Source organism: Shewanella sp. Koi 1 (genome assembly GCF_052907445.1).
Map to the genome: position 1 here is coordinate 3,224,616 of NZ_JBREJM010000001.1, position 57,671 is coordinate 3,282,286.

A 57,671-nucleotide genomic window follows, 5' to 3' on the forward strand; every position below is an offset into this window, starting at 1 on the left:
CAGAGGATGAAAAGGAAAAAGCTAAGGCCATTGAAAAAAATCAGCAGGCCATAGATAAACTGACCACAGCCTTTGAGGATGGCTATCGCTACTTTTTAAGCCATAAGGCAAAGGATTCGGCCAAGACAACCAATTTACGTTGGCAGGCCATGTTGCCCCTGTACCAAGGTAAGGCCACGCTATTTGCCCATGCGGACAACGTCAGCCAAATTGAGCAAGTCATTGCCCTGACTAAAAAATATCAATTTAAATTGGTGATTGTCGGTGGCTATGATGCATGGCGACTCGCTTCAAGCTTAAGGGAAGTGAACGCCAGTGTGATTTATCCGCACACCCTGAGTCTGCCCAAACGTAAAGATGAACCCGTGGATTTACCCTTTAAAATCCCTTCGTTGCTAGCAAGTGCAGGCATTCCCTATGCCCTTGGATTTTCATCTGATTGGAACAGTCGTAACCTTCCCTATGCCGCGGGCTACAGTGCCGCTTACGGCGTCACGCCCGAGCAAGCATTAAAATCGGTGACCTTAGATGCAGCAAAACTGCTGGGGATCGCCGATTTAGGGGCCATCGCCGTCGGTTATCAGGGCAGTGTTGTGCTGAGTGACGGGGATATCCTCGACCCCATGAGCAACAAAATTGATGCGATCTGGATTGAAGGACGGCAAATAGATCTGAATAATCGCCACCAGCAGCTTTATCAAAAGTATCTTAAGCGCTAGAATTTGCTCAGATAAATCGCTCGATACCGCGCAGTCCGTTGGACTGCGCTTATTTACCCTTAATCTCAGGTCAAACCATGAAAATCATCCTCTCAAGTGCATTAGTGCTACTGCTTAGCGCCTGTGCCAGCGATTACAGTTTTAACAGCAATTTGGACGGCGAGGCGATTAATGACTACTTCAAGGCGGGAGATGTCACGCTGTTTGAGGGCGATAGTTTGCCTAAAGGCCATTACGAATTAAAAGGTTTGGTACAGGGTGAATCTTGCCAAGCCGATGTGAATGCGGTGCCCGCTTCCTTAAGTGAAGCCCGAACCGAAGCCCGCCGCGCAGCGGCCGATAAAGGCGCCAATGGTATCATCATCAAACAATGCGTGATGATGGAAGAAGCGGCCCAAGGCTGCGTCAGCCGTGCCCTCTGCGTTGGCCAAGCCATAAAAATGGCCTCTGCCGACTAGTTCAAAGCGTGTATACTGCACGCCAATATTGATGTACTTAACAACCTAGACCACCTGAGTTTGGGTTGTTGCCCTTCGTTTAGGTATTTTTTGCATGACATTTACCAACCAGATTACCGCTGTCGCCACTTGCCGTACTCCCTATAAACAAAAATTTGGCATTCCAAGGCAGCCCGGTTTGGTGGAGGCGCGCGGTTATGTTGAGCTGGAGCCCCATGTCAATCATCTCGATTCCGTGCGTGGTATCGAGCAATATTCCCACCTTTGGTTATTGTTTTGTTTCCATGAAAATCTCGCCCAAGGGTGGAAAACGACCGTACGCCCGCCCCGTTTGGGCGGCAATGAAAAACTCGGCGTATTCGCGACTCGCTCGACCTTTCGCCCGAATGGCATAGGCCAATCCGTGGTCAAACTCCACGGGGTGGTGCAACGTAAAGGCAAAGTGTGCCTAGAGATTTCGGGCATGGATCTTGTCGATGGCACGCCCATTATCGATATCAAACCCTATATTCCGTTCTCGGATTCGATTGAAGGTGCCGTCGGCGGTATCGCGCAAGAAGCGCCAAAACTTATCAGCGTGGTGTTTTCAGAGCTCGCCGCAACCCAGATTGATGCCTACAGTAAACAGGACGCCTATACCGATTTAGCCGTACTCATTCACGGCGTGCTGGGGCAAGACCCTCGCCCCGCCTATAAAAAAGCCAAAGATGACCCCAAGTTATATCAAGTGGCTTTGTATGATTTAGATATCTTTTGGCGGATGGCTGTCGCTGAGGATGAACGGGAATACATTCAGGTTTTAGAACTCAAACCGGGGAAATGTGGCTAAATGCAGACGCCAATCACAACGGCCTTGCCTGATTATCAAAGCCAACATAAAAAGCGTCTGTCTTGGATGCCCTGGCTGTATTTCTCGCTCAAAGAAAAACACTTAGTCTGGGCCAAACCTTGGCAGGATGAAGTGCAGGCTAACCTTTGCGCCCTCGAAACCGTGACCATTGGCGAAAACTGTTTTATTGCGCCCGAGGCACAATTATTTGCCGAGCCCAATCGCAATATCACAATCGGTAATCGCTGCATGATTGCCGCTGAATGCTTTTTGCACGGCCCTATCACGCTCGGTGATGAAGTTGCCATCAATCACGGCTGCTCCTTCGATGGCGGCCGAGTGGGCATTCAGATTGGCTCCCAAACCCGCATTGCTAACCATGTCACTATTTATGCGTTTAATCATGGCATGGCGCCCGATACGCCCATTTATCAACAAGCCTCAAACTCTAAAGGCATAGTGATAGGTAAAGATGTGTGGATTGGCGCACAGGCAGGGATAGTCGATGGTGTCACCATTGGCGACCATGCCGTGATTGGCATGGGCTGTATTGTCACTAAAGATGTTCCCGCATGGGCCATCGTCGCGGGCAACCCCGCCCGGGTGATTGGCGATAGGCGGGATAAATAATCCACTTAGCTTTATCTGTATGCATCGCCCTCTGTGGCGACGCGGCATACTTTGTAAAATGAAAACGGCCATTTGTCTGCAGCTGATTGAATTTAACTTCAATCCATAGGTGACATCATCGAAGCAGGTGATAAAATGGCGCCCATTCAACTCAAATTTGGACATCGGTAATGCGCGTTAGCAAATACCTACTTTCTACTCAAAAAGAAACACCTGCGAATGCAGAAGTCATCAGCCATCAATTAATGCTACGTGCGGGTATGATCCGCCGTAACGCTTCAGGTCTATACAGCTATCTGCCCACGGGCCTGCGTGTATTGCGTAAAGTCGAAGCCATTGTTCGTGAAGAAATGAACAAAGCGGGCGCGATTGAAATCCTTATGCCTATGGTGCAACCGGCTGATTTATGGGTAGAAACAGGTCGTTGGGACAAATTTGGCCCTGAGCTGCTGCGTTTTAAAGACCGCCATAACCGTGACTTCGTTCTGGGGCCAACCCACGAAGAAGTGATCACCGACTTAATCCGTAAAGAAGTCAGCTCTTACAAGCAATTACCGCTGAATCTTTACCAAATCCAGACCAAATTCCGTGACGAAGTGCGCCCACGCTTTGGCGTAATGCGTTCGCGCGAGTTCCTGATGAAAGATGCGTATTCTTTCCATCTGGACGTGGATACCATGAATGAAACCTATGAGGCCATGTATCAAGCCTATAGCAACATTCTGTCGCGCATGGGCTTGGCCTTCCGCCCAGTTTTAGCGGACACAGGTTCTATCGGTGGCAGCATGTCACACGAGTTCCACGTATTGGCGCAAAGCGGTGAAGACTTAATCGCCTACTCTACTGGCAGCGACTATGCCGCTAACATCGAGAAAGCCGAATCACCAATGCCAACCGAAGCGCGTGGCGCGGCAACTGAAGAACTACGTTTAGTCGATACGCCAAATGCGAAAACTATTGCAGAGTTAGTTGAGCAATTCGGTTTAGATATCACTAAAACAGTGAAAACCTTGATTGTGAAAGGTGCGACGGAAGAAGCCCCACTGGTAGCGCTGATTGTACGCGGCGACCACGAGCTGAACGAAATCAAGGCTGACAAGTTAGATTTAGTGGCATCACCATTAGAATTTGCCCCAGAAGCCCTGATCCGTGACGCCATTGGCGCTGGTCCTGGCTCATTAGGCCCTGTCGGCCTGAACATGCCTATCATCATCGACCACAGTGTTAGCGTGATGAGCGACTTCGCCGCTGGCGCTAACCAAGATGACAAACACTACTTTGGCATCAACTGGGAGCGCGATCTGCCACTGGCACAAGCAGCCGATATCCGTAACGTGGTTGAAGGCGAGCCAACACCCGATGGTTTAGGCACTTACGCGATGGCGCGTGGTATCGAAGTGGGTCATATCTTCCAACTCGGTACTAACTATTCTAAATCGATGAATGCGACTGTTCTCGATGAGAACGGTAAATCACAAGTGCTGCTGATGGGTTGTTACGGTGTGGGCGTGAGCCGTATCGTGGCGGCAGCCATTGAGCAAAACTTCGATGATCGCGGCATTGTATGGCCAGAAGCCATTGCCCCATTCAGTGTAGGCATTCTGCCAATGAATATGCACAAATCACACCGCGTGACCGATATCGCCGAGCAGTTATACAAAGACTTGAATGCTGCGGGTATCGATGTGCTATTGGATGACCGTAAAGAGCGCCCAGGCGTCATGTTCGCGGATATGGAACTGATTGGTATTCCACACACTGTGGTGATCGGCGATCGCAATATCGACGCTGGCGTATTTGAATACAAAAACCGCCGCACCGGTGAAAAGCAAGATGTGCCATTCGACCAAATCGTCGATTTCTTAAAGAATCTGCAAGCTTAAGCGAAGGCTTACTGCGCCGAACTTAGTGCGCCGACACAGTCCGTTTGAGCAGATGCTTAAATAAGATTCTCGCGATATAAATGCAAACGCACTTGAGTCTCCCTCAAGTGCGTTTTTTATTCCCGCCCCAAAACAGATTGTCCCTTCTGCGAGCCCACTCAAGACAAACTAAAGAAATGTCATTGAGATAACTGTTCAGACTTGCTTTTTTAGATAAGGCATTGCTTTAATAAAATCATAATAACAAGTCGTTGAGTCATAAGATTGCCAACATCAACAGCATTAGTTCTCGGTGGCGGTGGCGCTCGGGCCGCCTATCAAGTGGGAGTGTTAAAAGCACTGGTCCAGCTTTATCCGCGCAACCATGGCGTGCCATTCAAAATCATTTGTGGCACCTCTGCGGGCGCAATTAATGGCACCTCCATTGCCACCCACGCCTCCTGCTTTCACTTAGGCGTCAAAAAACTCGAGTGGGTTTGGCGCCATTTTGAAACCAGAAAGGTATATCGCGCCTCCATCCCCGGCGTGTTAAGTCATTTAGCCAAGATGGCACTCAAAGGCCTGCAAGATGATAAGGTGAATACCGACGCTGGCAGCCTGCTCGATAACGAGCCTTTACGGCATTTATTGAATGAGCTTATTGATTTTAAAAGAATCGATCGCAATATCCGCAACGGCGCATTGACAGCGCTCAGTGTCGATACCTCTTGCTATAACAACTCGCGCTCGGTAACGTTTTTTCAAGCTTCGCGGGATATTGAAAACTGGACTCGCGCCAGACGCAGCGGTGAGCGGCGGATGTTAAATACCGAACATCTTTTGGCAAGCTCGGCGATTCCCATGGTGTTTCCGTCAATTAAACTTAATCAAGCTTATTATGGTGACGGCTCAGTCCACCAGCTGGCGCCACTTTCAAGTCCCATTCATTTGGGGGCTAATAAACTATTAGTGATAAACCTAGACAGTCCCCATAAGCATTTTCCGATGGAGCTAGAATATCATCCGAAGACAGCGACCATCGCGGGTCATCTGCTGGATACTATCTTTTCCGATACCTTAAATAGCGATCTTGAGCGCTTGGAGCGGATTAACCATACGCTGTCGCTCATTCCCGAAGAGAGCCGTGCTCAACTGTCATTACATCCCATACAAACTCTAGTGATAAAACCCAGTGAAGACTTAAGTAAAATCGCAGCCCGTTTCTATGATGATATGCCTTGGGCAATTAAGACCTTACTGGGATTTATTGGTATCGACAGACAATCAGACTCGAGTATTGTATCCTATCTTTTGTTTGAGAAATCCTACACTAGTGCATTGATTGAATTGGGCTATAAAGACGGCATGGCTCAAATGGATGAAATAAAAGCGTTTTTTAATTTGGCATAAGGTATGGCTTAGCGCTTGTTATAAACAGCCAAATAAATCGATTTGAAGCACTACCCTCGGCGTGGTATAAAATAGGAGTCGCCTAAGAGTTATCCCGTGAATGTGGCAAACCCATTCTAAATTAAGGATTATTTGAAGGCGACTCGGCAGCAAATCAGTCTAAAGTTTGAATAGTGAAACAGATTTAACATTGATCATTTAAGTTGAATCGCCTATCATGCTGTACTAGATTAGCTAAAAATTAGGTTAATTTTTTCTAAAAGGGAATCACGATGAAAAAAACTTCATTAGCACTTATTGCTGCTATTTCAATGTTAGGTTCAGTTGCTCACGCAGAAGAGACTGGCACAACTTCTGGCGGTAGTACCGCTGGTGCTGCTGGTGGTATCACTGCTGGCGCAATTGGTGCTGGTGCTGTTATCGCAGGTGTAGCTATCGCTTCAAACAGCTCAGACGGTAACCCAATCACCAGCACTGGTACTAACACTACCACAGGTACTGGTAACTAAGCCGTTAATCGGATATTGAAACAACCGCCAAATGGCGGTTGTTTTTTTTCAGGTAATGAACAATTGCCAACTCTTAATGACTTGAAATCACCTCTACATGTCTTTACATTGACAACCAATTATTATTTAAAGTAAGCAATCCGGATGCGTATATACACAAAATTATTTCCGCTATTAGCGCTCTCAGCTTTTCTTATAAGTGTTTCTGGCTGCAGCCAACGAATTAGTGCGCTAAACGATACCATTAAGCTCGCCTTTATCGGTGATGATGATGTCACTCTCAATGCTGAACAAATAAAAGCCAACCCCTATGCTAGTGTCTATGTAAAAATAGAAGATACCCCTCAGGCATTTGTGGTATTAGCCTTTGCAGAACCTAAAACTAGTCTATCTCCTGTAAAAAAAGAACCTGAAGCACTAGAGCTCAAATGGTTATCTGCGGATAAAGGCATGTTAGTCACAGTCAATGGCCGCTTAGTAAAAACTCATAACCTTATTGCTGGTAACTTAGCTGCAGTTGAAAGTCTCGAACCGGATCCTCTGCTATTGGGGTTACATCTTAGTTCGACGCCAAAAACTTGGACTCGAACGATAGACTGGCAACCCGGTTATCATTATGGCTACAAGGTTACATCTGAATTTCATCAGATCGCTGAAGAAAGTATTCTAATCAACGGAACTCCTACTCAAGCTTTACACTTTAATGAAAGAGTATCAGTAGAAGCACTCAATATTGAATATCAAAATGATTTTTGGCTAAATCCTCAAACTGGCAAAGTCATTAAAAGTCATCAGAAAATAGCACCTAATCTGCCATTTATTGATATCACCTTATTGAAGCCTTTCGCAGTATAGTGGAGCCAGCATGAAATCCTATATATCCTCTTTAGCTCTACTGATTAGTGCATTGTCTTTGCCTACAGTCCAAGCCAATACACAACTTTATGTCAGCACATCTGCAACAGATATACCACAGCTACAAATAACCTATCCTGCAGCAATCCGTGTTGGACAAGCTGTTCAAGATGGGTTGACCCAGATCCCCTTGTATAACCAAACTACAAGAAGCGAAGCGATACCGATTTACTGGTTAGGGGCGGCTTTACTCGATATACAAAATACCGCGGCATTAGAAACCACTCGTCAGCAAATATTGCAACAGTTGGCCAATATGGGTCAGCAAGCAGACAATAGTCAGTATATTGCTAAGCTTTCCAAGTTTGCACAGTTTCTGCGTAACATAAAACTTGGACAAAGAATTAATCAGCCATTAGATCTCGATTTAATTCGCATTACCGATGCCTACAACCCCATTATCGACGGTCAATTCTTATTGGTACTCCCCCAACGACCAACAACCATCACTGTGGTTGGCGCCGTGGCACAAACAGGGGAACAACCATGGGTATCTGGTGCAAGCAGTAAAGATTATCTGGAACAAGCAGGTTTATTGGAAAACGCTGAAAATAGCTTTGTATGGATAATTCAACCCGATGGTAACGCTATTCGCCAACCGATTGCCTATTGGAATCATCAAGCTCAGGACATCACTCCTGGTGCAGTACTCTTCGTTGAGTTTTCAGGTCTTTTTGATGACTATTCCACATTAAACAACAACATTATTGAATTACTCAAAAATCGGGCTCTGTAATGAAAAACTCAACTCCCACTTTCCCCTCTTTCGGGCGTTTATCAGCGCTATCTTTAGCACTGCTACCATTATTACACGTTAGCGCCGATGAATTTTCCTATCCCACATTGTTACCATCACAGTCAGATTTTGGTGGTGTTGGGCTAATGCAGATGCCAACAGGACGTATGGCACCTGAAGGTGAATTTAACTTTGCCACTACTTACAACGATGACTATCAACATTTTAGCGCTTCAGTGCAGCTCTTCCCTTGGTTTGAAACCACTATTCGCTACACCTTAGTACAAGACCTACTTTACAGTAGCGATCCTAGCTTTAGTGGTAATACTAAATACACGGATAAAGGGATCGATTTTAAGATTCGTCTACTCGAAGAAAGTAACTGGCTCCCTGAAACGTCAATTGGAGTACGGGACTTTGGTGGTACTGGCTTATTTGATGGTGAGTTTATTGCCGCGACCAAACGCGTCGGTCCACTCGATTTTACCTTAGGCATAGGCTGGGGCTATATAGGTAACAGCGGTAATCTCACTTCCGATAAAAAAGATCTAAATTACAACTGTGATAGAGATACTTCTTATGGGGGTAAAGGTGGCACTGTTGATTATCAGCGTTGGTTTAAAGGCTGCGCGGCACTCTTTGGTGGCGTTGAATACCAAACTCCTTGGGAACCACTTCGCTTAAAAGTCGAATACGATGGCAACGACTATCAATCGGATTTCCCTGTGGTTCGCGGTGGCATAGCCATGCCGCAAGACAGTAGATTTAACTATGGAATGCTCTATCGTTTTGGAGACTGGGGAGATCTGCATTTAAGTTATGAGCGCGGTAATACGTGGACGCTCGGTTTTAGTCTGCAAACCAACTTTAATACTTTGTCACAGATTAAACGTGATCCAGAGGCTGAAAAATATAAGCCGCTTCCTGCCGCGCCATTAACCCTTACGCAAACAGAACCCTCTATAAAGGTAAACACTCCAATAGCCAAACAAGCGACTGTGAGTACAGAAACTTCAACGCATAAATCAGAAGAGCAAAATGCTGAAGTAGCAAATCTAGAGCCAGTCAACGCATCCAGTCAGACTGTTGCGAATCCCCAAGTGGATTGGAATAAAGTCGCTCAGGATTTACAAACTATTGCTGGTTATGCTAATGCCAAAATTTACCTTGATAATGAAAGTATTACCGTTGTAGGTGAACAAAACAAATTCCGCGATAGAAATGAAGCGCATCAAAGAGCTGCAACCATTCTTGCCAATAACACTGACGCAGCCAATATCAAAGAATATCGCCTGATAGAAACCCATTATCAACAACCTATCACGGAAACCCGTATTGATAGCCAAAAATTTGCTCAAGTAGCGAGTTATGCTTATATCAATGCAAAAATGGCCGACACCAGTGAAGTAAGAGTCCCGAGTTCACCACAGGGTGAATTAGTTACCGAAACAGACAAAGATTGGTTAGATAACTTCGGTTTTGATATTTCCCCAACCATGGTGCAATCCTTCGGCGGCTCTGAAGGTTTCTATATGTTCAACATTGGTGTGACGGGCAGTGCGAGTTACCGCTTTAGCGATAATTTCGAATTTTCTAGCTCTATATATCTAAACCTCTACGATAACTACGATAAGTTTTTATACGATGTTCCACCCGATGGAACAGATTTAAAACGTGTGCGCACGCTAATTCGTCAGTATGTCCATGATAATCCTGTAAGGGTGAATAACCTACAATTGACTTGGATGGACAATCTAAGCGACAACATTTCTTATCAAGCCTATGGCGGCTATTTAGAAATGATGTACGGAGGTGTAGGGACTGAAGTTCTCTATCGACCACTAAACAGTCAATGGGCTTTTGGCTTTGATGTAAACTACGTCAAGCAACGCGATCCCGATAGTATGTTTGGCTTCTTTGAAGATGAACATCAATTCGATCCGATAACAAATCGCCCTTATAGAGTACAAACGGGAGTCCTAACAGGACACGCTACAGCCTATTATCAACCTGATTGGTTCCCTAACACCCTATTAAGAGTCAGTGCGGGCCAATATCTCACTGAAGATAAAGGAATAACGGTTGATTTCTCGAAACAATTCGATAGTGGCGTAATCGTAGGAGCCTTTGCAACTAAGACTAACCTTTCATCGGAGGAATACGGCGAGGGAAGCTTTACTAAAGGCTTCTATATTTCAGTTCCATTCGATCTGATGACAATCAAATCAACCCACAGCCGCGCATTCCTCTCTTGGATGCCATTGACTCGTGACGGAGGTCAAATGCTGGGGCGTAAATACAATCTATTCGATGTCACTGATGCACGCGCACCTTGGTACACTCGCCCAAGTATCGAGCATCAAGATAAATAGACCACATGCCGTGAGTGCCTAAACTAGGCACTCACGGCTGCTTTTGCATCCCTATCAGAAAGTATTGGTAGTTCGTTGCGTAACGGCCAGTCAATCGCAAACTCTGCACTATTCCAAGCCAGCACATATTCATCATCTGGCGCATAATAATCAGTGCAGCGATAAATCACATCGGCATATTCACTCAGCACATAAAAACCATGGGCGAAGCCAGGCGGGATCCACATTTGCAAATGGTTATCAGCAGAAAGCACACGCCCTACCCATTTACCATAGGTTCCTGATTGCGGCCTAATATCCACTGCAACATCAAAAATACTGCCTGCACACACCCGGACTAATTTCCCCTGCGGATGCTTGCATTGGTAGTGCAAGCCACGTAATACGTGTTGTTGTGATCGGCTAAAGTTATCTTGGACTAACTCCAGCACCTCTAACCCTCTATTTTTCAAACACTCGGAAAAAAACGATTGTCTAAAAGTTTCCATAAAAAAACCGCGTTCATCACCAAATACTTGCGGTTCAAACAGAAGAATCTCAGCTATCTCTGTTTCAATACATTTCATTAGAAATCTTCTTGTTCAGTAATTTAAATTTCTACCCGTTAAGTTCAATACTACGAAAAGTTAAACAGCTATTAACAGGTAAGGTGTCAACTATTCTCACAAACAAAGATTGATATATCAGCAGGTGATTCCCTCCAAGTAGAAGAACCATAATACCCGCCAACAAATGCCTTTTCTCATTGATATATCAAGGATTAGTGAGTCAAAATGAAGGGAGGATTGTAGCATATAAATGCCGATAAAGCTGAATGGCACGAGGTCTTCAACAAGACTGAGTTATCCCCTAAGCAATATCTAAACTTATTTCTCAGGGATCTGTATTTCAACCTTCACACCTTGATCTGGGGATGAGGTTAGCAAAATGGTGCCATGTAGTTTTTGCGTCACCAGATTATAAATAATCGACATGCCAAGACCTGTGCCGCCGTCTTTACGTGCAGTAGTGAAAAAAGGCTCGAAGGCTTTCAGTTTAACCTCATCGGTCATCCCTACCCCATTATCTTGATATTGCATACAAATGTTGGAGCCTTGTTTTTCAACTAGAATAGTGATGTTTTTATCCCCAGTAAAACTCTCAGGAAATCCATGGCGAAAGCTATTAGCCACTAGATTAGTGAAAATCTGTGCGATGGCACCAGGGTAAGATTCGATATAGATGTCGTCATCCAACTCCACATTTAAGGCAATATTCTTCTTACGCATTAACGGCCTTAATGAGCTGAAAATTTGAAAAATGTAGGTCTTTAAATTAAACCGCTCACGCTCGAGCACAGATTGGTCTGCGGCGGTACGCTTAAAGTTATGGACTAACTCTGCGGCTCGCAAAAGATTACGCTCAATCAACCCGAGACCATCCTGCATGGTATTGATAAAGGATAAAAATTTATCCTCGTCGAGCTCATTTTGCTCGAAAGCCGTTTTCAGCAATACCACTTCATCTAAACAATGGGTTACGGATGTCACGGCAATCCCTAGAGGCGTATTGACCTCATGCGCGACCCCTGCGACCAAACTCCCTAAGGCAGCCATTTTTTCGTTTTCAACTAAATGGTGTTGTATAGAACGTAAATCAGACAATGCCGTCTCTAACTCTTGGGTACGTTGGCTAACCTGAGCCTCGAGATCCGCATTAATGGCCTTTAATTGATTTTGATAATCCAAAATTTCTTTTGCACTCATAGCTCTGCCGAATAAGTCGGCCAAAGCAGAAGCAAAAGCCCTTTCATCACGCGTCCATTCTCTAGGCACACCTTGATGCTCAGAGCAGATAATACCGACCATTTTTCCGCGATGACGTATGGGACTATCTAACAGAGAACTAATGCGATTAGGAACTAAGTAGGCACTAACAAGCTCATGGGTCGCCCCATCTGTTTGCGCATGATTCGCGACAATAGCGCGCTCATTATCTAATAGACTGAAGTAATGTGGATAATCCTGCAGAGTTAATATCAACGCCTCTTGCCTGTGCATATTATCGAGCAGGTAAAAGCAATGCATACTTCGGTGATCTTCACTCCATAACCAAATGCCTGCACGGGTGATTTTTAACCCTTGACACACAGATGACACGATAAGTTGTGAGGCCTCAACAAGATCGCCACTATCAATAATGGATGAGCGGCTTACATCGAATAAAATCCTGTCTAACATACGTGTCATAATGCAGATTTACCCCGCGTGGTACCGCCTGACTTAAGAATCAGGCAATTAACTTGGTTACCCAAGCTTAAGTGATTCTCTTTAGTATAGATTCAATCTGCAAACACACTCATTGAGATGCACCCACAAGCTACAATTGGTTTTGCAGAACAATGTCTAGTGCTGCTTTACCTAAACACGCCTATAAAAAATCATCCAACACTTAGCGCTTTTTTACTGAACTCGTAATGAAGTTCAAACACATAAAGTCCCTCTTTAACATTAAGACACAGAAAGAAACACCAGACATAAATAAGGTTGGAACCCGTAATGATGGCGGTTATCATCACACGACAGTCAATTAATCAAACGGTTAACATGAATATGAAACTTTCACAGATATCACTCGCCCTTCTCGCGTTAATGATTACCGCATGCAGTGAGCCCGCTAAGACTGTGGCTAATGAGCCTGTCACAGCGCCACATCAAGATACACAAAAAAATCTACCGCTTGGTGATACCAGTCAAAATGCACTCGATTGGCCCGGTGTATATGAAGGCGTTATCCCCTGTGCAAGTTGCGAAGGGATCCAAACCACACTCACGCTAAAAGCGGATAATAGCTTTGAATTGAAAAGTATTTACTTGGGTAAAGATGAGTCCATCTTTAAAGTGGCAGGAAAATTTGACTGGGATAGCAATGGCTCAAAAATCACCTTATCCGATGGCACTAAATACTTGGTAGGAGAAAACCAACTGTTTATGTTAGATATGGAAGGTAATCGAATAAGTAGCGAACTAGCAGATCATTACATTTTGAAGAAGAAAGAGATTTAGCTGTGAACGCAGTATGCTGCGATACGACACTGCATTATGCGTCGAAGTAGGTATCCTCTGTACTGCAACTATTCATAATCAAAAGAGAAGCTTAAATTGAATCCCAATATCCGGATCATCCGTTATGAAGAATGCGAATCAAGCTTATGGAAAAACGGTGGTGGCAGCACTAAGCAACTGTTCATATGGCCAAAGGGGGCAGATCTCAGCAACTTTGATTTTAGGATCAGCATCGCCACCATTTCGAGCGATGGCCCCTTCTCACTCTTCCACGGCATCGATAGACAACTATGTATATTGGAAGGTGAAGGGGTAAAACTACACATCAAGGGGAATGATTTAGGACAATCAAAAGAAATCGTTCTGCACCCGAATGATCCTCCATTTTGCTTTAGCGGGGAAACTCAAATCGAGAGCAAGCTATTAGATAACCAGATCCTAGACTTTAATGTGATGACGAGGCGCAGCAACTACACAGCAAAAATTGAGCGCATCGAATGCAATTGCAAAGTCCAGATTAAAACCAAGGTGAACAGTGCTCAGCAAATCGCGAATACCCTGCCTATCCAATTTTTGCTGCCGCTCGCGCCAATCAGCTGTATATATCAAGGAACGAAGATAACACTGCAAAGTTACGATCTGTTGCAATTAGCAGAGGAGAAAAATACTACTGTGGAATGCTTAACATTAATAAGCCACCAAACAATGCAGCTGATACGCGTGTGTATTGAAGCTACTCAGCCAACGATAGCTTGTAACTCAAACTAAAAACAAAAGTCTGACTTCCTGGACATATAAATCCTTAAAAAACACAATACAAAAAAGCCAAATCAGTAAAGATTTGGCTTTAGAGTTACATTTAACTTTTCAACACCTAAAAATAAAATATTTAAACTAAGAAACTAACGTCACCACTTTCGCTTTTGTGTCAGCAGGTTTAAATAATTTTCTCTGCTGCCAAACTAAATCACATATGCCGTCAGTTGGTGCAAACCCCGTTGGTGCAGAAAGTAAAATCTCACGAATCGCCTCATGGTTGAACTCATGGCATGCTTTATCCAAACGATTAAGTATCAACTCTAATTCAGCCCATGGTAGGTAAATTTCATTCGCGGTCATAATCCGCTCATGGTCTGTACCTGTCACATCATCGCCAATCAGTAACTCTTCATACAGTTTTTCACCAGGGCGAAGGCCTGTAAATTCAATCGCGATATCACCGTTAGGATTCGCTTCATCCTTCACATCATAACCACTTAAGCGGATCATTTTTGCTGCCAAATCAACGATTTTGACCGATTTACCCATATCAAGCACAAACACATCGCCGCCCTTCCCCATGGCGCCAGCTTGGATAACTAACTGAGAGGCTTCAGGAATCGTCATAAAAAAGCGCGTGATTTCAGGATGAGTAACAGTAACTGGGCCGCCGTTAGCAATCTGTTTACGGAATAACGGCACAACTGAGCCAGAAGACCCCAGCACATTACCAAAACGCACCATACAAAAACGCGTTTGATGGTCCTCTTTTGATAATGCTTGTAATGCCAGTTCTGCCATACGTTTAGTCGTACCCATCACATTTGTAGGGCGCACCGCTTTATCAGTAGAAACCAAAACAAAGGTTTCCACTTTTGCCGCAATAGCAGCTCTTGCGGTATATAAAGTACCAAATACGTTATTGCGCACACCTTCAACCACATTATGCTCAACTAAAGGCACATGCTTATAAGCTGCGGCATGGTAAACTGTTTGCACTTTAAACGCCTGCATTACCGCTTGCACACGGTTTTCACGCTGAACAGAACCCATGATAGGAACAATTTCAACATCAATACCAAGCTCATTAGCAGTAGCAGAAAGTTCACGGTCTATCGAATAAAGTGCGAACTCCGATAACTCGAATAAAACTAATTGTTTAGGTTGCTGCTTTAAAATCTGGCGACATAACTCTGAACCGATTGAACCACCGGCTCCTGTAACCATAACCACTTTGTTTTTAATATTGGCAGTCAATAAATGTTGTCTTGGCGCAACAGAATCTCGACCTAATAAATCTTCGATTTCGACTTCTTTCACATCACTAAATAACTTATCACCACTCACCAAGTCCGCCATGGCGGGCAAGGTCATGACCTTGACAGTAAGCGGCTCAAGTTGATTAATAATTTCTTGACGACGTGAACGTGATGCGCTCGGCATTGCCAACAACACACGAGTTGTAGGGCGCTGTTTGATAAGCAGACCAAGTTGATGAGACGGATAAACATGCAAGCCTTGTATCGATGTATTGTGCAAACTTTCGTCATCATCAACAAAAGCAACTGGATGGTATTCATGGCTCTGTGCAAGTGCAATCGCAGTTTGTCGCCCGCTCACACCAGCACCATAAATAATAACCGGCTCACCACGGCGGTTAATACCTGCACCGACTAATGAACGCATTAGAGCACGTGCGCCGCCCACAAAAACAAGAGCAAAAGCTGCATAGATAAATGGTACAGTGCGAGGTAAATCCACCCCACCATAATAGGCAAGTAAAACAAGAGCTATGGTTGAAATACCGACACCGGCCACGATTGAAGTAAATGCTTGCGAGCTAATATAACGCAGCACTGCGCGATAAAGCCCCAGCCTCACAAACCCAGTAATACTGATAGGGATAGTTAACGCAATCAATCCCCAATATTGCGATTTAAACAGTACGTCAACTGAGTCCAAACGAACGAGTAACGCAAACCAAAAGGCAAAAAGCAAAAACACTGAGTCAATCACCACGCTGACTAAACGTTTATGTGGCCGCTTTAATGAGAATAAAAACTGCAAAAAATCCATCTTTTGCTCCAGCTTAATTAAGTTATTCATGAAGTTTAGTAACGGCTTATGCATAGATAACAGGCATCAAGTCCTTAGAGCAGATGAGTATACATGAGTTAACGAGTAACAGCTAAACCCAAATGCAATAACTAACTTGGTTTAACAGCATCACCACTGCCACTGCCAGTAGCAGTCATAAGAATGTACTTAAAATAGCGACCTAAGGTTAATGTATCGATCATCTGCTTATCAGTTTGAGCAAGCAATTTAGGCGTAGACATATCAATATTTTGTACTTGCGCTAAACCTGTTACACCAGGTAACACATCATATACACCGAGGGCATCACGCTCAGCGATCAATTCTTCTTGGTTAAATAAGTTAGGCCGTGGGCCAACCAAACTCATTTCACCTTTTAGGACATTAATAAGTTGTGGTAACTCATCAATTTTAGTTTTGCGCAAAAAACCACCGAATTTTGTGATAGCTGCATTACTGGCTAGATGGCTAGCAACCGATGCGGTTCCCTTACTCATAGTACGAAACTTAACTAAGTTAAATGGTTTTTTATGTTTACCGACACGAGTTTGGATAAAAATCGGTGAACCAGTATCAAACAGGCCAATAATGGTGACGATTAATAATAATGGCCATAGCAACAACAACCCAAAGAAGGCTGCAAGAAAATCAATTAAACGAATCATATTCACTCTTTCCCTGAACTAGATTTACCTGAATCACATAGTGTGGCCATAGCTTGTTTCATCGTTAATGGCGGTGTCCAATCTAAAACTTCTTTTATATTGGTTGAGTCAACTTGTAAATTCCCCACTAACTGCTCCATCATTGCAGATTTTCCCATCAACTTACCCGCTAATCTCATCAAACTAACAGGTACTGGTAATTGAAACACTTTCGTGCCTAACCCATCAGCAATAGCGTCTGTAAACTGTTTTATAGACACTGTTTCCATATCTGAAGCTAAAAAAGTATGACCAGCGGCGTTGGGATGGGTTGCACAGGTAATAAGAAGATCAGCAAGATTTTGCACTGCAATAAAATCACGCTTATTATTAGCCAGACCGAAAGGTAATACGGGTAGTTTCTTAACAAGTTTAGTCAATAAACCAAAATTACCAGGAGCATTAGGACCATAAACCAAAGTAGGACGGACAATAACAACTTCAAGACCAGTCTCTGCAGCTATCTTCTTAAGGCCGATTTCAGCATCATACTTAGAGTTTGTATAAGAATTTAGTGGCTTGGGTTCATCGAAAAATGAAAATGGTTTTTCTAGCGTAGCATTACCATTTACACCTATAGAACTGATAAAAACAAAGCGCTTAACGCCCGCCATACGAGCCTGTTTAGCAAGCTCGATAGTTGCTAACGTATTAATATCCTGAAAAGTTAACTCAACACCTTTAGTTATATGTGCAAGTGCAGCACAATGAATGATAGCATCAATGCCACGGAGAGCATTCGCATAATTGGTCTCTGGACAAATCTCACCAACTACATGCTCTACTGTAATCTTATAGTTAATATTAAATTTATCTGACTCGCGTCTTCCGTAAGTACGAATGGGTAACACAGATCTCTCAATTAGCTGCAATAATAATTCACCACCAACAAAACCTGATGCACCAGTCAATAAAATCATAAACTTCTCATTTAAAACATTAAAAATTAAGAAAACAAATTCAACAACCATGCTGACAAAGAATATTTTTCACGTATTGTAGCGTCAACAGGCTGATATTCTGAATGTAAGAAAGAAGCATCGATTGAGAGATCTTCCCTATCAACAACGAGGATATTTTGGGGGTTATAAAAATCATATTCAATCACATTTTTATTGGTTGTAATCAGCTTTTTTTGCATACCCAACATTTCGATCGTTCTCATTGTCAAACCATTTTGTTTGGGATGCTCTATATCAATAACGATACGAGAATCACCTAAAACATTTATTAACTCCTTAAATGCCATTGGTTTGAATGATATATCATTTATAGAAATCCCCTCCAATTCACTAGTAAACACCTTCTTAAGCAAAAACAATAGCTTGCTCGGTGAAAAGAAAAAGAGGAAAGTATTCACACTTTCCTTTTTAATATTTCCAATTATTCGCTTAACAATACCATAACGACCACTGTGTGCTGTACCGATAAATGCTAAATCGTAACTAAGCTTACTTATATCACGATGATATTTTCCGTACGCCTCTATATAAAAAAGAGGTAAAAAGGTAATTTTACCATCTATTATCGAGTCATTTTTATCAAAAGTAACAACCTTATCGAAATGCTGAATTAAATTTAATGCATTTTTTTTATTTTCAATAGAATCCCAAAGATAAAGAATAGTCTTAACTTTATCATTATTTGATTTGAAATCCATTAAAAAATCAGCACCCATAGTTTCTGGTGCAATAACAAAAAGAAAATCATATTTTACATTTTCAGCTTGTTGTAAAATATCTGAGTAATAGTCTTTGATTTGCCTTTTTATTAAGGTTTTAAAATTTAATCTATTAAAAACTTTAGCTATTGAGGAAGTAAATGGCCTTTCATCATAAAAATCAACCTGAGCCCCTAATCGTATCAATTCAAGCTCAATCTCCTGCTCATAACCAAAAAATCGTGGACAAATAAAAAGTACTTTTTTGCCAGCTAAAACATTCATGTTACCTACCAATGCTAAAAGCGATACCTAACTTACAAAGAAGCGAAGGTATCGCCATAAGATTTATTTGTACAGACCTTTCTTTTTCATCTCATCGATAGATTGTTCATAACGATCAGTTTGTACATCTTGTAAGTTAACCCAATCGGTAAACATTTTCATTCCTTCAGCAAAACTCACTTTCGGCTCAAAACCTAAGTCCGCATTAATCATTCTTAAATCGGCAAAGTTATGCCGTATATCGCCTACACGATAATTACCACTAACCTGAATAGTAGAGTTACTTTGATAAATGTCTTTAAGAGTTTGCGCCACGGTTAATACATCAGTAGGCACCCCAGATCCGACATTATAAGCCTTACCAGCGGCTCTTTTACAGCTAATCGCTAAACAGATCGAATCGACAACATCATCAATGTATACAAAGTCTCGACTTTCTAATCCATCCTCAAATATATTAATATCATTCCCATTTTTAATACGAGTAGAAAATATTGACAAAATACCAGTATAAGGATTAGATAATGACTGACCTGGACCATACACATTTTGAAAACGCAACGCTATAGTATCAATACCTAAACTATTGCCTGTAATCAAAAACATCTGTTCTTGGACTTGCTTAGTTACACCATAAATAGACGATGGATGAATTTTGCTCTCTTCATCAGTAGCCAATAACTCAACGTCTCGTGAACACATAGGACATTTAACGTTAAAATCCCGGGAGGACATGTCCGTATCAATTCTTGCCTTTGGATAAACTGTACCATGCTCCGAGCAAAGATACTTTCCTTCACCATAAATAGAACGTGAAGAAGCTATCACCAGTTTAGATATATTATGCGTTTCATTGGCTAACAAATCTAACAATATAGCACTACCTCCAATATTAACATCAGAATAGCGCTTAATTTGATACATTGACTGACCAGTACCAGTCTCTGCAGCAAGATGAACAACAGTATCAATACCTTCCAATGCAGTTAGCCAATCTTCGCGTGATTCAACCGTACCATGAATAAACTTAACTTTGTCCTTAATAGAACAATAAAGTGGTGATAAATAAGGATTATCACCATGTATTTGAGGGGATAGATTATCTAATATAGTGATATTATTATCCTGTTCAATAAGCTTCAATGCTAATTTTGAACCAATAAAACCAGCACCACCAGTTATTAATATATTTTTCATATTAACCCTTAAATAAATTATTTAATTTCTTAGAAAAATTCAAGCTTGGTTTTTCTACAAAATGCCATGAGAAATAAGATATAAAAACAACTACTAAAATAGTAAGGAAAGCTGAAGTAGTTGTGGAAAAATAATTATACACACCTAACTCTATAAATATTTGAATAATTGGAAAGTGGTAAATGTAAACGCCATAAGATGTATCAGCAAAACGATTCACATTTAGATTAAATGGCAATGCATATGCTATAAAAAAAACGAAAGAAACAACAAAGAGAGGATAAAAAATATCACTAACACAATAGAGAGATGAAATGAACAAAAATAAAGCAGCATTGTAAGATGGCTTTAACTTTAAATATAAACCATTTAACAAAGAACCTAGATAGAAATAAAAAAGCAAAAAAGGAATTTGATTAATAAGTTTAGGTGGTATATAAAAAACATCTTTATAGATAAATATATAGTGTAGAAAAAAAGACAAGACCGCCGTAAAGAAATAAACTTTATTAGCAATTTTATTAAGGTGATAGAAAATAATTAAAACAAAAAAATAATATAAAAGCTCAACCTTTATTGTCCACAAAGAACCATTTTGGGCACAAGTTATATGATTAACAAAAACCTGTTCAATACAAGGCTGAATAAAATTTAAAGTGGTTAAATTCCATCCTAAATACTTAAAAACAGAATTATAATCAGCATCAAATAAAATAAGAGAGATTAATGATGATAACAACAAAACCGCAACATAAGCAGGGAAGATTCTAAAAAATCTCTTCAAAAAAAAAGAAGTTGCTGAAGGTGTTTGTTTAGCACTTTGCCAAATTAATGCACCGCTAATAACAAAAAAAGAACGAACAGCTGTTTCTGGATTAAAAATATTAAATATAGTATCTATTGATTTCTCACCTATCAAATAATGAAAATGATGCCACAAAACTGCTAAAGCTAAATATAATCGCAAAAAATCAAAATTATTCCCCTCCCTTAATACAGAATATTCCTTAAACTTACTTTTTTGCAATATTAACTCTTTAAATTTATCTATCATATTTAAACACTACATTTCTTAACATAAATAAAGGTAATATATAAAAAATACCAATTAAAAATAAAGCACCTAAACTTGTATACAAACCTTCTCGGAAAACTAAACGTAAAAATATAACAGAAACAGAAGCAATTACAATAGCAACTGGAATAGTGCTTTTATCTATGATTTTTTTTAAACAAAATAAAATAAATGGTAATAAAAACAAGGTCAAGAGCATAAATAAATAACCATAATATGCACCTTCAATAATGATATTAGAACCTAAACCATAACCTCTATTGATTATCAAGGCAATGCTCTGACCTGCAAAAACATATTGTTCCAATATATCCATTCTAAAAAAATATAAAACACCAACACCAACTGCGCTGATCAAATGAAAGATTGTACCTTGTCCTACATACTCTGGATTTGAAATGAATAATGGTAAAGTTATATATGTTTCGCGAAACTCACCTATTGCGTTGAGATACCATGGAACCCCACTAACAATATTATCACTTCTCAAAACACCAAGAAGAAGTAACAAGCATAATAAAAAAAGACCTGGAATGATAAACAGAGTTTTACGATAAAAACATATTGTCAACATAACTGGTACTAAAGCGATAAACGCAATAGTTCTTGAACCATTAATTACATCTAAAAAGACAAGCAATATTGACGGGAGAAATATAATATACTTTTTATATTTAAAGAAATTTAAAACTGAGATTAAGATGAAGCTATATGCTATATTTTTAATTTTGAATCTATCTTCAGCCTCACCATCATAAAAAAAAGCTTGTGAAAAATCAAAATTTAAAAGATTAAAAATAAATACATATATTAAGTATATTAAAAAAAACCACCACAACAGTGTAATAAACATACCACAACTATAATTCTGCTCTAAAAAAACGACAGAGGACTGACAGTATTTATAGCATAGTGACATAAAAAAAGTGAAAACTAAAATAATTAATGATGAAATGAAAATATCTGAAAACTCTAAGTTCCAGTTAAAATATTTATCTATTTCGAACACAAAAAAAGAAGGGAGTACAATATAAAAAAACAAGTAAACATGTGACCAGAAAAACGGATTTAAAATAACCTTATAACCATTCCTTTTAACATCATTAATGACAGTGAAGAAAATCATTATTGATGAGAAAAGCGAAAAAATTTGACAGAAATAAATCATGTTCATCTTCTAAAAAATCTAAATGGTGTGAATAATAATCGTCTGCACCCTCTATAGATAAATAATAAGTAATATGTGAAAAAATTACTACCTAAACTTACGAGAAATAGATCGATAACATGGGTTCTTAAAAAAAGGTTGTTAATTACCCCAAAATCATTGCAATGTTTTAGATTAGCTATAGCAACTTGAGATGAAATTATTAATTTAGAGGTAATACTTTTACGACTAGCATTGCTACTGTGTACACGATAATTTGCTACGTTTGAAGCTAGAAACCCTAGCCGATTTACTTTTAATAATCTTAAATAGAATTCCCTGTCTTCTATTAATAAATTTTCATCATACATGCCAATAAAATCATATGCACAACGACGGATCATAATTGTAGGACCAACAACAGACCATCTTAAAATCAACTCGTTACAAATATTATTTTTTAGATTACTATAGTTGGCGGAGTATAAATACCTCATAGCGGATTTACTAATAATTTTTGAATCTTCTCCAATTACATATGCATCACCAATTACAGCATATAATTCAGAATGTATAGAAAGGAAATCATACCTGACCCTTATACTGTCGGGAGTTAATGAATCATCACTTGCACAAATTACAATATAATCACCAGAAGACTCATTCACTAATCTATTAAGAGTTTTACAAACACCCTGATTACTTTGACAGAGTAATTTAGCTCTAACACAAGGATTTTCTTTTAACCAGTTTTCAACTTTGATATATGAATCATCAGTTGAACCATCATCACACAAAACCACTTCGATGTTATCGTAATCTAGGGACAAAATTGAATCGAGACATTCTTTTATATATTTTGAATGATTAAAAACTGGTATTACAATACTCACTAGAGGATTCATTTTTCAAAACCTTTTAAGATATTTTCAAGATTACTTTTAACACTCGATTTAAAGTTATCAGTGGTATATCTATTAATTGCACTTAATTGAGCAGTTAATGCAAACTCTTTTAAAAATTTACTTTCAATTTCATCCAATAAAGTAAGTTTACTTTCTATATCAGCAGAACTTAATTCGATAATAAAACCCGTTGTTCCAACATCGAAACCGCATTCTTTGGTGACTGTCGGTATCATTGCCCCATTTGCCACAGCTGTAATTACGGATGTTGCTGTACCCTCTGAACATGAAGGTAAGATCACAAATCCACATTGATTTGCGATAAATTTAAAATCATCACTAAAAACATCAATAAAGCCATGTACAATAATATTATCGGTTAACTCGAGTGTATCAAGTAAGTACTGTTCATCAGGAGTAAATCCGCAAATATGCAATGTCCAATCAGGTCTGTTTTTAAATGCATCAACAGCCAAATCTAATCCTTTATGTAGTAAACCATAACTACCAAACCAAAGCATAGATTTTCGGCATTCTTCAAAATTTTTACTTTCCCCAATTTCTAATGCATCTTTACGTTGAATGTAACTGGGATCTACAGTAAAAACTATTCGTGCACCGTGCTCAATGAAAGTTTTTTTTGTTATTTCATTTCCAATACAAATGACTGCATCGGCCATTGATGCAGCTAATCCCCAACGCCGGTCACTTGTCCGTAGCGAGGATAATGCAATACATGAATACTTATGATAAAAATTTATCAGACGTTTATATGATTGCTCAGTACAATGAAATGGATGTGATCCCGTACCATAATAAATTGTTTTAGGAGGGTTAGGTAAACTTATTGCTTGATATAAAGGTAAACCCTCACCAAAGACTAGATCATATGATGCTATATCCCTTTTGGTTAATCGATTGTTATTTACAACATCAACCTGATAGCCTAACTCATCAAACAACTTCGCAATAACCAACGATTCATTGTAATTAGAGTGCTTAACATAGTTATTTTTTTTAAAGTGATAGGTACTATAACTAAATAAAACTCGCTTTTCTTTCTTCCCATTTAATACATTAATCAAATCGCGCTGAAATATTAGCTCATAAATTCCTAACATAAATTTATTTTTTTTAATTGCTTTTTTAAACTTATTTATAATGAACAAGGTCTACCTCATGCCTAGAAAAAAAATAATATAATGACATAAACACCGCTATCATAAAGCCTGTATAATAGCCATAAACACCTGCAACCCAACCTGAATTATCTAAATTTAAAAAAATAATAACATAGGATGAAATTAGCACAACCACCCATTTAACGAAAAAGAATATATTAGATTTATTTTTAATAATGAATGCATTTAAAGCTGAATCACAAAAAACTAATGGTAAGACAAATACAAGCTTTCTAAACATATCAACAGATTCAATGTATTTCTCGCCATAAACATACGTTATAAAATATTTAGATAAGAAGTACATCACTGCTAAAATAAATAAACCTACACAAAATAACAATACAGAAAGTTTTAATGTATTGGCTTTAAGTTCATTACCAACAGCACGGTATATTAGTACCGGCCCTAACACCGCAACCACCATAGTTGAAAGCGATATCAATTGCTCAAGCACACTAAAAGCTGCTGTATATAAACCGAAAGTCTGTTCGGTCTCATGTCCTTGAAGTATTAGTCGATCTAACTTCAGGAATAAGCTCATACAAAGTAAACCCAACCAAAGCTTTACCCCATCCAGGAAAAACACTTTTGCAATTTTTTTATCAAGAAATGCGAAATTGAATTGTATTTTTTTATCATGCTTTTTAGCATAATAAAGACAAAAAACAGACACTAAAAATGATTCAGCTAATATAGGCAAAAGAACTAAGATAGGATCTAGGTTTGCCCATATAAGCAAAAGAGTAAAAAATACTTTCGTTATCAGGCCAAATATTCTTATTTTTGCAGTAACATGATATTGCCCTTGACACTCTAAAACAAACCTGAAAACCCCTAATGGCTCAGTATAGAGAATAGTTATAGTCAAAATAAGAATAAACGCTAATTGATAATCCGTATCGATATAAACTAAAGTATAAACAAGACAACCTAACCAAACTAAGGCTGAGATAAAAAACCTATAAACAATAGAGGTTACTAGTACATCATTTTCCAATCTGCCTTCTGGAGTGACCTTCGAAAATAAGGTTTCCGCAGGACATAGCCAAGTCATTGAGGTAACAACAAACAATACAGATAATGAATACTGGTATGCCCCAAATAATTCAACTCCAAAGTACCTTGAAATTGCTCCTGTCGTAATTAATGTAAGTAAAATTGTTAGTATTTTCTCAAATACTGCCCAAGAAATATTAATAATGTGGAAAACTCTCATTACTATACTATTTCCTAAATAGAGCAATCATTATTCTTTTTAACTTCCTTAAACTTAAATTTAGTCTAAGAATTCTAAAAATATATACATAACTACCTGTAAACAAATACTCTCTATACATCAATGAACATTCATTTGCATAATTGTTAAGACCATTATTTTGTGCCGTCATTTGCGTAGAGGAAACACGATAATGTAATAGGATATCTTTTAAAGCGTGAAATTTGTAGTTTTTATCCCTCAAACACCTTAAATGGTATTCATAATCCTCTGCCCAGTCAGACCATAAATATCCTTTACGAGCTAAGAAATCTTCTCTTCTGAACATGATAGAAGGATGTACTATTGGATTAAATTTTGGCAAAATTTTACGTATCTCATCATTAGAGAAATATATTTGACAAGACTCAGTAATAATATGTCCATTTTCATCAATACGGTTGAAATTCGTAGAGCAAAGGTTAACATCTGGATGTTGCTCTAAGAAATCAACTTGCTTCTTTAGTCTATCGGGTAAACTTATATCATCGGCATCCATTCGCGCAATATATTTCCCTCTAGCTATGTTAACACCATAATTTAGGTTAAAAACCAATTGCCCCAAACATGTTCGATATAATTTAATTCGCTCATCATTTTCTTGCTCAGAGAGCAAATAATTCCAAAGAGAGTCAGTGCAATTATTTGCGACGATAACGAATTCAAAGTCACTAAATGATTGTTCTAAGATACTTCTGATAGCAAACGGGAGATAATCATCAATTTTATTGACGGCCAAAACAACGCTTAACATCATAACAAATTGCTCATAATGGATTAAAGTTATTTAGCGTTAAAATAACAGTGTCGACTTCATCAGCTGATAACACACCACTAATTGGAATGCTAATAACCTCCATCTGTAAACATTCGGTAATTGGTAGAATTTTATTACTAAGATTTAGGTAACATTTTTGCTTATGCGGTGCAATAGGGTAATGAATTACATAATCAATATTATTATTCGTTAAATAACGACTAAGTTCTTCTCTAAATTCAGTTCGAATAACAAATAAATGAAAAGAATGATTATTTGTTAAATCCCAAGTAGGTAGTTTCAGGTATTTATTCGATATATTACTCAAGTATTTCTTTGCGACTAAACGTCTTTTATTAGTTTCGTCATCAAGATAGCAAAGCTTAACTCTTAACATTGCAGCCTGAATTTCATCTAATCGACTATTTATGCCTTTATAGGTATTCTCATATTTTTTATGGGACCCATAATTACGTAGTGCTTTAAGGGTTTTCGCCAGTTCATCGTCATTGGTAGTAATTGCACCAGCATCCCCTAGTGCGCCTAAGTTTTTACCAGGATAAAAACTAAAACCAGCTGCATCCCCCCAACTACCTGCACGTTTGCCTCCAATTTCAGCACCATGCGATTGAGCACAATCCTCCAATACTAAAAGACCATACTCTTTTGCTATATCCATAATATCTAACATAGGGGATATCAAACCATAGAGGTGGACTGGTAATATTAATTTTGTCTTTGGGCTTATAGCTTTTCGTACGATTTCTGCGTCTAAATTGTATGTTAAGGGATTAGGATCAACCAAAACAGGTACTAAATCATTTTCAGTAATAGCTAATACAGATGCAACATAGGTATTAGCTTGAACAATAACCTCATCACCAGCCTTGAGTTTACCTAATTCCTTCCATGCTCGAATAGTAAGAATTAACGCATCTAAACCATTAGCAACACCTATTGCATGTTTAGTACCGCAATACTCAGCAAATTCAGTTTCAAATTGGAAAAGCTCATTGCCCATAATGTACCAGCCAGAATCAATCACCCGCGCGCAGGCATCTTTTAGTTCTTGCTGGTACTGGCTGTTGATGGCTTTTAAATCAAGGAAGTTAATCATTTTACATCTCTATAAATTTAATGATTTTGGCTGGGTTACCCACAACCACAGCGTAAGCAGGTACATCTTTAGTCACGACGCTACCCGCCCCTACCATGGCGTGTTTACCAATGGTAACGCCAGGCAATAAAGTGGCATTGGCTCCAATAGATGCGTGTTCTTCGATGGTGATCCTAGAAAACGCGTCAGGATAAACTTTGGAGCGTGGCATTTTATCATTTGTAAATGTGGCACATGGGCCAATGAAGACGTTATTACCAATGGTAGTGCCGTCCCAGATATAGACGCCAGATTTAACTGTTACGTTATCTCCTAGCACTACATCATTTTCAATCAAAGTATGTGCACAAATATTACAGTCACTGCCAATTTTTGCATCTTTAAGGACTACGGCAAACTGCCAGACCTTAGTACCCTTACCAATTTGGGTGGATTGCACATCACTTAGCCGATGAATGAACATAATTACTTGCAGCCTTAATAAATTCTGAATAATCGCGAATATAGTCAGACTCATCATATAACTGGTCAGCTAGGACCATTAGCACACAATCATATGAAAAGTCATACATTTCCCGCCACATAAACGATTCAATTAATAAACCTTGGGCGGGATTATCCAATAAAACATCGACACGTTCTTGTCCATCATCCAATACAAAACGGCAAGAACCTCGCACAGCTATCGCAACTTGCTTAAGTGTTTTATGAGCATGAAAACCACGACCAACACCTTCTTTAGTATTAAAGAGGTAGTAAACCCGTTTAACCGTAAAAGGAATATTTTGCCCCTCTTCTAAAGCAATCAACGAGCCACGTTCATCACCGTGAGCCTGAAGGGGTATAAGCTTAATTTTCATGTTCTAAAGCCTGTTTAAATTGTGAAAATAGTTGCGCTTTCTGATCCTTTTCTGATAACTGCACTTCAAATGTTGGCCATAGAATATTTAACTCCAGATCGTTCCAAGCAATTGCACCTTCACTTTCACGATGATAATAATCAGTAGTTTTATATAAAAACTCTGCAGTATCGCTCAAGGTCACAAATCCATGGGCAAACCCTTCCGGGATCCACAACTGGCGTTTATTTTCTGCTGACAGATGCACACCGACCCATTGTCCAAAGAAGGGAGAACTTTGACGAATATCTACAGCCACATCGAATACCTCACCTACCACGCAGCGCACTAATTTAGCTTGAGCATTGGGAGCAAGTTGATAATGCAAACCGCGCAAAACACCTTTATTGGATTTAGAGTGATTATCCTGCACAAAATTAACTGGGTAGCCAACAGCAGCTTCAAACTGCTTTTGATTAAAACTTTCAAAGAAAAAACCGCGTTCATCGCCAAAGACTTTTGGCTCAATGATTTTTACGGCTGGTATTTTGGTGTCAATGATCTTCATTTCTGAAACCGTTAATGGTGAGTGGTTAATTGACAGTGGTTAGTAGTTAGTTATGAGCGGTTAATGGTGAGTTGTTAGTTTTTGACTAACTCGCCGTTTATCACAAATAACCAATAGCTACTTACGAATAACTGCCTATAAATAACCTTTCAAATTATTTAAAGCCGCTTGCCAATCACTAGGCTTAATGCAAAAAACTTGATCTATCATACGACAATCCAGTTTAGAATTAGCCGGACGTTTAGCTGGAGTAGGATATTGTTCTGAAGTAATGCCATTAACCAATATGTCTTTATTAAGCACATCTTGCTCTTTTGCTTTGGCGAAAATCTCCATGGCAAATTGATGCCAGCTAACATGTGGCAGGCCAGCAAAATGATAAATCCCATAGTTGGTATTGCCCATGTGCAACGCTTTAGCCATTAGGATAAGCGCATTGGCAATATCACCGGCATAGGTAGGGCCGCCAAATTGGTCTGCTACCACACCGAGTTCATCACGAGTTTGGGCTAATCGCAGCATGGTTTTAACGAAGTTATTGCCGGTTTCACAAAACACCCAAGCAGTACGCAAAATGATATGGCGTGGGCAAGCAGCGGCAACAGCAAGTTCGCCCGCCAGTTTAGTTTGACCATATATCCCTTGAGGAGCAACAGCATCGGTTTCTACATACTCACCAACCTTATCGCCTGCAAATACATAGTCTGTTGAGATATGCAACATTATTGCACCAACACAGTTAGCCGCTTGGGCTAAAAATTGTGGACCATCGCGGTTAATTGCATATGAAAGTTCGACCTCAAGTTCTGCCTTATCTACAGCGGTATGCGCTGCGGCATTAATAATAGTATCCGGCTTAAATTCATTAACCAGCTTGTTTACTGCATCAAGGTCAGTAATATCCAGCTGATCGCGATCTACCGCTAAAAACTCAATCTCAGGCATCTGGTTTAAGATTTTTACTAGGCAGCTACCTACTTGGCCATTACTTCCAGTAATAAGGATTTTCATTTTTTATCCGCCAGATGTGCCAAATACTGCCCATAGTCATTCTTCAGCATGGGTTTCGCGAGTTCTTTAAGTTGCGCAGCAGTTAACCAGCCATTGCGATAGGCTATCTCTTCTAAACACGCCACCTTTAATCCTTGTACATGCTCAATTGTTTGCACAAATGAGGATGCTTCATGCAGGCTCTCGTGGGTTCCAGTGTCAAGCCATGCAAAACCACGACCTAGCAGCTCGACATTTAACTCACCTGCATTTAGATACATCTCATTGAGAGTAGTTATTTCCAGCTCGCCACGATGAGATGGCTTTACTTGTTTTGCCCATTCAACGACTTTGCTATCGTAAAAATAAAGTCCGGTAACAGCATAATTTGACTTAGGCCTTGTCGGTTTTTCCTCAATAGAAATCGCCTTCATTTCAGCATCGAATTCAACAACACCAAAACGTTCGGGATCTTTCACTTGATAACCAAAAACAGTAGCGCCTGCGGGACGGCTAGCCGCATTTTTAAGTGTCTTGGAAAATGATTGACCATAAAAAATATTGTCACCAAGCACTAAGCAAACATTCGAATCGCCGATAAATTCTTCACCGATGATAAAAGCCTGCGCTAAACCATCGGGACTGGGTTGTACCGCATATTGCAAGCGGATCCCAAAATCTGAACCATCACCCAATAGACGTTTAAAGCTATCGTTATCTTCTGGGGTAGTAATAATCAATATATCCCGAATACCAGCTAACATAAGCGTGGATAAAGGATAGTAAATCATAGGCTTATCATAAATTGGTAATAGTTGTTTAGATACTCCACGAGTTAATGGGTATAAACGCGTACCTGAACCGCCGGCTAAAATAATTCCTTTCATTAAAAATTAAGCTCCTAGATAAAGATGCCCTAGGTATATAGAAATAAGGGCGCTAAAACAGAATCGTAAAGGGATTAGATACCTAAGCGCTCACGCTGATAAGTGCCATCTTGAACATGCTGGCACCATTCTTGGTTAGCTAAGTACCATTCAACCGTTTTGCGTAGGCCTGTTTCAAATGTTTCTTGTGGCTGCCAATCAAGCTCAGCACTCATTTTGCTTGCATCGATAGCATAACGGCGATCATGGCCGGGTCTATCAGTGACATAGGTAATTTGTTCAGCGTAAGGTGTGGCTTTAGGTACTAATGAATCTAAGATGCTACAGATGGTTTGCACCACTTCTAAGTTTTGCTTTTCGTTATGCCCGCCAATATTGTAGGTTTCACCAATTTTGCCCTCTGTAACCACTTTGTATAACGCTCGAGCATGATCTTCAACATACAGCCAATCACGGATTTGCTCGCCTTTACCGTAAATGGGCAATGGCTTGCCTTCAAGTGCATTAAGGATGACCAGAGGAATTAACTTTTCTGGAAAATGATATGGGCCATAGTTATTGGAACAATTAGTCACAATCGTCGGTAAACCATAGGTACGTAGCCATGCACGTACTAGATGGTCGCTCGAAGCTTTAGAAGCAGAATAAGGGCTGCTGGGCGCATAAGGTGTGCTTTCGGTAAATAAAGGCAGTTTTTGCTTTACAATTTTGCAATCTTGCTCATCCGGATGTGGCAAATCACCATACACTTCATCGGTTGAAATATGGTGAAAACGGAAAGCTGATTGACGCTCAGCATCAAGTTGCATCCAATAATGGCGGGAGGCTTCAAGTAAAGTGTAAGTGCCAACAATATTAGTTTGAATAAAATCTGCAGGCCCGGTAATTGAGCGATCAACATGAGATTCTGCCGCCAAATGCATAACGGCATCGGGTTGATACTTAGCAAATACTCTATCTAATTCAACTCGGTCACAAATGTCTACTTGCTCAAATGCGTAACGCTCGCTTGCCGCCACGCTCACCAAGGATTCTAAATTGCCTGCATAGGTCAGTTTATCAAGGTTAATTACGCTATCGTGAGTGTTGCTGATGATATGACGAACGACTGCTGAGCCAATAAAACCGGCGCCGCCAGTTACAAGGATTTTCACAACAAAAGACCTCGAAAAAATTAAAATAATTCGCTTATTTAAGTAAGAAGGATAATAGTGCGCTCCCGCACAATTTCTAAATTCTGGATTCTAGGTTATCTTCTTTTCTTACAAAATGTCTTACCAATACGAGCATCATACCCAACATGCCACCAAGTATGGTGCCTAATACACAAATTAATGCACGTTTTGGCTTAGCCTTTTCTTCAGGCGCTAATGCGGGGTCAATGGTTTTGAAAACGTATTCATCACGCACTTCGGCAAACATAATGGTTTTTGCTTGTTCTTCAATCAACTTATAAAGAACGGTTTTGATATCTGCGACATTGGTTAAAGCGATTTGTTTATTTAAAAACTCAGTACTGCGTTGTGCTTCAGTGACATCACGCTCCTTCATCACTTTATTGATATCTTGAATTAACCAAGTCACCCATTGCTGAGCGACTGTCGGGGATAAATGCTCAACTGATAAAGTCACCATGCCAGTATCTTTGGCTTTATTAACTGCAATCATTTTGCTAAAGGCTTTATAGGCCTCTTGCATTGATGGCTCAGGTTTAAATGGCGCCTTCACTTCGCGCACCCAAGTATTGGTTTGCTCGTCGTATAGCTCAGGATCATAGATAATTTTATCTGCATCCCTATCCCATTTTTCTGCAGCCATTAAGTCGGCAAGAATATTGTGCTTTTGAATAAACTCGCTGGTAAATTGGCGAGACTTTAATACCTCAATTGCCAATTCGGTTTTATCTGTACCGCCTTTGCTACCCAGATTCACGCCCGCAAGGCTAGCTAAACCGCCAAATTGAGATGCTAACGCACTTAAACCACCGCCTTGTTCCTCAGATGCAGGCGCAAGCAGGGCTTCAGATTTGTAGATATTTGGTTGCTTTATGGCAAAGACGACCGCACCTATGGCAAATACAGCGGTAACAGCCAAAATAATCCATTTACCGCGCCAGATGACAGAAAACAGTTCGCGAAGATCGATTTCGTCGTCTTGCACTTGAGGGAATCTGGCATCGGATTGGTATGTGTTTGGATTTTGAGTAATTTGTGTGTTCATTGGTTCTTCAGATTCTAGGTTATATGCCCTAGGTACTGAACCTAGGGCGAGCTATGAGTAAATTTGAGGCCGAGTGCCTTTCTAGCTCATATTTCTACAGCCCAGAGATGGCTGATATAGCGACTGCAGTGTTATAGATAATGCCTGTCACTTGCGACCAGAGCGTCAGGTTATCTTTATATTCAGTGTCTAGTGGAACAATCACAGTATCACCAGGTTGCAATTGCTCTCCACCGCTGAACCAGCTTGAACGTGATGGGATTAGTACTGAACCATTAGCTTGAATAACATAGGTTCTTCCCTCATCAGCACGTTCTCTCGCACCACCAGACATGGCTAGATACTGGTCTATCGTTAAACCTTCTTTAAACCTATGGGTTGCAGGATGTTGGACTTCGCCCATTACTGCAATCGTTTGCTTAGTTGAAGGGACATATAAAATGTCGGCATCTTCTAACTGCAAATCTGCCTGAGTAATACCAAGTGAAATAGCAGGTAAATCGACAACTAAACGACCAACCGCTTTAATGTTTTCAAGGTCAGTTAGCATTAACTGTGCATCGGCATAATTAACTACCGTACCATCCTTCGAAATCCCACGCGTGGCAATATCACGACGGAGTTGGTCAGCCAGCTTTTTGATTTCAATCTGCTCTTGTTGGCGCACAGACTCACGTACAAATACTGCCGAAGGTAATGCTGCATATTCGGTAAAGCCACCCACACGGGTGATTAAATCACTTAAGGTTTCACCACGACGAATATTGTAACGACCAGGGAATTTAACCTCGCCTCTGACCTCAACCACTTTGGTCTCTTGCCAATCTGGTGTGGTCATCACAGTGAGAATATCTCTACCAGATAATAATAAATTGGCACTTTGGTTATTTTGCAGTGCTAAAGCAAGGTCAATATTTTTATGCTCAGTTTTAGAGCCAGAATTATCAACTACAGTTGATGTTAATTCTGCTCTAGTTGTGTAGGCACCTTCTTTCAAGCCACCCGCAGCAACAACTAAATCATTGACTCTTGCACCTGCGGTTAGCGGATAAAGCCCAGGTAAACGTACCTGACCATCAATTCCAACAACCTGTATCCCTGCCCCTGCTCGGCCTTGATTATTCAGCTTAACCATAACAGGGTAGAGTAATTCTTGACGTGCCATTTGATTACTGAGTTTGAGTAACTCTGTATCATCAAATAAGTTAGCCAACATTTTGTTGACGACACCTTTGACCACAGCGACATCTTCTGACTCAGTTTTATCAGTAACAACCACCCCTGCTAACTGCGTGCGTTGGGTTAATCTGCTCTTATCAAGCTGGACAAATCCTGCTTTAAATAAATCGGAACTAATTAATGTGTTTGTATTTAAGGAAGTTACCTTCTCAACGCGCTGTTTAACTAACTTATTCAGCTCGAAACGGTTTTGCACATCATCAGAAAAATTAAACACGATGACTTTATCACGGGCTTTTAGCTCAATATCTTGGTCACTGTTTTTATTGCTAATCGCTTTGCCCGGTGAAAACTGATGAACCTCAATATCGCCGTACTGGTTAACCTCACGAACCACTAAGGCATAATCTAAATCAGCTGAGATGGCTAAATCGCCCCAAATTGAGGGAAAAATATCACTGATTTTTTGCCCAGCAAACCATTGATATTTACCAGGTCGAACAACTGCGCCAACAACTGTCACTGCACTTTCAAATTGCTCTGAGGCATTTTTAACACGAATAACATCGCCCGCTTTCGCCAAGGTCATTTTGCCCTGTTCACTTGTGAGGTCGACATTAATAACGGTCTTTAAAGATTTACTGTTGTAACGCTCTACTGAACTGCTTTTGGGATACGCGCCAGGATTTAAACCTGCAGCCATTGCAATCACATCGGCCATGGTTTCGTTGTGTTTTAACTCATAAATGGCTGGGCGTCTGACTTCGCCAGAAACGCTTACAAGACCACCAATAGAAGGAATAAATACAACATCTCCTGAATGTAAGCGCAGGTCGCCTGATGCATCACCTTTTAACAGCAGATCATATAAATCTAATGTACCTACAAGTTTGCCATTACGTTTTAATTGCACATTACGCAGCGAGCCGATTTCGTTAACCCCTCCAGCCACAAATAACGCTTGGGTAATAGTTGATAAGCTAGAAACGGTGTATGAACCAGGTTTGTAAGCATCACCCGCTACAAAAATACGAATTGAGCGCAATTCCCCCATGGTGATATTGGACTCAATACCAATCATTTGTTGTTGAATACGTTGTGACAGCGTTTCTCTTAACTCAGAGAATGTCAAACCATTCACAGGAATAGGTCCTAATTCAGGGAATTGAATGACTCCTTCGCGATTAATCACTAGGTCGTATTCTTTATTTTCTTTCCCGTAAAGCTGTACTTTAATGTTATCGCCAGGGCCAACAAGATATTCTCCCGGTACTGGCACATCAGAAACTGGTGCAAAGGTGCTTGGCTCACCCGCGAACATTTCATAACCAAAGCGGCGCAATTTTAGGTTCGAAGAGTCCACGGAAAAATCTAATTCCGCTTTTTCTTTCTTATCATTTGCCGTATTAATGCGCTCAGGCTGCATTTCACGTTCGGAAACGACTTGTGGATTGGCTATCTGAGGTTGCGATTGGCCACCAGACAGCATGTTAGGGTCAATACCATATTGCCTGGCTAAACGCTGTTGCTCGGCTTTTGGTAATTGTTTGAATTGCTCAATCATCTGCGGAGAGGGAGTTAACGCTTGCGCCTGAGTGCCCATCAATACAGTGGCACTTAACCCCACTATGATGAATTTTTTGATTTGTTGTAACACCAGATATCTCCGATTGGGTTAAAGATGGAAAACATTAAAGCGGAGCTGACTACGCTCCTTCTAGATTCTAGGCCCTAGGTTCTAGGTGATAGAGCAGTGCTCTTTGCTGCGCTCTAGTGAACGAAGGCAGTCCTAGTGCTAGCAGGCCTTCGGACTTGCCACTGCTGCGCGTGGCGGGCGAGACACCCTTCGGCATCCGCTAAAAGACAGAAATTGTTCTGTCTTATGCCTTTCAGGCACGCTACCGCCCATAGATTGCGGCCCCTATATTGCCCTTCGCATAGCGAATATTTATATTTTTCAAAACCTTAAATCAAAATATCAGTTAGCAATCACTTCTACTGATTATGTAAAGGCACGACCTTCACACGCTAAGAACAGTATTAAAGTAATGACCTCATACTTGCAGCAAGCTTAAACCTCGTACTGCAACTGCATAAAATCAAGTAAAACTTTAGTTGCAGTTTACATTTATCGTGACTTAGGACTTGATACGCATTGTAAAGCTCAGCAATCACGTCATCTGTATAAAAAACACGCACGCAATTTATATTTGATTTTTAATGGTGCAAATTTAGTTATTTTCAATAACGATGTAGCCATGACAAAAATAAGCCACTAAATATATTAACATTTTTATTTCAAGTTCAATTGCTACCAAACTAACAAAAAACAACCTATAGCAAATGTCTTACAAGACTCTAAGTAAAAATCTTACTCTGCAAAGTGAAACACTTCACGAATTACACCCGTTCAACCGAATGTTCAGGTACGGATAAGGTATTGATCTGTCCCATAATATTAAATAAAACGTGGCAACGTTTGTTAGCGCATTTCTCTTGGAAAATGCCTTCTAAATCTACAAACGGACCATCTTTAAAGCGAATTTTTTCCCCGGTTTTTAGCTCTAATTCATTGTCTAAAACTGATAGGGATGGGGTTAATTCTTTCATGCGAATGGCGTGAATGATGCGGTCGTCGATTGGTGTCATTTTTTCTTGGCAATTGACGATACGACTCACACCACGGGTAGAGTGGACCTGCTTAACACTTGTCTGGCTTGGATTGAAATTGATAAACAAATAGTTTGGAAACAGAGGCACACGGCAGATCCGCTTCTGACCGCGTTGAGATTTTTCTTCAGAGACCATGGGTAAGTATGTCTCTAAATTTTGAAGTGCTAAGTTCTGTTGTGCCCTCGCTTCACTTCGGGGCTTACAGTACAAAAGGTACCATGCCTTCATTTATATAATCTCACTACCCTATGTTGAGTGACGTCCATTCACGGCTCGCAATCATAGCAAAGTAGTTAAGACCGATGGAAGCAGTTTTTTAGTCCCCAAAGCATTGCCGCTCGGTATCTAAACAGCAGTCAGATATATTAGAAAAATCAATATTAATCGGTGTTGGCGGCAAGTTGCAGATAATCTCACCAGTTAGCAAGCCAAAATTGACTTTAGTTACTTTTAAAGGGTATATAAGGTGGGATTTTAGCGAAAATATCCCATTTATCGCTCAAATTATTACTTTTATTATAAGAACGTAACAATAACTCATACGTAAACCTCAGCGATTCAACAATTTAGTTTGGCTTTTAGGGGCAAGTTAAATCAGGAATTGACTGTTGAGAAATGAGAAGAGCAACAACTATTTTCTGTAGTGACATCATCCTGCTTCAGGGGCGCTACAGGCAATCACGAGCTTAAGGTGGAAACTTCATGAGCGTAGCAAAACCACAAGGGACAATGCTTGGCCATCCCAAAGGTCTGTTCCTTCTGTTTACAACAGAACTCTGGGAACGTTTTAGTTATTATGCAATGCGTGCCATTTTGGTGCTGTATTTGGTGGATAAAGTACAAAGCGAAGGTGGACACGGTTTAGGTTGGACGCAAGCCGATGCCATTTCGTTATACGGGACCTTCACTGGACTTGTTTACTTGACACCATTACTTGGTGGTTGGTTAGCCGACACCTTTCTGGGCCAACGTCGCGCCATTATGATTGGCGGTACTTTAATGGCGGCTGGTCAATTTATTTTAGGTACGCCCCATGCTTGGGTGCCTGGTATGGAAACTGAAGTTTTCTATGTTGGCTTAGGCACGTTAATCTTAGGTAATGGCCTGTTCAAACCGAATATTTCTACCATGGTGGGCGACCTGTACGAAGAAGGAGACCACCGCCGTGACGGTGCATTCACCATTTTCTACATGGGGATCAACGTTGGTGCTTTCCTCTCTGGTATTATCGTAGGTTCTGTGGTTGCCGCTTATGATGGCAATTTCCAAGCAGGCTTTATCTGTGCCGGTATTGGTATGATCCTGTCATTGATCATCCAACTTGTGTTTGCGCAAAAGTTACTCGGTGATATAGGTAGAACTCCCGCAGCTAAGCTTGAAAAGCAAAAAGCGGCAGAAAAAGGTGAAGTTCGTAAAGAGCCACTCACTAAAGTTGAACGTGACCGCATTAAAGTCATCATGGTAATGGGCCTATTTACCATCATTTTCTGGGCTGGCTTTGAGCAAGCTGGCGGCCTGATGAACCTGTTCACTAACGACTTTACCGACCGTATGATCGGCACCTGGGAAGTTCCAACCACTTGGTTCCAATCATTAAACGCGATGTTTATCGTGATTTTTGCCCCTGTTGTAGCCTCAATTTGGGTACGTTTAGGTAAGAATGAACCTAATTCGCCTGTTAAGTTTGCTTTGGGCTTAGTGCTGTTAGCCGTTGGCTTCTTATTTATGATCGGCGCCGTTGTTGAGATGGGTGGTGATGCCTCCGCAAAATCAAGCATGTGGTGGTTAGTGGGTGCTTATTTCTTCCATACCATGGGTGAACTGTGCTTATCACCTATTGGTTTATCTATGGTCACTAAGTTAGCTCCACTTCGTATTGCTTCGTTAATGATGGGTTCTTGGTTCCTATTTGTGGCCGCAGCAAACAAAATTGGTGGTGTGGTGGGTTCCTTTATTGGTCATGGCGGTGAAAAAGAAGAACAGCTTGCCAATGCAATGGCTATTTTCTCGGGTATTGCTATTACCGCGGCACTTTCTGGCGTGATCTTATACTTTATGGCTGATAAGTTAGTCGATTGGATGCACGGTGCGGAAAGCAAGCATCACAATGAAGCTGAAGCGCTGGAAGATGAAATCGCTGTCACTGCTGAACACGAGGCAATTAAGCGTTAATCTTTGATCTTTATAATAAAAAACGCTGCACCTGGCAGCGTTTTTTATTTATTAGCTTTTAATACCAATCGTATTAAATATCTGTTCATTCAGCGGGAGTTAAACGGGCTTTAGACAAGGCGAAGGCTTGAAGGCATAGTGGCGCTCTGTCGAAAGCCTTAAGCCTTCCATGCCACTTAACCCTCCCCCCAAAATTACAAACTGAGTTGCAAAAAACCACCAGCGGGTAAATGGGGATCGTAAACTAGGCCTTTAAATTGATTATCTAATAATTGCTGTTTATGTGCTGATTCATTGGTGGCGATACACAGTTGCTCGTGAGGTAATATCGTGCGGAACTGAATACTCGGTTTCCCCCAATCTAACATTCCCAACTGTAAGCTCTCTGGGAGTGCCAGTGGGCTTAAACCTTCATCATTGCGTAAATAGCACCTTAGCCCCTTCCCTGCTTGTGCTATCGCGGCTCGATACCGAGTTAACTCTATCGCGACGTAAACAATATCAACGGTAATATCTAGACCAGACTTAGCTAAGCGCTCATTCAAGTAACTCAACATATTGAATGGCTCGATGATGGTTTTACTCTGGCCACTTCGAAAACTCTTCAGTTTTTGATTCACAAAACTACGCAGCAATACACAGGCAAATGCCGCGCGATTATCCTCAGGATAGAGATGGGCCATGTACATGATGAGGTAGTCACTGCCTACCATAGTGGAATCAATAAAGTAACTACTGATATCGCTACTCTTAAACAGACTGTAATCCACCTTGGCTGTGGGATAGCTTATGTTAGAGGCAGGAAACAGTTGCTGCTGAACTTGTTTAGCCGCCTCAACACTTTGTTCTAACAGAGCCAAGTTATCCTTGAGTTCTTGATTAGATAAAGCATCAAACTCGGCTTGAGTCACATCATCGGAATGGTGTCGTTGCAACCCCTGTTTTATCGCTTGTTCGATGATAAATAAATCGGGGACGGGTTTTACGAGATAATCACAGGCACCTACACGCAGGGCTTCAACGACATCCGCCATTACGTTATTACCAGAGACCACAATTGAAGGCACCAGCGGCTCTAATTTACTCATTTCCTTGAGCATATCGAGTCCACCGAGTTTAGGCATGCTGAGATCGGCAAGAATAATATCGAAACGTTGTTGCTTAAAAATGGACAGTCCCTGCTCACCATCGCAGGCCTGCACAACTTCGGCACCGCGCCCAATCAGAAAAGTGGCGACGATTTGCCTAAAGACCGGGTCGTCTTCGACCCAAAGAATAGAAACATCATTTAACGCCATAAAGATTCCCGAATAACATTCATTGCGATAGCAATAACTCAATCATGACATCGGAAGAATCATTCAATACGGCAAGGGCTTGGCTGCAAAAAAGGATTTACAGCCAAGTACAGCGCATAAGCTTACTCAAGTTCCTGCATGTACTGATCGAGCAACTCATCATCTTCTTGTTTTTGAGGAACATTGCCATCATAGACTTTATAGTCCATGTGTTGTAAATACGCATCTTTCACAAAGGTATAGGGATCGAGCGCATTATCAACAAGCCTTTCTTGGTCAATCGCAGATGCTCTCGCATGGAGACTCTTCAAACCCCATTTAACAACGGACTGCCATATCGTTAGCTCTGATAGTGGGAAGTATAGACCATCAACCCAATCTGATGCGAGTTCACGAACCACATAGGGACCGGCAAAAGGCGCCATGAAGTAAGGGCCATTAGGTACACCGTAATAGCCTAATACTTCGTTAAACTCATCCTGTTTACGCGGCATCCCCATCATATCTGCCACGTCAAAGACGCCCAGCAACCCTATAGTGCTATTGATGGTAAAACGACCGCCGGCATTCGCTGCCCATCCCCACTTACCTTGCAGCAGATTGTTGACCGCGCTACCAGGCTCTTCCAAATTCTGAACAAAGTTATTCACCCCCATTTTGGCAGGAAGTGGAATATAGTCGTTATAACCATGTGCAACGGGACGATACAGGTATCTATCTAGAAATAGATAGTTAAAGTCCCACATAGCACGGTTAAATCCTTCAAAGGGATCTCTTGGATCTTCGTAAGTAATTTTTACATTTGAAGCCGTATCCTTTGGAGTGGTCTCAGGTACAGCAGTCTCTGCACCATAGACCTTGGGCAGTAAGGCACATCCTAAAAGAACCCCTATCCATTTCAACTTCATATTACTCTCTTAAATAAATGTACTGCCGAGTTAACGAGTTTTCGTTAAAGTGACGACTAACAAGTGACGATAAAGGATTAGTACTCTAAGTTTTATACTCAGTATGACAGAGAAAATACCATCCAATCGCCTTGCATAAAGCGCATTAGCTTACTTAGCAAAATCGTTTGGTCAATTGTTAATTTTTAAATAACGTACCGTAAGATATTCTAGCAAGGGTCTAATATGGAGCCGATTCCACTCAGTCAAATGACTAATGCATCACTAATCACTGCGGGAGCGCAAAGTGATGTGCCAAGTGCTAACTTTCGGCCAATCCCTGCTGAAGTACAGTTATCCCCCGAAGGCGACAGTATTATTCTAAACGGTACAGAATATAATTTAAAGCTGGTTAATGCACTTCAACGCCAGGTTTTACTCAACGCGAGTCAATTACTTGTCAACCAAATCCCTGCGCAGACTACTCAATCAAGCTCAGTTAGTCAGACCAATCAACTCCTTGCATTAGGTACAACTGTCAATCTTAAGCTGCCTGATGCAATTATTTTGCTCGCGCAGCAAAACGGCATTCAACAATCAAAACTCTACGCCTTTGCAGCTCGCCCACAAGGCTACCCGCTTCCAAACGTTATCGTTAATGAGAAGACATTCCAGTTCGCTAACGGTGCAATTGTGCAGCAAGATCCTGGCACAAGGCTTAACGCCGGAGAATATCAGGCAAAAATCGCGCTTTCTCAAGGGAAACCTATTTTAGTGTTGACCCCAATACTGAGCAAACTTGAAATACAAATCGGCGCGCCAATAAATGAAACTCAGCTTCCCACTTTTGATAAACAATCTACCCATATTGTGATGAGCAAAATGGAGCCTGTGCAGATTATTACCCAATTTCTGCGCAAGCTAGAGGGGCTGGTATCTCAATCGGATGCCTCAGCAAGTATCGCAACAACTAAACGTGAAGTGATACCCGAAACAAAGACTCAAATAGTAGGGATCGCTACAGACGTCCCTTTGTTCAAAAATAAGCAGGCCGATAATACTGCTAGTCTATCGCTTAGTACTGAACCTAAGCTGACTACAGGTCAGCAAAATTTGGAGCAAAGTAATAAATTTCAAAATCTTGAGTCCAAAGTAGCTGGCTCTCAACTCAAGGAAAATCTCAATGAACGCGCCGCTATAGAGGCCAAGAATATAACAAACATGGCTAATGCTTTGTTAACTCAAAATAACAAATCTGATTCAACGGGCCCACAAGCAAAAGTATCAAGTTTACTAAATGGATTATCGACAAAAGAATTCGCTAGTGACGCGACTCTCCAGAACCTTAAAACGCAGCCACCAGTAGACATTTCAAATACTCGCAAGCTACATACTGAAGAAAATACAATGATTAATCAGGTGCTTCAAAAAGCCTTTACTAAGGCTGGCGCGCTACCTATTGACCAGATGCTTGTGCGTAGCAACGCAAATTTAGCGGCTGAGCTATTAAAATTGTTACCCCATTTAAGCCCATCCCCTTTAGGTCAATTGAGCGACCCAAGTGAACTAAAGGCCCAAATTCTTGGATTAGCGACGTTAAACCTTGCGACACCGCACCTAAACCAAGCTACTACGCTATTCAACGCTGGTGCAATTACCTCACTATTTCAATTGTTATTGGGATTTCGAGCGAATAATAGCAACAGCAGTATGAGCGCAAAGTTGGCTGATTATTTAGAACAGCTCCAAGCCAAAATCGGACTGTCCAGTCATCAACTTAATCAATTTAGTAAAGCGGGTGGCTTAGAAAGTATGGGGCAACTCGCCTCAAGCTTACAGCTTTACCAACAAGCTAGTAGTGAGAATAACGGCAACCTAGTATGGTTTTTTGCCCTTCCCTATGGGATTAATCAACGCCATGAACAATTAGAGGGTAAATTTGAGCGTGAAGCCGACAACGATGAACAACAAAAACATAAGGGCTGGCATTTACAATTGAAATTTAATCTCGCCCAAGGCCCCTTGTTGATCGCTGCACGGTTTCATCAACAGGTTTTAGATATCCAGTTTAAAGGGGATAATCAGCAGCTACTTAGTCGTGTCGATAACTTTTTAGCCCCACTTGGACAAAAACTATCCCAGCTAGGTTTTACGCCAGGTGAACTATCGACACAATTGGCGCCCATTCCTGCTACCTTACTCCCTGGTGATCATTTTCTTGTGAAAACCAGAGCATAATTAACGAGGTCTATCTATGGCAGAAGAATGTAAAACCCAACAAGCAGTAGCCTTAAGCTATGACGGGAAACATGCTCCAAAAGTAGTCGCATCGGGAGAAGGCCTCATAGCAGATGAAATTATCGCCCTCGCCAAAGCCTCAGGGGTATATATTCACCAAGATCCCCATCTCAGCAATTTTTTACGACTATTGGAACTGGGTGAAGAAATACCCAAAGAACTTTATCTGCTGATCGCAGAACTCATTGCATTTGTCTATATGTTAGATGGCAAGTTCCCAGAGCAGTGGAATAACATGCATAAGAAGATTGTCGATAAGGCTTAAAACAGAGCTGGCTTAACGATAGATGCTAGAATGCTTAGCTGCATGAGCGCTTAGCGACTAGAAAAGCACAGCATCGCTAAAGCACTGCTCCTGCACTGTGATTAACAAGCGGCTACTCCCCACCTAGTCTGACCAACATGGATGCAGGAAATGTCAGATTTGGTATTGAACAAAATTGACCATGCAGTCGTTTGCTCCTTGTCGATTCCAGCACCTCGCAGTGGCGCTCTAGAGACCGAAGGCCGCCATAGATGAGCCATTATTTTCGGTGTAAACGGATCAATAACTCAGCTTCGGCTTTTGGGAGCTCACACTCTTTGATTAACTCATCCACCCCAGCACCAAGAGCAACCATCTTCATCGCACGAGTGTAAAGTTTAGCTTGAGGGTCTTGTTGAGTAGACTCTTCAATACGTTCAGATTGCTGATGTAAGCGCTTTTCAAGCTCGATTACACGTCGCCCCATCCCAATTGTGCCACTGCGGAGCTCCTGCATTTCTCGCTTAAAGCTTTCACGCTGACGGTCACCTTCCTTCACTAAAACTGTCAAGGCCTCAACTTTACTGCGCAACTTACTTAATTGTTTTTGGAGGTAAAGGACTAATCCCAAACACGCAATTACATAAACCAAAGCTGCGATTATAAATTCATCGCCCATTCATAATCCCTACACATCTCGAAAGGCTAAATCCGCAAAGCTTAATAATGCTCAAAGCTAAAGAACGACTCGATACTCAATTTTATAGACAATAAAAAGCGGCAGAATTTACTGCCGCCGACAAATTCAAGCTTAGAGTTGATTTAACTCAGCCCATTCTTCGTCTGATAACAGTTTGTCTAAGTCAACTAAGATCAATAGCTCGTTGTCGCGGTTACTGACGCCTTGGATAAACTTGGCACTTTCTTCAGTTCCGACATTTGGTGCGTTATCGATCTCTGAGCGGCGTAAATAAACCACTTCAGCAACACTATCAACCAAGATGCCAATAACTTGTTTTTCTGCCTCGATGATCACAATACGAGTTGAGTCATCCACTTCGGCAGACTGTAAACCAAAACGAGAGCGAGTATCGATAACCGTAACCACATTACCGCGTAAGTTAATAATCCCTAATACGTAATGTGGCGCGCCAGGCACTGGAGCGATTTCGGTGTAACGTAGCACTTCTTGCACTTGCATTACATTGATACCATAAGTTTCGTTGTCTAACTTAAAGGTAACCCATTGCAATACAGCATCATCTTTACTTGCAGCCACGGCTGCGACATTTCTTGAATCTTTCATGTTTACCTCAACCAATGGAGTCCTGACAGCCTAAACCCGCATCAAGCATTTCAACTAAGGCTTGAACGTGCAAAATGCCACACATTTGTTCTTTCACCACACCAGCTAACCAAGGACGTTTCCCCGCTTTGCTGCGCCAATTTACTTGCGATTTGTTAATCTTTACGGCATTAAGCAGGGACTCACAAGCTAATCCCCAATTACTGCCCTCTAATAATACAAGATATTGATAATTTACCGATTGCGCCAGTTTATCAGTGTATTTTTCTGGCATAACCCACGCACAAGTATCAACAAGATTTAACTGCTCTTCTCTGTGGGTTTGTACTCCCAAGAACCATGAAGGGCGGCCAATGATATGGTTAATCCTTTCAACCTTAACAATTCCACCAAGGCTAACCAAGGGAACAGCTAATGTTAAACCTGCTACTTTAAAGAATAGTACTTGAAATTCATCATCGAGCACTTCTTGCAAATCTTTTGTCACACTCGGAGGTGCAAAACCAACCTGCGTCTCTGGCGTTATCGAGTTAGACTCAATTTGTTCAGGTTCAACCACACTAGATTCAACAGTTTCCTCAGGTTTTGACACCATCGGTGTTACTGGTTTAACGGGTGTTGATACAACCTCCGCGGGTTTCTCCTCTGTAACATTGGTCGTTTTCAGCACAGGTGCAAGTAATTTTTCTAACGCCTGTTTATTCACCAGAGGGGGCGCACTCTCAGCGGTCGCCATAATCGTAGGCTTTGACTTAGCCAATTGGACTTCAGGCGTAGAAGTGTTTTTGACTTGTGTCTTAGACTGTTCATGATTGGCCAAAATGGCATCATTAAGTAGCTGAGCTTCAGTCTTTGTCTTCAGTGCTAAAGATGTCGAAACGCCCTCTTGAGGTTTAACTTGGGAAGCAACAAGAGCACTATCCTCTTCGTGCAACAGTAACTCAAAAAAATCAAAAACAGTTTCATCAACCGATTTTGACATGACCAAACTCCCCAACTAGAAGAAAATCTAATAATCTTTCGTAAGCTTTTACACCACGACACCCACTTGCATAATGCGAAGCAGGTAAATGTGCCAAACTTGCATCTCTAAATTTAGTATCAACAGGGATGACATCTCGCCAAAGGCTGTCACCATATTGTTCACTCAAAAGCTGTAGCGCGGCAGGAGAAGCTTTCGTCCGCTTATCATACATCGTTGGCACGACTGTATAACTGTAACGAGTTTTCTTCGACCTCCCCATAATCTCCATCGTCTTCACCATGCGCTCTAAACCTTTGATGGCGAGAAACTCAGTTTGCACAGGAATAACAATATGCTGGCTTGCCGCGAGCGCATTTACCATGAGTACCCCCAACACGGGTGGACAATCCACTATGGCTACATCATATTCATCTGCCACAAGCGCAAGTAAATTACGCAACACTAGCCCCATCCCCTCTTGATGACCCAATGCTCGGTCAAGCGTTGCAAGCGCCATAGTGGCGGGCAGTAAATCTAGGCCATCCACTAAGGTTGGTACGATATGTGACTGAACCAACTCTTTAGTTAAGTTTTTATGTGCGATGAAAACATCAAAGAGCGACCCTGGAACTTCTTCTGAATCAATACCAAGATAATAACCAAGCGAGGCGTGTGGATCTGTATCTATCATAAGTACACGTTTGCCCCGCTTAGCAAGTGCACCTGCTAAGCTAGCTACAGACGTGGTTTTACCCACCCCACCTTTTTGATTCGCAATGGTCCAGACCTTCAAAGCACTGACCTCTTTAATGTTAAAGCTTGGCGATTAGCTAGGCTTACTTAGAGTAACATCTGTGTTACTCACCTTCTCTTGTCGTCACTCGAATCCCACCATTGGGTAAACTAATGACTTTGACCCCATCAGCATTCTCAGAAATTACCACAGGAGCATTATCCAGAGGCTGCACGCTTTCCCTTGAAACAGATGGTGCCGTCTCTGAACGCAATGCATCAGGTACAGAATCCATTTGGGCTTGCGCTTTGGCATTACCATTTGAAGCTCTATCAAGCAGAGATGGTACCTCTGCTGAAGAGGACGCCGCTTGAGGCCCAAGCGTTACCGCTGTCTGCACTCCAGGCTCGGCCATTTTGAGCATTGCTTTAGTCTGCTCAGGATGCGAAGCAAGCCAATCGGCAATGGCTTGAGCCTGTTCATCAGGCACCATCAGCATGATTTGAGTTGACTCTAAACGCTTAACATCTGAACGCAGCTTTAAAATTTTTCTATGGTAATCAAAACTTAACGCACCAAGACACACTATAGCAATCGACATTAATACCATTATAAGCACAACATTCGTGCTTAAGTGTGAATTGGGACTAGCCACGTACCGACTCTTTTAATATTGACTCAGCCATGTGTTCCAATGAAATTGACTGAGTGGCAATTCCTGCACTAGCCACCGCTTGTGGCATACCATAAACTACACAGCTCGCTTCATCCTGCGCCCAAATGGTTGCCCCAGCGGCTTTAAGCATTCGAGCACCTTCTCGACCGTCAGCTCCCATTCCTGTCAAAACCACAGCAAGCACATCACCACCAAACGCTTTTGAAGCAGAAGCAAATGTAATATCAACACATGGCTTGTAGTTCATTTCGGCACTGCCCGCGAGCACTTTAATGCGCCCCGTCACGCCGGTTCGCTCAACCATCATTTGCATACCGCCTGGCGCTAAATAGGCGCAACCTGGACGCAAAATATCACCATTTGCCGCTTCTTTTACCTCGATTTTACACAAGCCATTGAGTCGATTCGCAAACGCTGGGGTAAACGCCGCGGGCATATGCTGAATCAGCAAAATAGGATGTGGATAATTTGCAGGGAATTGAGTCAGGATTTTTTGTAATGCAACAGGTCCACCTGTAGAAGTACCAATTAACAACAACTTGTATTGCTTACCACTGGCACGAATGGATGATACTGGTGAAGAACGAACTGGCGCCGAAACGTTTGGCGCTGACGTCCCAACACTCCCAAGCACAGCGCCCGAACTTGACCGTGGCGTAACGGGTGTCACGGGCGTAACACTAGGGCGTACAATTGGACGAAAAATCCTACGGCGACCTAAAGCTTTCACTCTTTGTTGCAAGAGCAAAATTGCTTCATCTTTATTGGTCGCAATATCTTCAAAACGCTTAGGTAAAAAATCCAAAGCGCCCGCATCCAACGCATCCAAGGTTGCTTTTGCACCATCGTGAGTTAACGATGAAAACATCAAAATGGGAGTCGGACACTTTGCCATAATCTCGCGCACAGCTGAAATACCATCCATGACTGGCATTTCGATGTCCATGGTAATCACTTGGGGGTTAAGCTCAGCAGCCATCTTCACCGCTTCGGCCCCATTAGAGGCCGTCGCGATCACTTCCAGTTCAGGATCTTGATTGACTATTTCACTAACACGTCGTCTAAAAAAACTTGAGTCATCAACGACTAATACTTTAATGGCCATTCCATTCCTTAGCTTGGAAACTAACTTTTATTTTTCGCATAATGCTTTAGTAATCCTGGGACATCCAAAATTAAAGCTATACCGCCATCGGATGTAATCGTTGCCCCTGCCATACCTGGCGTACCATGTAATAAAGCACCAAGCGGTTTAATGACCACTTCTTCTTGGCCAATCAGCGCATCTACAACAAAACCAATCTGCATAATGCCTAACTGCACAATCACTACATGGCCGTGTTTTTTATCTCCATGCTTAAAGTTGGTCTTATTTCGATGCAACCAATGCTCTAGATAGAAAAGTGGTACCGCCTTGTTGCGGACAATCACAGTCAGTTGTCCATCGACAATATTGGTCTTGGTGAGGTCGAGATGGAAAATTTCATTAACACTGGATAAAGGTAGAGCAAAAACTTGTTTAGCCACATCGACCATAAGTGTTGGCATAATTGCCAAGGTTAATGGCACTTTAATCTCAAGTATGGTGCCCTTACCTTTCATGGAGTCGATATGGACTGTACCGTTCAGCTGGGTAATACGGGTTTTAACTACGTCCATTCCCACGCCACGACCCGAAATATCTGATATTTCGACCTTGGTTGAGAATCCAGGAGCAAAGATCAGATTATAGGCTTCGTTATCGGTCATTCGAGCTGCGGAGTCTTCATCTAAAACGCCACGCTTGATTGCTATTTGTTTTAACTTTTCAGGGTCCATCCCTGCGCCATCGTCTTCGATTTTAAGCAGAATATGGTCACCTTCTTGGCTCGCAGAAAGTGTAATTACACCTGTTCTAGGTTTTCCACACGCCTCACGGTCACTAGGCATTTCAATACCATGGTCGACAGAGTTACGCACTAAGTGGACTAATGGATCTGCAAGCGCTTCAACAAGGTTTTTGTCTAAGTCAGTTTCTTCCCCGACCAATACTAAATCGATCTCTTTGTTGAGAGTACGGGCTAAGTCACGTACCACACGAGGAAAACGGCCAAAGACTTTCTTAATAGGCTGCATGCGAGTTTTCATCACTGCGCCTTGTAAGTCCGCAGTAACTAAATCCAAATTCGCAAGCGCTTTAGACATTTCTTCGTCATCACGACTTATGCCTAAGCTTACCAAGCGGTTACGCACCAATACTAACTCACCCACCATGTTCATGATCTGGTCAAGTCTTGCGGTGTCAACCCGAACGGTTGTTTCACCTTGAGGCACATTAGCAGAAGCTGCTGGCGCCACTTTGGCAGGCGCTTTTTCAGCAACTGCAACCTCAGTTTTTACTGTTGCCGCTGCAGGCGTTGCTGTCGGCTTAGATGCAGGCGTAGCAGCATTAACCTTAGGTGTGACAGGCGTAACTGGTGTAGGAGCAGTTTGAACTGTTTTCGCAGGCTCAGTTTTGGTGATAGGTTTAGCCGGAGCGCCACCTTTTCCATGCAATTCATCCAGTAACCGTTCGAATTCATCCTCTGTGATTTCATCAGAATCGACAGGAGTAGGAGGTGGAGGTGGAGTCACGGCTTCAGCCTTAGGTTTTACTGGCGCAGCCGCTTCAACTTTACCACTAAATTTGCCAGAGCCATGAAGTTCATCAAGCAGAGCCTCGAACTCATCGTCAGTAATATCATCACTGGCACTAGCAGGTTGTGCTTGAGCTTTAATACTTGCTGAAACCGCTGGAGTCGCTTCAACTTTTGGAGACGTTACGCCGGGGCCTTTCCCTGAACCATGCAAGGCATCTAATAAAGCTTCAAACTCAGCTTCGTCAATTTCATCAATACTAGAGCTGGTTGAAGCGCCATTTTCAGCAGGCATTTCCTCAACAACGGCGACCTCGACAACGGGTTCAATGATCGGTTCTGGCTCTGGCTCTGGCTCTGGCTCAACTTCTGCACTAACTTGCCCCATTTCTGAAGGTAATGGCTCACCAGAACTGAGCATTTTCAGTTTCGCAAGTAAGGCAGGATCGGCAGGTTCTTGTTGCTCCCCTTGCTGGGTTTGAGCAAACATCGTATTTATCGCATCAACGGCTTGAAGAATGATGTCCATTAACTCAGCGGTGACGCTACGCTTACCTGTGCGTAATAAATCGAATGTATTTTCTGCCTCATGGCAGACATCAACCATGGGAGTCAGACTAAGGAACCCTGCGCCGCCTTTTACGGTGTGAAACCCCCTAAAAATGGCATTTAGCAAGTCAGTATCATCAGGATTATTTTCAAGGGCGACAAGTTGCTCTTGAAGCAACTCTAATATTTCCCCCGCCTCAATTAAAAAGTCCTGGAGTATCTCTTCATCTACATCAAAGGCCATCAAATTGACTCCCAGTTAGAAACCCAGACTCGATAGCAGATCATCCACCTCGTCTTGACCCGTTACGACATCTTGACGAAGTTCGGCATTCATTATCGGCCCTTCAGCTTCAATATTATTTTTCTGAGTAATCTGACTCTCAATTATTGGCTGCTCACCAAACACCGTCAGCATAGACACCAGATTACTTTCAACTTCCATCACTAGATCGATTACCCGACGGATCATTTGTCCTGTCAGGTCTTGAAAATCCTGCGCCATCAATATTTGGTTGAGCAATTCACGTAATCGGTTTGAATCCAGTTCACTACGCGACATCAAATGCTGAACATTGTGACAAAGCACTTTAAAATCACCGAGTGCAATTTCACGACGCATTAACTTATCCCAAGATGGCATCACTTGCTGGATATTCGCGGTTAATGCATTCGCTAACGGCAAGCATTCTTCAACTGCATCCATCGTTTTATTTGCAGCTTGCTCCGTCATGTCAATGACATAACTCAGCCTTTCCTTAGCATCGGGTATTTCAGTATTAGCTAACTCAATCAAACGATTATCGATTTGGAAATCCATTAATGCGCTGTGTAGTTGCCGAGTCAGTTTTCCGACTTCGTCAAAGAGCTCTCTTTGGAGTGGAGCAGCGAGTTCCCTAAATAAATCATCCGCTTGAGTTTGTTCATTAGCGTTCAATAATTCAACTAAACGCTGCGCTTGCTCGAGCGTGATGAGCCCTGATGTTTGTGACTTCATAGCTCATCCCTGCTTAAGCGAGTCGTTCGAATATTTTATCTAACTTCTCTTTTAAAGTTGCTGCAGTAAAAGGTTTAACGACGTAGCCATTCACTCCTGCTTGCGCAGCAGCGATAATTTGTTCGCGTTTTGCTTCAGCGGTCACCATAAGCACAGGTAAATGCTTAAGGGAGTCATCTGCTCTAATTGCTTTGAGCAAATCAATCCCCTGCATTCCAGGCATGTTCCAGTCTGTGACGACAAAATCAAAATCCCCTTTTTGCAACATTGGCAAGGCGGTTGAGCCATCGTCCGCTTCTTGGGTGTTGTTAAAGCCCAAGTCTCGCAACAAGTTCTTGATGATCCGTCTCATTGTCGAAAAGTCATCAACGATGAGAATCTTCATATTCTTGTCCAAGGTTTCCTCCGGTGAGCTGACATTCAGTGCTCAATTAATAATTATACTTATGTCCAATGCTTGAGTTTGCCTTTGAGTCGCAACATTGCCTGACTTAGAATCTGGCTAACACGCGATTCGCTTACCTCAAGAATGGCGCCAATTTCTTTTAAATTCAATGCTTCATCGTAGTACAACGATAGCACTAGCGCATCTCTTTCGGGCAATAATTTTATTGCCTCTACAAGTGCAGAATGAAACTGGGTCTCTGCCAACACTTCAAACGTACCATCACTAACATTATCGCTTGTAGTAAGTATATCCTGTGATACGCCTAAGTCCTCTATCCCTATGATTTTACCAACAGAAACATCGTTAAGAATATGATGGTACTCATCTAGCGTCATATCAAGTTTTTCTGCAATTTCTGTGTCGCGTGCATCACGACCCAGCACTTGCTCTAACTCATCAATGGCATGAGCAATTCGACGATTATTACGGTGGACAGAACGAGGAACCCAATCGCCACGACGGATTTCATCCAACATGGCACCACGGATCCTTATGCCGGCGAAGGTTTCAAACTTTGCACCTTTACCGCCATCAAACTTAGATGATGCTTCTAATAACCCCATCATCCCCGCTTGAAGCAAGTCATCGAGCTGCACTGAAGCAGGTAATCTGGCGAGCAAGTGATGTGCAATTCTTTTAACCAACGGTGCATACTGTTCAACGATTGACGTTTTATTGTCTAAACAAGTATACGCTGCGGCTTTATTCACTCGTTTTTTCCTCTTGAAAATCTGGTCGCTGAACTAATCGCTCAACGAAAAACTCCAAATGCCCACCAGGTTGCTGGGGTACTGGCCAGCTCATAATTTTATTCGCTAGACCATGGTAAGCAATCGCTGCAGGAGATTTAGGATAAGCCTCAACAACAAGCTTTTGCTTACGTACCGATTTACGCAGATTCTCGTCAAACGGTATCGTTGCCACTAATTCAAGTGCCACGTCTAAAAATCTGTCGGTCACTTTACTGAGTTTAGCAAACAATTCCATACCTTCGCGCAAACTACGCACCATATTTGCAACAATTTTAAAGCGGAAGACGCCGTGTTCACGGCTGAGGATTTTGATTAACGCATAGGCGTCAGTGATTGAGGTTGGCTCGTCACAAACAACAACTAGCACATCCTGTGACGCACGGGAGAAACTGAGCACCATATCTGAAATCCCCGCCGCGGTATCGACGATAAGAATATCAAACTGGGTACGCATCTCACTGAAAGCACGAATTAACCCCGCATGTTGCGCAGGACTTAATTCGACCATACCTTGAGTACCAGAGGTTGCGGGGACAATGCCAATACCTTTAGGACCGCGGACAATAATGTCGTCCAGCTCAGCATCGCCTGAGAGTACATGGGAAAGGTTACGTTCAGCACGGATCCCTAACATGACATCGACGTTTGCTAAGCCAAGGTCGGCATCAAGCACTAAGACACGCTTGCCCTTTTCGGCTAATGCTACTGCGGTATTGATGGACACGCTGGTTTTACCCACGCCACCTTTACCACCCGTAACCGCGATTACTTTCACTTTTTCGTTATAGGGTTGATTCATCATACGTAAACCACTTGCTTGATCCAGGGTCATAACTCTACTCAAATGCACAGGTCATATTATCTGACCACGCTGTGTCTGGTAACGATTGTTGTTCAGTGTTTTCTAAGGCCGCTAATGCTTGCTCTGCGAGCAGTAAAGTATCGGCAACTTTCATATCTTCGGGCACTCGCTGCCCATCCGTAACATAACTTAATGGCAACCCACTTTGGATCAACACACTTAATGCACCCGCTAACGACACGGACTCATCGAGTTTGGTGAGTACAACACCAGATAATGGAATGCGTTTAAAGTGATTTACAGCATCCTGTAGCACACGGCGCTGTCCTGTGGCAGACAGTACCAGATAACTGCGGATAGGTATTCTGCTATTTGCAGTTAAATTATCAAGTTGCTGGTAAAGCCGCATATCTCGTTGGCCCATTCCTGCGGTATCTATCAATACTAGCTTGCGATTTCTGAACTGATACAGTATTTGCTCTAGCTCAGCAAGATCATGGGCTTGCTTAACTGGGCATCCCATAATTTTGCCATAGGTTGCCAATTGCTCATAGGCGCCAATACGATAATGATCTGTAGTGATCAAGGCGACTTGATCCGCACCATGATGGGCTGCGAAACGAGCCGCTAATTTGGCTAAGGAAGTGGTTTTGCCTACACCCGTTGGACCAACCAGCGCCACCACGCCACCTTGCTTAACGATATCATCGCCTTGATTATCAAGCATATTCGCTAGACTTTGTGGCAAGGCACGAACCAATTCTGCCGGAGTATAGTGTTGACTAAGCGCCGCTAACTTGTTCGCGACCGCAGGCGAAAACTCAGCTTCCAGTAACTTTGACTCCAGCATGGCACCCACAGGGTCGATACGCTTTTTGTGTTCAGTCATCAGCGCAGACACTTGATGAGTAAGCAAATTGCGTAAGGATGCTAACTCATCACGCATCGCTTCGATATCCGCATTTTGCTTCTGTGAAACCTGTGGCTTCTTATCGAAAGCATGGCCCATATCTCGTCGCTCAGCTTTTGGCGTTGCAGGAGCTTGTAGACCTTGTGCCCACGCAGGCAGTTCGGCGTCTTGCTGTTGATGGGTGAGCTGTTGGTTTAAACGGCTTTGTTGCTTCTCGAGCAATGCTTGGAGAGAGTCCGCTGGTGCCGATGGTTTTAACTTAGTTTCAGCGCGAATCGGCGCTTTAGCACCGAGCGACACTAAGTCATCACTCACATCCATAAAAGTCGGTGCAGCGGCAGGCGCCTTCGCTTTGGGCTCGTCATAGTCAACGGCGGCCACAATCTCAATGCCGCCATTTACCTTTTTATTCGACATAATCACGGCATCGGAGCCGAGCGTGTCCTTCACTTGGGCCAGTGCAGCACGCATGTCTTTGGCAAAAAAACGTTTAATCTTCACTTATGCGTCCTCTACTGGCCGACGGCAGACACTATGCGTATTTGCTTTTCATCGGGGATTTCTTGGTAAGAAATCACTCTGAGATTAGGAATAGTATATTTAACAAAGCGAGACAGTGTCGCACGTAACATACCTGACGTTAGCAAAATAGCGGGCTGACCAACCATTTCTTGCTTTTGAGCGGCATCCGCTAAGGATTGCTGCATACGCTCTGCAAGACCAGGCTCGATATTTGGGCCATCGCCACCGGTTGCTTGCATTGACTGATGCAACATCTGTTCCAACTCTGGCGCCAAAGTTATGACAGGTATTTCAAGTTCAGGACCCGAGATCTCTTGAACTATCATGCGCTTCAATGCGATACGCACTGCCGCCGTTAACACTTCAGTATCGTTACTCTTAGTGCCGTATTCTAACAAAGTTTGCACTATGGTACGCAAGTCTCTGACAGAAACTCCTTCATTTAATAGGTTTTGCATCACTTTTACGACATTTCCGAGCGGCATCACATCAGGAATAAAGCCATCCACCAGCTTAGGCGAATGCTTGGCAAGCATATCCATCAGTTGTTGCACTTCTTCGTAGCCTAAGAGCTTCGCCGCGTTATTCGTCAATATTTGGCTAATATGGGTAGCCACCACTGTCGCAGCATCCACCACGGTATAACCTAAGGTTTGTGCATGTTCACGCAGCTCAGGGGCAATCCACACGGCTTCGAGACCAAAGGCTGGATCACGCGTTTCGATACCATCGAGCTTGCCATAAACTTGGCCTGGGTTGATGGCGAGTTCGCAGTCATGGCGAATATCCGCCTCTCCAACCACCACACCCATTAACGAGATGCGGTAGGCATTAGGTGATAAATCGAGGTTGTCACGAATATGCACCGCAGGTACCAAGAAGCCTAGCTCTTGAGAAAGTTTTTTACGTACCCCTTTGATCCGGCTAAGTAATTCACCACCTTGGCCCTTATCGACTAATGGGATCAAACGATAACCCACTTCCAGACCGATAGTGTCAACATGGTGTACATCGTCCCAGCTAAGTTCTTTGGGTTCTCTTTCGGCTCTTTCCGTTGGGCCCGTTTTGACTTGCTCAAGGGCTTTGGCACGTTTGGCTTCATTACGTTTGAAGATAAAGTAAGCCGCACCAGCTGTGATCACGGCAAAGCTTAAAAACGCCATATGTGGCATGCCAGGCACAATACCCATGACAAAGAGTACACCAGCCGCAATACTGAGCGACTTGTGACTGTCAAACATCTGACTGATCAGCATCTGGCCCATATCGCCAGATTCATTTTGACGGGTCACCATCAACGCCGCAGCGATTGACAGTAATAGACCAGGAATTTGCGCGACGAGACCGTCACCAATGGTTAACAGTGTATAAATTTCAACGGCTTGGGAGAATGTCAAACCGTGCTGCACAATCCCGATAATAAACCCACCGAGAATGTTGATAACCAAAATCATGATACCGGCAATCGCATCACCCTTCACAAACTTAGATGCACCGTCCATTGCGCCATAGAAATCGGCTTCGCGGGTCACCTCGGCGCGTCTGGTTCTGGCTTGATCTTGATTAATAATACCTGCGTTCAAGTCGGCATCGATGGCCATTTGCTTACCGGGCATCGCATCTAAGGTAAAGCGAGCACTCACCTCGGCAATACGGCCAGCACCTTTAGTCACAACGGCAAAGTTGATAATAATCAAGATGATAAATACAACTAGGCCCACGGCATAGTTACCGCCAATCACTACGGAGCCGAAGGCCTCAATTACCTTACCGGCGGCGTCACCACCATTGTGACCTTCGAGTAATACTACACGGGTCGATGCCACGTTAAGCGCGAGTCGCAGCAATGTCGCGACTAATAAAACCGTTGGAAAAGCAGCAAAGTCTAAGGGTCTATCGGTATAAATCGCGACAAGAAGAACAATCAAAGCCAAGGCAATGTTAAAAGAGAATAAAACGTCGAGTAGAAACGGCGGGATAGGCAATACAATCATAGCCAATGCAGCAAGCACTAGCATTGGCGTACCTATGCCCTTGAAAGAGCTCAGTTTCAACTGTTTTACTTGGCCTAGGGAGGCTTTAACATCCATTCACAGATACCTAAACTTTGACGTATAACAGCCTGAAAGCAAAAAACGCGCCAACCGCTAGCGCTTCAAGTCGTGGTTTTATCTCTGTGAACGAGCTCTTCGTTAACCTAACACTCAACTAGTGCTTCAGCTCGTCAGGAATGGGTTGATTAGCAGGGATTGGAATTGGTTTACGGCCACGACCTTTTTGGTACTGGCGTAACTGGAACACATAAGCCAGCACCTGTGCCACCGCGGTAAATAGGCCCTCAGGGATCTGCTGCTCAAGCTTAGTGGTGTGATAAATTGCCCGCGCCAGCGGTGGTGCTGAGACAATCGCAATGTTATGTGCCCTTGCCACTTCACGGATTTTAAACGCGACTTCATCCACTCCTTTAGCGATAACAAAAGGCGCTGCAGAGCGCTTCACATCGTATTTAATGGCCA

53 protein-coding genes and 2 pseudogenes (2 of these 55 cut by a window edge) are annotated in these 57,671 nt (G+C 42.0%); 15 read left to right on the top strand and 40 right to left on the bottom strand.

Features of this window, described 5'->3' with window-relative positions; translation table 11 throughout:
- The 10 genes from ACUZ8J_RS14160 to ACUZ8J_RS14205 form a co-directional block, all read left to right on the top strand.
- A protein-coding gene (locus ACUZ8J_RS14160) for an amidohydrolase (RefSeq protein ID WP_446694178.1) crosses the window boundary here: on the top strand, positions 1-719 show its 3' portion. Its footprint begins 571 nt before the window's first position; only the last 719 of its 1,290 coding nucleotides appear in the window; its start codon lies beyond the left edge, outside the window; its stop codon occupies positions 717-719.
- A gap of 77 nt (positions 720-796) precedes the next feature.
- On the top strand, positions 797-1,177 hold the full coding sequence (rcsF, locus tag ACUZ8J_RS14165) for an Rcs stress response system protein RcsF (protein WP_011622132.1): 381 nt from the start codon (positions 797-799) through the stop codon (positions 1,175-1,177).
- Between the two features lie 94 nt (positions 1,178-1,271).
- Positions 1,272-2,006, top strand: a complete 735-nt coding sequence (gene tsaA, locus ACUZ8J_RS14170; protein ID WP_446694179.1) for a tRNA (N6-threonylcarbamoyladenosine(37)-N6)-methyltransferase TrmO — start codon at positions 1,272-1,274, stop codon at positions 2,004-2,006.
- Entirely contained in the window at positions 2,007-2,636 is a 630-nt protein-coding gene (locus ACUZ8J_RS14175; RefSeq protein ID WP_446694180.1) for an acyltransferase, read from the top strand.
- A 170-nt stretch (positions 2,637-2,806) separates the two neighbouring features.
- Positions 2,807-4,519: a proline--tRNA ligase gene (locus ACUZ8J_RS14180; RefSeq protein WP_446694181.1), complete on the top strand. Its 1,713-nt coding sequence runs from the start codon at positions 2,807-2,809 to the stop codon at positions 4,517-4,519.
- 264 nt (positions 4,520-4,783) lie between these two features.
- Positions 4,784-5,908 carry a patatin-like phospholipase family protein gene (locus tag ACUZ8J_RS14185; protein WP_011625731.1) on the top strand — a complete coding sequence of 375 codons (1,125 nt, stop codon included), beginning with the start codon at positions 4,784-4,786 and terminating at the stop codon, positions 5,906-5,908.
- A 272-nt stretch (positions 5,909-6,180) separates the two neighbouring features.
- Positions 6,181-6,417: a hypothetical protein gene (locus ACUZ8J_RS14190; RefSeq protein ID WP_446694182.1), complete on the top strand. Its 237-nt coding sequence runs from the start codon at positions 6,181-6,183 to the stop codon at positions 6,415-6,417.
- Between the two features lie 144 nt (positions 6,418-6,561).
- On the top strand, positions 6,562-7,272 hold the full coding sequence (locus ACUZ8J_RS14195) for a YjbF family lipoprotein (RefSeq protein ID WP_446694183.1): 711 nt from the start codon (positions 6,562-6,564) through the stop codon (positions 7,270-7,272).
- Between the two features lie 10 nt (positions 7,273-7,282).
- Positions 7,283-8,068, top strand: a complete 786-nt coding sequence (locus ACUZ8J_RS14200; protein ID WP_446694184.1) for a capsule biosynthesis GfcC family protein — start codon at positions 7,283-7,285, stop codon at positions 8,066-8,068.
- A complete protein-coding gene (locus ACUZ8J_RS14205; protein WP_446694185.1) occupies positions 8,068-10,440 on the top strand; it encodes a YjbH domain-containing protein in 2,373 nt (790 codons plus the stop codon). The genes ACUZ8J_RS14200 and ACUZ8J_RS14205 overlap by 1 nt, the downstream gene beginning before the upstream one ends.
- Positions 10,441-10,463: 23 nt before the next feature.
- On the opposite strand, the gene rfbC (ACUZ8J_RS14210) is transcribed toward ACUZ8J_RS14205, so the two are convergent.
- Complete coding sequence (rfbC, locus tag ACUZ8J_RS14210) at positions 10,464-11,006, bottom strand: dTDP-4-dehydrorhamnose 3,5-epimerase (protein WP_446694186.1); 543 nt, start codon at positions 11,004-11,006, stop codon at positions 10,464-10,466.
- A 300-nt stretch (positions 11,007-11,306) separates the two neighbouring features.
- Positions 11,307-12,668, bottom strand: a complete 1,362-nt coding sequence (locus tag ACUZ8J_RS14215; protein ID WP_446694187.1) for a sensor histidine kinase — start codon at positions 12,666-12,668, stop codon at positions 11,307-11,309.
- Between the two features lie 363 nt (positions 12,669-13,031).
- On the opposite strand from ACUZ8J_RS14215, the gene ACUZ8J_RS14220 reads away from it, so the two are divergent.
- Entirely contained in the window at positions 13,032-13,484 is a 453-nt protein-coding gene (locus ACUZ8J_RS14220) for a copper resistance protein NlpE (protein ID WP_446694941.1), read from the top strand.
- Positions 13,485-13,580: 96 nt separating this feature from the next.
- Positions 13,581-14,252 carry a HutD/Ves family protein gene (locus tag ACUZ8J_RS14225; RefSeq protein ID WP_446694188.1) on the top strand — a complete coding sequence of 224 codons (672 nt, stop codon included), beginning with the start codon at positions 13,581-13,583 and terminating at the stop codon, positions 14,250-14,252.
- Positions 14,253-14,378: 126 nt separating this feature from the next.
- On the opposite strand, the gene ACUZ8J_RS14230 is transcribed toward ACUZ8J_RS14225, so the two are convergent.
- The 22 genes and pseudogenes from ACUZ8J_RS14230 to rfaH all read right to left on the bottom strand — a co-directional run bounded on the left by ACUZ8J_RS14230 (position 14,379) and on the right by rfaH (position 37,210).
- Complete coding sequence (locus ACUZ8J_RS14230) at positions 14,379-16,319, bottom strand: polysaccharide biosynthesis protein (RefSeq protein WP_446694189.1); 1,941 nt, start codon at positions 16,317-16,319, stop codon at positions 14,379-14,381.
- A 131-nt stretch (positions 16,320-16,450) separates the two neighbouring features.
- Positions 16,451-17,005: a sugar transferase gene (locus ACUZ8J_RS14235; protein WP_446694190.1), complete on the bottom strand. Its 555-nt coding sequence runs from the start codon at positions 17,003-17,005 to the stop codon at positions 16,451-16,453.
- Between the two features lie 2 nt (positions 17,006-17,007).
- Positions 17,008-18,015 (bottom strand): NAD-dependent epimerase/dehydratase family protein, encoded by a 1,008-nt coding sequence (locus ACUZ8J_RS14240; RefSeq protein WP_446694191.1) that lies wholly within the window; start codon positions 18,013-18,015, stop codon positions 17,008-17,010.
- Positions 17,991-18,989 carry a hypothetical protein gene (locus tag ACUZ8J_RS14245; RefSeq protein ID WP_446694192.1) on the bottom strand — a complete coding sequence of 333 codons (999 nt, stop codon included), beginning with the start codon at positions 18,987-18,989 and terminating at the stop codon, positions 17,991-17,993. The genes ACUZ8J_RS14240 and ACUZ8J_RS14245 overlap by 25 nt, the downstream gene beginning before the upstream one ends.
- Before the next feature lie 63 nt (positions 18,990-19,052).
- Positions 19,053-20,186 (bottom strand): NAD-dependent epimerase/dehydratase family protein, encoded by a 1,134-nt coding sequence (locus tag ACUZ8J_RS14250; protein ID WP_446694193.1) that lies wholly within the window; start codon positions 20,184-20,186, stop codon positions 19,053-19,055.
- 1 nt (position 20,187) lies between these two features.
- A complete protein-coding gene (locus ACUZ8J_RS14255; RefSeq protein WP_446694194.1) occupies positions 20,188-21,240 on the bottom strand; it encodes an acyltransferase family protein in 1,053 nt (350 codons plus the stop codon).
- Complete coding sequence (locus ACUZ8J_RS14260) at positions 21,230-22,114, bottom strand: hypothetical protein (RefSeq protein ID WP_446694195.1); 885 nt, start codon at positions 22,112-22,114, stop codon at positions 21,230-21,232. Before ACUZ8J_RS14260 ends, ACUZ8J_RS14255 begins: the two co-directional genes overlap by 11 nt.
- A 317-nt stretch (positions 22,115-22,431) precedes the next feature.
- Complete coding sequence (locus ACUZ8J_RS14265; protein ID WP_446694196.1) at positions 22,432-23,313, bottom strand: glycosyltransferase family 2 protein; 882 nt, start codon at positions 23,311-23,313, stop codon at positions 22,432-22,434.
- Complete coding sequence (locus ACUZ8J_RS14270; protein WP_446694197.1) at positions 23,310-24,482, bottom strand: glycosyltransferase; 1,173 nt, start codon at positions 24,480-24,482, stop codon at positions 23,310-23,312. The genes ACUZ8J_RS14265 and ACUZ8J_RS14270 overlap by 4 nt, the downstream gene beginning before the upstream one ends.
- Positions 24,466-25,713, bottom strand: a complete 1,248-nt coding sequence (locus ACUZ8J_RS14275) for a hypothetical protein (RefSeq protein ID WP_446694198.1) — start codon at positions 25,711-25,713, stop codon at positions 24,466-24,468. The genes ACUZ8J_RS14270 and ACUZ8J_RS14275 overlap by 17 nt, the downstream gene beginning before the upstream one ends.
- A 7-nt stretch (positions 25,714-25,720) precedes the next feature.
- Complete coding sequence (locus ACUZ8J_RS14280) at positions 25,721-26,509, bottom strand: glycosyltransferase (RefSeq protein WP_446694199.1); 789 nt, start codon at positions 26,507-26,509, stop codon at positions 25,721-25,723.
- Between the two features lie 10 nt (positions 26,510-26,519).
- Positions 26,520-27,626 (bottom strand): DegT/DnrJ/EryC1/StrS family aminotransferase, encoded by a 1,107-nt coding sequence (locus ACUZ8J_RS14285; RefSeq protein ID WP_446694200.1) that lies wholly within the window; start codon positions 27,624-27,626, stop codon positions 26,520-26,522.
- Between the two features lie 16 nt (positions 27,627-27,642).
- Positions 27,643-27,837, bottom strand: a pseudogene (locus ACUZ8J_RS14290) (DapH/DapD/GlmU-related protein); the annotation flags it as partial.
- Positions 27,838-27,858: 21 nt separating this feature from the next.
- Positions 27,859-28,146: pseudogene (locus ACUZ8J_RS14295) on the bottom strand (hypothetical protein); the annotation flags it as partial.
- Entirely contained in the window at positions 28,067-28,486 is a 420-nt protein-coding gene (locus ACUZ8J_RS14300; RefSeq protein WP_446694201.1) for a sugar 3,4-ketoisomerase, read from the bottom strand. The pseudogene ACUZ8J_RS14295 and the gene ACUZ8J_RS14300, both read right to left, overlap by 80 nt.
- On the bottom strand, positions 28,476-29,033 hold the full coding sequence (rfbC, locus tag ACUZ8J_RS14305; RefSeq protein ID WP_446694202.1) for a dTDP-4-dehydrorhamnose 3,5-epimerase: 558 nt from the start codon (positions 29,031-29,033) through the stop codon (positions 28,476-28,478). The genes ACUZ8J_RS14300 and rfbC (ACUZ8J_RS14305) overlap by 11 nt, the downstream gene beginning before the upstream one ends.
- A 135-nt stretch (positions 29,034-29,168) precedes the next feature.
- Positions 29,169-30,044, bottom strand: a complete 876-nt coding sequence (rfbD, locus tag ACUZ8J_RS14310) for a dTDP-4-dehydrorhamnose reductase (protein WP_446694203.1) — start codon at positions 30,042-30,044, stop codon at positions 29,169-29,171.
- Positions 30,041-30,910 (bottom strand): glucose-1-phosphate thymidylyltransferase RfbA, encoded by an 870-nt coding sequence (rfbA, locus tag ACUZ8J_RS14315; protein WP_446694204.1) that lies wholly within the window; start codon positions 30,908-30,910, stop codon positions 30,041-30,043. The genes rfbD and rfbA overlap by 4 nt, the downstream gene beginning before the upstream one ends.
- A 74-nt stretch (positions 30,911-30,984) precedes the next feature.
- On the bottom strand, positions 30,985-32,064 hold the full coding sequence (gene rfbB, locus ACUZ8J_RS14320; RefSeq protein ID WP_446694205.1) for a dTDP-glucose 4,6-dehydratase: 1,080 nt from the start codon (positions 32,062-32,064) through the stop codon (positions 30,985-30,987).
- Between the two features lie 76 nt (positions 32,065-32,140).
- Positions 32,141-33,130 (bottom strand): Wzz/FepE/Etk N-terminal domain-containing protein, encoded by a 990-nt coding sequence (locus ACUZ8J_RS14325; RefSeq protein WP_446694206.1) that lies wholly within the window; start codon positions 33,128-33,130, stop codon positions 32,141-32,143.
- A 94-nt stretch (positions 33,131-33,224) separates the two neighbouring features.
- Entirely contained in the window at positions 33,225-35,966 is a 2,742-nt protein-coding gene (locus ACUZ8J_RS14330) for an SLBB domain-containing protein (RefSeq protein WP_446694207.1), read from the bottom strand.
- Positions 35,967-36,709: 743 nt separating this feature from the next.
- Positions 36,710-37,210: a transcription/translation regulatory transformer protein RfaH gene (rfaH, locus tag ACUZ8J_RS14335; protein WP_446694208.1), complete on the bottom strand. Its 501-nt coding sequence runs from the start codon at positions 37,208-37,210 to the stop codon at positions 36,710-36,712.
- 474 nt (positions 37,211-37,684) lie between these two features.
- On the opposite strand from rfaH, the gene ACUZ8J_RS14340 reads away from it, so the two are divergent.
- Positions 37,685-39,154, top strand: coding sequence for a peptide MFS transporter (locus ACUZ8J_RS14340; protein WP_023267157.1), 1,470 nt, complete (start codon positions 37,685-37,687; stop codon positions 39,152-39,154).
- Positions 39,155-39,348: 194 nt separating this feature from the next.
- Here the strand turns inward: ACUZ8J_RS14340 and ACUZ8J_RS14345 are convergent, their stop codons facing one another.
- The gene (locus ACUZ8J_RS14345; RefSeq protein ID WP_446694209.1) at positions 39,349-40,452 is read right to left on the bottom strand and encodes a response regulator; all 1,104 of its coding nucleotides are present in this window, start codon (positions 40,450-40,452) and stop codon (positions 39,349-39,351) included.
- A gap of 122 nt (positions 40,453-40,574) precedes the next feature.
- Entirely contained in the window at positions 40,575-41,360 is a 786-nt protein-coding gene (locus ACUZ8J_RS14350; protein ID WP_446694210.1) for an MlaA family lipoprotein, read from the bottom strand.
- A 225-nt stretch (positions 41,361-41,585) separates the two neighbouring features.
- Between ACUZ8J_RS14350 and ACUZ8J_RS14355 the strand changes: the two genes are divergently transcribed.
- Together ACUZ8J_RS14355 and ACUZ8J_RS14360 are read left to right on the top strand one after the other, a co-directional pair.
- Entirely contained in the window at positions 41,586-43,577 is a 1,992-nt protein-coding gene (locus ACUZ8J_RS14355) for a hypothetical protein (protein WP_446694211.1), read from the top strand.
- Positions 43,578-43,593: 16 nt separating this feature from the next.
- Positions 43,594-43,902: an EscU/YscU/HrcU family type III secretion system export apparatus switch protein gene (locus ACUZ8J_RS14360; protein ID WP_023267153.1), complete on the top strand. Its 309-nt coding sequence runs from the start codon at positions 43,594-43,596 to the stop codon at positions 43,900-43,902.
- A gap of 259 nt (positions 43,903-44,161) precedes the next feature.
- On the opposite strand, the gene ACUZ8J_RS14365 is transcribed toward ACUZ8J_RS14360, so the two are convergent.
- The 14 genes from ACUZ8J_RS14365 to flhB form a co-directional block, all read right to left on the bottom strand.
- The gene (locus tag ACUZ8J_RS14365) at positions 44,162-44,560 is read right to left on the bottom strand and encodes a DUF2802 domain-containing protein (protein ID WP_133178840.1); all 399 of its coding nucleotides are present in this window, start codon (positions 44,558-44,560) and stop codon (positions 44,162-44,164) included.
- A gap of 132 nt (positions 44,561-44,692) precedes the next feature.
- The gene (locus ACUZ8J_RS14370) at positions 44,693-45,187 is read right to left on the bottom strand and encodes a chemotaxis protein CheW (RefSeq protein ID WP_023267151.1); all 495 of its coding nucleotides are present in this window, start codon (positions 45,185-45,187) and stop codon (positions 44,693-44,695) included.
- 7 nt (positions 45,188-45,194) lie between these two features.
- The gene (locus tag ACUZ8J_RS14375; RefSeq protein ID WP_446694212.1) at positions 45,195-46,169 is read right to left on the bottom strand and encodes a chemotaxis protein CheW; all 975 of its coding nucleotides are present in this window, start codon (positions 46,167-46,169) and stop codon (positions 45,195-45,197) included.
- On the bottom strand, positions 46,153-46,944 hold the full coding sequence (locus ACUZ8J_RS14380; protein ID WP_446694213.1) for a ParA family protein: 792 nt from the start codon (positions 46,942-46,944) through the stop codon (positions 46,153-46,155). Before ACUZ8J_RS14380 ends, ACUZ8J_RS14375 begins: the two co-directional genes overlap by 17 nt.
- Before the next feature lie 64 nt (positions 46,945-47,008).
- Complete coding sequence (locus tag ACUZ8J_RS14385; protein WP_133182755.1) at positions 47,009-47,494, bottom strand: membrane anchored protein in chemotaxis locus; 486 nt, start codon at positions 47,492-47,494, stop codon at positions 47,009-47,011.
- A gap of 37 nt (positions 47,495-47,531) precedes the next feature.
- A complete protein-coding gene (locus ACUZ8J_RS14390; protein ID WP_023267147.1) occupies positions 47,532-48,665 on the bottom strand; it encodes a protein-glutamate methylesterase/protein-glutamine glutaminase in 1,134 nt (377 codons plus the stop codon).
- A gap of 20 nt (positions 48,666-48,685) precedes the next feature.
- Positions 48,686-50,968, bottom strand: a complete 2,283-nt coding sequence (locus ACUZ8J_RS14395) for a chemotaxis protein CheW (RefSeq protein ID WP_446694214.1) — start codon at positions 50,966-50,968, stop codon at positions 48,686-48,688.
- A gap of 15 nt (positions 50,969-50,983) precedes the next feature.
- Positions 50,984-51,721 (bottom strand): protein phosphatase CheZ, encoded by a 738-nt coding sequence (locus ACUZ8J_RS14400; protein ID WP_023267145.1) that lies wholly within the window; start codon positions 51,719-51,721, stop codon positions 50,984-50,986.
- A gap of 13 nt (positions 51,722-51,734) precedes the next feature.
- The gene (cheY, locus tag ACUZ8J_RS14405) at positions 51,735-52,118 is read right to left on the bottom strand and encodes a chemotaxis response regulator CheY (RefSeq protein WP_007649667.1); all 384 of its coding nucleotides are present in this window, start codon (positions 52,116-52,118) and stop codon (positions 51,735-51,737) included.
- Positions 52,119-52,165: 47 nt separating this feature from the next.
- A complete protein-coding gene (locus ACUZ8J_RS14410; RefSeq protein WP_023267144.1) occupies positions 52,166-52,879 on the bottom strand; it encodes an RNA polymerase sigma factor FliA in 714 nt (237 codons plus the stop codon).
- Entirely contained in the window at positions 52,872-53,753 is an 882-nt protein-coding gene (locus ACUZ8J_RS14415; RefSeq protein ID WP_011622085.1) for a MinD/ParA family protein, read from the bottom strand. The genes ACUZ8J_RS14410 and ACUZ8J_RS14415 overlap by 8 nt, the downstream gene beginning before the upstream one ends.
- Positions 53,754-53,757: 4 nt before the next feature.
- The gene (flhF, locus tag ACUZ8J_RS14420) at positions 53,758-55,134 is read right to left on the bottom strand and encodes a flagellar biosynthesis protein FlhF (RefSeq protein ID WP_446694215.1); all 1,377 of its coding nucleotides are present in this window, start codon (positions 55,132-55,134) and stop codon (positions 53,758-53,760) included.
- 11 nt (positions 55,135-55,145) lie between these two features.
- A complete protein-coding gene (gene flhA, locus ACUZ8J_RS14425) occupies positions 55,146-57,245 on the bottom strand; it encodes a flagellar biosynthesis protein FlhA (RefSeq protein ID WP_011716429.1) in 2,100 nt (699 codons plus the stop codon).
- 118 nt (positions 57,246-57,363) lie between these two features.
- Positions 57,364-57,671, bottom strand: partial view of a flagellar biosynthesis protein FlhB gene (gene flhB / locus ACUZ8J_RS14430; RefSeq protein ID WP_011622082.1) — the 3' end only. It continues 823 nt past the right edge of the window; the window shows 308 of its 1,131 coding nt (coding positions 824-1,131); its start codon lies off the right edge, out of view; the stop codon is at positions 57,364-57,366.

Excerpts from the sequence above, each read along its gene's own strand:
- rcsF (WP_011622132.1), top strand. The coding sequence starts at position 797 with ATGAAAATCATCCTCTCAAGTGCATTAGTGCTACTGCTTAGCGCCTGT.
- tsaA (WP_446694179.1), top strand. The coding sequence starts at position 1,272 with ATGACATTTACCAACCAGATTACCGCTGTCGCCACTTGCCGTACTCCC.
- ACUZ8J_RS14175 (WP_446694180.1), top strand. The coding sequence starts at position 2,007 with ATGCAGACGCCAATCACAACGGCCTTGCCTGATTATCAAAGCCAACAT.
- ACUZ8J_RS14180 (WP_446694181.1), top strand. The coding sequence starts at position 2,807 with ATGCGCGTTAGCAAATACCTACTTTCTACTCAAAAAGAAACACCTGCG.
- ACUZ8J_RS14190 (WP_446694182.1), top strand. The coding sequence starts at position 6,181 with ATGAAAAAAACTTCATTAGCACTTATTGCTGCTATTTCAATGTTAGGT.
- ACUZ8J_RS14195 (WP_446694183.1), top strand. The coding sequence starts at position 6,562 with ATGCGTATATACACAAAATTATTTCCGCTATTAGCGCTCTCAGCTTTT.
- ACUZ8J_RS14200 (WP_446694184.1), top strand. The coding sequence starts at position 7,283 with ATGAAATCCTATATATCCTCTTTAGCTCTACTGATTAGTGCATTGTCT.
- ACUZ8J_RS14205 (WP_446694185.1), top strand. The coding sequence starts at position 8,068 with ATGAAAAACTCAACTCCCACTTTCCCCTCTTTCGGGCGTTTATCAGCG.
- rfbC (WP_446694186.1), bottom strand. The coding sequence starts at position 11,006 with ATGAAATGTATTGAAACAGAGATAGCTGAGATTCTTCTGTTTGAACCG.
- ACUZ8J_RS14215 (WP_446694187.1), bottom strand. The coding sequence starts at position 12,668 with ATGACACGTATGTTAGACAGGATTTTATTCGATGTAAGCCGCTCATCC.
- ACUZ8J_RS14220 (WP_446694941.1), top strand. The coding sequence starts at position 13,032 with ATGAAACTTTCACAGATATCACTCGCCCTTCTCGCGTTAATGATTACC.
- ACUZ8J_RS14230 (WP_446694189.1), bottom strand. The coding sequence starts at position 16,319 with ATGGATTTTTTGCAGTTTTTATTCTCATTAAAGCGGCCACATAAACGT.
- ACUZ8J_RS14235 (WP_446694190.1), bottom strand. The coding sequence starts at position 17,005 with ATGATTCGTTTAATTGATTTTCTTGCAGCCTTCTTTGGGTTGTTGTTG.
- ACUZ8J_RS14240 (WP_446694191.1), bottom strand. The coding sequence starts at position 18,015 with ATGGTTGTTGAATTTGTTTTCTTAATTTTTAATGTTTTAAATGAGAAG.
- ACUZ8J_RS14245 (WP_446694192.1), bottom strand. The coding sequence starts at position 18,989 with ATGAATGTTTTAGCTGGCAAAAAAGTACTTTTTATTTGTCCACGATTT.
- ACUZ8J_RS14250 (WP_446694193.1), bottom strand. The coding sequence starts at position 20,186 with ATGAAAAATATATTAATAACTGGTGGTGCTGGTTTTATTGGTTCAAAA.
- ACUZ8J_RS14255 (WP_446694194.1), bottom strand. The coding sequence starts at position 21,240 with ATGATAGATAAATTTAAAGAGTTAATATTGCAAAAAAGTAAGTTTAAG.
- ACUZ8J_RS14260 (WP_446694195.1), bottom strand. The coding sequence starts at position 22,114 with ATGTTTATTACACTGTTGTGGTGGTTTTTTTTAATATACTTAATATAT.
- ACUZ8J_RS14265 (WP_446694196.1), bottom strand. The coding sequence starts at position 23,313 with ATGAATCCTCTAGTGAGTATTGTAATACCAGTTTTTAATCATTCAAAA.
- ACUZ8J_RS14275 (WP_446694198.1), bottom strand. The coding sequence starts at position 25,713 with ATGAGAGTTTTCCACATTATTAATATTTCTTGGGCAGTATTTGAGAAA.
- ACUZ8J_RS14280 (WP_446694199.1), bottom strand. The coding sequence starts at position 26,509 with ATGATGTTAAGCGTTGTTTTGGCCGTCAATAAAATTGATGATTATCTC.
- ACUZ8J_RS14285 (WP_446694200.1), bottom strand. The coding sequence starts at position 27,626 with ATGATTAACTTCCTTGATTTAAAAGCCATCAACAGCCAGTACCAGCAA.
- ACUZ8J_RS14300 (WP_446694201.1), bottom strand. The coding sequence starts at position 28,486 with ATGAAAATTAAGCTTATACCCCTTCAGGCTCACGGTGATGAACGTGGC.
- rfbC (WP_446694202.1), bottom strand. The coding sequence starts at position 29,033 with ATGAAGATCATTGACACCAAAATACCAGCCGTAAAAATCATTGAGCCA.
- rfbD (WP_446694203.1), bottom strand. The coding sequence starts at position 30,044 with ATGAAAATCCTTATTACTGGAAGTAATGGCCAAGTAGGTAGCTGCCTA.
- rfbA (WP_446694204.1), bottom strand. The coding sequence starts at position 30,910 with ATGAAAGGAATTATTTTAGCCGGCGGTTCAGGTACGCGTTTATACCCA.
- ACUZ8J_RS14325 (WP_446694206.1), bottom strand. The coding sequence starts at position 33,130 with ATGAACACACAAATTACTCAAAATCCAAACACATACCAATCCGATGCC.
- rfaH (WP_446694208.1), bottom strand. The coding sequence starts at position 37,210 with ATGAAGGCATGGTACCTTTTGTACTGTAAGCCCCGAAGTGAAGCGAGG.
- ACUZ8J_RS14340 (WP_023267157.1), top strand. The coding sequence starts at position 37,685 with ATGAGCGTAGCAAAACCACAAGGGACAATGCTTGGCCATCCCAAAGGT.
- ACUZ8J_RS14345 (WP_446694209.1), bottom strand. The coding sequence starts at position 40,452 with ATGGCGTTAAATGATGTTTCTATTCTTTGGGTCGAAGACGACCCGGTC.
- ACUZ8J_RS14350 (WP_446694210.1), bottom strand. The coding sequence starts at position 41,360 with ATGAAGTTGAAATGGATAGGGGTTCTTTTAGGATGTGCCTTACTGCCC.
- ACUZ8J_RS14355 (WP_446694211.1), top strand. The coding sequence starts at position 41,586 with ATGGAGCCGATTCCACTCAGTCAAATGACTAATGCATCACTAATCACT.
- ACUZ8J_RS14360 (WP_023267153.1), top strand. The coding sequence starts at position 43,594 with ATGGCAGAAGAATGTAAAACCCAACAAGCAGTAGCCTTAAGCTATGAC.
- ACUZ8J_RS14365 (WP_133178840.1), bottom strand. The coding sequence starts at position 44,560 with ATGGGCGATGAATTTATAATCGCAGCTTTGGTTTATGTAATTGCGTGT.
- ACUZ8J_RS14370 (WP_023267151.1), bottom strand. The coding sequence starts at position 45,187 with ATGAAAGATTCAAGAAATGTCGCAGCCGTGGCTGCAAGTAAAGATGAT.
- ACUZ8J_RS14375 (WP_446694212.1), bottom strand. The coding sequence starts at position 46,169 with ATGTCAAAATCGGTTGATGAAACTGTTTTTGATTTTTTTGAGTTACTG.
- ACUZ8J_RS14385 (WP_133182755.1), bottom strand. The coding sequence starts at position 47,494 with ATGGTATTAATGTCGATTGCTATAGTGTGTCTTGGTGCGTTAAGTTTT.
- ACUZ8J_RS14390 (WP_023267147.1), bottom strand. The coding sequence starts at position 48,665 with ATGGCCATTAAAGTATTAGTCGTTGATGACTCAAGTTTTTTTAGACGA.
- ACUZ8J_RS14395 (WP_446694214.1), bottom strand. The coding sequence starts at position 50,968 with ATGGCCTTTGATGTAGATGAAGAGATACTCCAGGACTTTTTAATTGAG.
- ACUZ8J_RS14400 (WP_023267145.1), bottom strand. The coding sequence starts at position 51,721 with ATGAAGTCACAAACATCAGGGCTCATCACGCTCGAGCAAGCGCAGCGT.
- ACUZ8J_RS14415 (WP_011622085.1), bottom strand. The coding sequence starts at position 53,753 with ATGACCCTGGATCAAGCAAGTGGTTTACGTATGATGAATCAACCCTAT.
- flhA (WP_011716429.1), bottom strand. The coding sequence starts at position 57,245 with ATGGATGTTAAAGCCTCCCTAGGCCAAGTAAAACAGTTGAAACTGAGC.